This is a genomic window from Nitratireductor pacificus pht-3B (assembly GCF_000300335.1).
In the GTDB taxonomy this organism is placed as follows: domain Bacteria; phylum Pseudomonadota; class Alphaproteobacteria; order Rhizobiales; family Rhizobiaceae; genus Nitratireductor; species Nitratireductor pacificus.
Window position 1 is genome coordinate 54,430 of the sequence record NZ_AMRM01000001.1, and the last position, 56,868, is coordinate 111,297.

Genomic DNA, 56,868 nt, shown 5'->3' on the forward strand with positions numbered 1-56,868 from the left:
CAGGGGCCGGCCAGAATGCGCGCCAGCTCGATGACGCGAATGCCCTTCAGGGGTGGGTTGGTCATGGTCGCCCGCAGCCCTCCAAATTCACCTGCCTTGAGGTAGCAAACGGTCCCGGCGCCTTCCAGATGCGCTCACCGCATTATTTTGGCATCAATTGATGATTTTTTCGGCCCAGGCGACAAAGTCCTCCATGGCCCGTTCGCGCCCGACCTCGTTGAGGGTTTCGTGCCGGAAATCCTCGTAGATCGTTGTTTCGAGATTCGAAAAGCCGTTCCGCCTGAGCCGTGTTTCCAGCGTGCGAATGACCTTGCCGCCCTTTGTGGAGGGATCCGCGCTGCCGGCGACCAGCATGTAGGGAAGCGACTTGCGGGCAGCCTCCAGCGCGGCATGGCCGCCGGCTTTCAGGCTGAGATCGAAAAGCGCCGTCCAGATGCCGATGGAGGAGTCCCGGCCGGAAAGGGGATCGGCGATGTACTTGTCGACCTCCGCGCAGTCGCGGGATAGCCAGTCGGACTCCGTCCGCCGCTCGGGAAAGGCGCGCGCCCAGGCGGCGAAGGTGAGCTTCGGCAGGAGCCTCGAGGGAACGTCCGAGCCGAGGCGAAACCGTTCCCATGCGAGCACCGCCTTGCCGGCCAGCGCCTCCGGCGCGGTGGCGAGCGGCGCGTTCCATATGGCGGCCCCTGCGAGGCGGTGGCCGTATCGAATCGCGAAGTTGATCGCGATCATGCCGCCCATCGAGTGGCCGAAGACGATCACCGGCAGGCCGGGATGCTCGGCGGCGATGTGGTCGTGCACGGCCGCGACGTCCGCGAGCAGCGTGTCGGCGGTCGCATCGGGGCCGATATGGCCGAGCGGCGCGCCCGGCGCCGTCGTCCTGCCATGTCCGCGATGGTCATGCGCGTAGACGTGGAAACCGCGCTGCGCCAGAAAATCGGCGAAGGCCGCATAGCGCATCGCGTGCTCCGCAACGCCGTGGTTGATCTGCACCACGCCGCGGGCGCCGGCCGGCGCCGTCCTGTGAAGCAGATGCAGCTTGGCGCCCGTCGGACTGGAAAGCGTCGTCTGATCCTCGAATCCCATGCCGCCTCACGTTGCCAGGAAAACAAGAACAGTTGTTTCAGATGCGGGCGCTGCGGGGAAGGAAATTTGCGGACGTCCGATACATCTAATTATGAAGATGCTTGAATGTGTAGCCGGCTTTCGTGCTAGCCTGACGCTTCGGGTACCGACCGGCGCCCGATTTCTTGCAACCGCACCCTGGGAGGGATTTCATGTTGACGCGTTTCGCACTCGCCTGCGCCGCCGCCATTCTCGCAATGCTGACTGTGGGTCATGCCGGAGCGAACGACCGGTATGACGTGCAGAAGGTCGTTTATCACATCAACCAGAATGGCGGCGAGGACAGCAAGTACTACAAGGGCGCGCTGCGCAACGTCCAGAACCACATCAACGCCGTCGGGCGCGACAAGATCGAGGTCAAGGTGGTGATGCACGGCAATGGCGTCGAGCTGCTGCGGGCGGCCAAGACGGATCAGGCGCTTCAGTCGGAGGTGACGAGCCTGAAGACCCAGAACGTGACCTTCCTCGTCTGCAACAACACGCTGCAGGGCCGCGACATCAATCCCGAGACCGATCTCTTCGAAGTGTTCGAGGACGAGATCGTGCCGTCGGGTGTGGCTGAACTCAGCCATCTGCAGCAGCAGGGCTATACCTACGTCAAGCCCTGAGGCTGGCCGGGCCACGATTGCCGGGCGGATCGGAAAAGGCCGGTTCGCCGCATTGCCGCCCGCGCCGGTTTCGCCTACATAGCCCGGCGACAACCGACACCAGAGCGCGGAGTTTTTCGTGGCACGCCAATTCATCTATCACATGGCCGGTCTCAACAAGGCGTATGGGGCCAAGAAGGTCCTGGAGAACGTCCATCTGTCGTTCTACCCGGACGCCAAGATCGGCATTCTGGGTCCCAACGGCGCCGGCAAGTCGACGGTGCTCAGGATCATGGCCGGCCTCGACAAGGAGTTCACCGGCGAGGCCTGGCTGGCCGAGGGCGCGACCTGCGGATACCTGCCGCAGGAGCCGCAGCTCGACCCGGCGCTGAACGTGATGGGCAACGTCATGGAAGGCGTCGCCGCGAAGACGGCGATCCTCGAGCGCTACAACGAGCTGATGATGAACTACAGCGACGAGACCGCCGACGAGGCGTCCGCGCTGCAGGACCAGATCGACAGCCAGAACCTGTGGGACCTGGAAAGCCAGGTGGAGATGGCGATGGAAGCGCTGCGCTGCCCGCCCGGCGACGCCACCATCGACAATCTGTCGGGCGGCGAGAAGCGCCGCGTGGCGCTCTGCCAGCTCCTGCTGCGCCAGCCGGACCTCCTGCTGCTGGACGAGCCGACCAACCATCTCGACGCCGAAACGACGGCATGGCTCGAAAAGCACCTGCGCGAGTATCCGGGCGCCGTGCTGATCATCACCCACGACCGCTACTTCCTCGACAATGTGACGGGCTGGATCCTCGAGCTCGACCGTGGCCGCGGCATTCCCTACGAAGGCAACTACACCGCCTATCTGGAGGCCAAGGCCAAGCGCATGGCGCAGGAAGGCCGCGAGGAGGCCTCGCGGCAGAAGGCGCTGGAACGCGAGCGCGAGTGGATGGCGGCAAGCCCGAAGGCGCGGCAGGCCAAGTCGAAGGCGCGTATCCGCGCCTATGACGAGCTGGTGCAGTCGGCGGCCGACCGCCGGCCCGGCGATGCGCAGATCATCATTCCCTCGGGCGAGCGCCTCGGCAATGTGGTGATCGAGGCGGAAGGCCTGAGCAAGGGCTATGGCGAGCGCCTGCTGATCGACGATCTGGAGTTCAAGCTGCCGCCTGGCGGTATCGTTGGCGTGATCGGCGCCAACGGCGCCGGCAAGACGACGCTGTTCCGCATGATCACCGGCCAGGAGCAGCCCGACGGCGGCGCGATCCGCGTCGGCGAGACCGTCAAGCTCGGCTATGTGGACCAGAGCCGCGACGCGCTCGATCCCAACAAGACCGTTTGGGAGGAGATTTCGGGCGGCAACGACGTCATCAAGCTCGGCAAGCACGAGGTGAACAGCCGCGCCTACTGCTCCTCGTTCAACTTCAAGGGCGGCGACCAGCAGCAGAAGGTCGGCACGTTGTCGGGCGGCCAGCGCAACCGCGTCCACATGGCCAAGCTCCTGAAGGAGGGGGGCAACGTCCTGCTGCTCGACGAACCGACCAACGACCTCGACACCGAGACGCTGGCGGCGCTCGAAGACGCGCTGGAGAATTTCGCCGGCTGCGCCGTCATCATCTCGCACGACCGCATGTTCCTCGACCGGCTGGCGACGCATATGCTGGCCTTCGAGGGCGACAGCCATGTGGAGTGGTTCGAGGGCAATTTCGAGGATTACGAGCAGGACAAGATCCGTCGCCTCGGGCCGGAGAGCGTCAATCCGAAGCGCGTGACGTACAAGAGGCTGACGCGGTAACCCGGACCGGCCTTCATCGACGTTCGTATTCTCTTAGGGTGTTACGGTTAGTATTGCGCCGTGAACGGCGTCGGCAGGGTGCTGTCTTGACTCTGCTTCCGCACGGCGTAAACCCGCACTGAGGGTCAACACGGGTAGGGACCATGTTACGGCGCACAAGCGAGCGCGAGGTTTCCGATTTCGCAATGCACCATTCGAATGCGATGACGCGCGTGTGCGTCGGCGGCCTCGGCGTCGAGATACCCGAGGCCTCGATCTCGAACGAAGAGCTGGTCGAAAGCTTCAACAGCTGGATCGATGCGGAGAACCCCGCACGCGAGGCCAGGGGCCTGCCGCCCCTGGCGAAATCCGACGCCGCTTTCATCGAACACGCGTCGGGCATCCGGCGCCGGCATATCTATGAACGCGAGGGAATTCTGGACCCGAAGCGCATGGCGCCGGTGATTCCGGCGCGGGGCGACGACGACCTGTCCGTGATGGCCGAGTTCGGCGCCGCTGCGGCGCAGAAGGCGCTCGACCATGCGGGCGTCGCGGCCAGGGATGTCGATCTCGTCATCTGCGCCTCCGCCCATCACCAGCGGCCCTATCCGGCGATCGCCATCGAGATCCAGAAGGCGCTCGGCACGGGCGGGGCAGGCTTCGACATGGGGCTGGGCTGCTCCTCGGCGCTGGCGGGCCTGCACGTGGCGACCAATCTCGTCAAGGCGGGTGCGCACCGGCGCGTGCTGGTGGTGACGCCGGAACTGATCACCGCGCATCTCAATTTCCGCGACCGGCAGACGCATTTCATCTTCGGCGACGCCTCTGTGGCGGTGCTGATCGAGGCGCTCGGCGCGAACGAGGAACGGCCGGGCCGTTTCGAGATCGTCGACACGCGCAGCTGGACGCAGTTCTCCAACAACATCCGTACCAATTTCGGCTTCATGAGCCGGCTGGCGCAGGACGATCCTTCCTATCTCGCCATGGAAGGAAACCTGATCAAGCAGAACGGCAACAAGGTGTTCAAGGACGTCACCGTCGCCGGTCACAAGTTCATCGTCGATTTCCTCGCCGAGCATGGCCATACGCCGGAAACGATGCGCCGGTTCTGGCTGCACCAGGCCAATGCGCGCATGAACGCGATGATCCTCAAGCTCGCCTTCGGCGGCGAGGTCGGCCACGACCGCGCGCCGATGGTGCTCGACCGGCTGGGCAACACGGCCGCCGCCGGCGCGATCATCGCGCTGAAGGAAAACCACGAGGACATGAAGCCGGGCGAGCATGGGCTCCTGTGCGCCTTCGGCGCCGGCTACTCCATCGGCGGGGCGCTGATGCGCATGATGTGACGGATGAATGGTGGTGGCGACGCCACCGGTCGCTCACGATTGCCGATCCGTCCAGCTCCTTGTTATCGGTGTCCATGTGGGCATCAGGTGGTTTCACCGGACCGAGAGGTGCTATAGCGCCGAGCGGATGGTCGCGTGCTTGTCGTCTTCGAACTGCTCGTAGATGTCGGCGCCGATGCGCTCATGGATTTTTTGCAGGTAGGGCTTTGCCGCGTCCGTGTAGCCCAGCGCCAGTTGCGAGCGGGCGACGGTCAGCAGCGACAGAACGGATCGCTGTGCTTCCGACCATTGCAGCGTCTCAAGCGCGATCTCGATCGCTTCCGCATAGGCTCCGGTGTCGTAAAGCGCCGCGCCATATCCGGACTTTACCCACTGCGCCAGATCTTCGCGAACGTCTCCAGAGCCGACGATCTCGGTGGCGGCACGCCATTCTTCAAGGGATTGCGCGTGCTTCGCGTCCACGCCCAATTCAATGCCGCGGTTGGCCCGGTCGAAAGCGGCCTGTTCGGTCGGTTTGAGCTCTTCATGCATCATACCGATGGTTCTCCAATATGCGTCCGCAAACGCGCGTAGATTGGATGTATGGCAGCATACTCAAAGGCTGCCAGTGGCTCCCGAAAGACACCAACGCGATCACGCATCGTCTCCGATGTCGTCCACCTCCGGATCGAGCAAGCGGGTTGCGCGCCACCTGGTCAGCACGGCATTGATCTCATCGACCACGAAATGCCGGGCCGCGTCGCGCTCGTAGCCTTCGTCGAGCAGCGCGTCGTACTGCGTGTGGACGTGCCGCACATGGCTGATCGTGGCGAGCCATACCGCGATGGCGGGGGGCAGGGTGCGCAGCTTGCGGTCGTCCACATGGGCGCGAATGGCTTCAGCATCGGCGAAGGGCACCCAGGGCAACAGCAGGGTCAGGGCCTTGTCGACGGCGCGGCGTCGGGCAGTGGAGGCGCGTTTCATGGACGGACAGGTTCCTGATTGTCTAGAGCATATTGCAGTCAGGTGGAACTACCTGACGTTCGCATAAATGCGGAAAAACAATGAGATAGAACAGTTCATTGTTTCCGTGGAACGATGAACTGTTCTAGGGCGTCCCACACTCTTTCAGATTCGCTCGCCACGCTTTATGTCCTTGTTTCATCGCATCATCCGGCGTCGAATTGATGCTGTATCGGCTGGAAACGCTCCAGCGGGGCGGGCACAGGAAAGCAGACTGGCCCGATCCGTCTTGCCAAGCAATCGGAAACGATATAAGCATATCTTTATATGTTTCAGGAGGAGCGCATGCTGACGCGCCCGGCAATCGAACTCTACCAGATGGTCGACACATTGAAGGCGGCGGCGGAAACGAGCCGGCTGCGCATTCTCGTGCTGCTGTCGCAGGGCGACCTGACGGTCACCGACCTGACGGAAATTCTCAGCCAGTCACAGCCGCGCGTCTCCCGGCATCTGAAGCTGCTGCTCGAGGCGCAGCTCATCGTGCGCTACCAGGAAGGCTCCTGGGCCTATTTCCGGCTGTCCGACTCGGATGCGGCGCGGGAATTCGTCGATGGCGTGGTGACGCGGCTCGACAGGGCGGATCCGGTGATCGATCGCGATCTGGAACGGCTTGCCTCGATCAAGCGGCGCCGCGAGGAGCGGGCGGCGGAGTATTTTTCGCGCAACGCGGCAAGCTGGGACCAGATCCGTTCGCTGCACGTCTCCGACAAGGCCGTGGAGGACGGGCTGAAGAAGCTCGTCGGAAAGCGGCCTTTCCAGTCCATGGTGGATCTGGGAACCGGGACCGGACGGCTCCTGGAGGTGTTCGCGCCGCTCTATCAGCGCGGGGTCGGCATCGACCTGTCACGCGAGATGCTGGCGGTGGCGCGCGCCAATCTGGAGCGCGCCGGCATCGCCCACGCGCAGGTGCGGCTGGGCGATATCGCGGCCCCGCCGGTGGAACGCGATGCCCATGACCTCGTGACCATCCATCAGGTGCTGCACTTCATCGACCGGCCGGGCGTGGCGATCCGCGAGGCGGCCAGGCTGTTGCGGCCGGGCGGCCGGCTGGTGATCGTCGATTTCGCCCCGCACGGGCACGAGTTCCTGCGCGAGGAGCATGCCCACATGCGGCTCGGTCTTGCCGACGGCCAGGTGGCGGAATGGCTGGACGAAGCGGAACTCGACCTGACGGACACGATGGAATTCGCGCCGCGCGGCGACGCCGAGAGAGGGCTGACCGTCAAGCTGTGGCTCGTGCGCGACCGGCGCATACAGATTGCCGACGGCACAGTGCCGGCGGCGGCTCAGAAGGAGACGGCTTGATGCCGCAATCGCATTTTTCCCGCCGCCCCGACACGGCCGGCAAGCTCCGCGTGTCGTTCGAGTTCTTTCCGCCGAAGACCGAGGCGATGGAGGCGCGGCTCTGGGAAACGGTGACGCGGCTCGCGCCGCTCGCGCCGGACTTCGTCTCCGTGACCTATGGTGCGGGCGGCTCGACGCGTGAGCGCACGGCCCGCACGGTCCGGCGCATCCTGGAGGAAACCACGCTCACCCCCGCCGCGCATATGACCTGCGTCGATGCCTCGCGCGAGGATGTCGATCATGTGATCGGCGAATTCGCGGCGCTGGGCGTGCGGCGGTTCGTGGCGCTGCGCGGTGATTCCAGCGCCGGCGTGGGCGAAGCCTACAAGCCGCACCCTGGTGGCTACAGCAACGGCGCGGAGCTGGTCGGCGCGATGCGCCGTCAGGGCGAGTTCGACATCTCCGTCGCGGCTTATCCGGAAAAGCACCCCGAAAGCGCGGATTTCGCCACCGACATCGACATGCTGAAGCGCAAGGTCGACAACGGCGCAACGCGCGCCATCACGCAGTTCTTCTTCGACAACGATCTCTACGAGCGTTACGTCGAGCGGGTTCGGCGCGCCGGCATCTACATCCCGATCGTTCCCGGCATCCAGCCGGTGCACAACTTCGCGCAGGTGGCGAATTTCGCCAGCCGTTGCGGGGCGCATGTGCCGGGCTGGCTGGCCGAACGGTTCGACGGGCTGGAGAACGAACCGCAGATCCATGCGCTCGTGGCGTCGGCCGTGGCAGCCGAACAGGTGATCGACCTGATCGACCGGGGCATCGACGAGTTCCACTTCTACACGATGAACCGGGCGGACCTGGCGCTGGCCGTCTGCCACATGATCGGCATCCGGCCCGGCAGCTCCGAAGCGAAGGCGGCATCCGCCGCAGCATGAAAAAAGGGCCGGAAATCCGGCCCTTTTCATCATTGAAATCGGAATTTCTGCGTGGCTGCCGCTCTGGGCGCAGCGTCGAGGCCGATTATGGCAGGACGCCCATGACAAGGGCGCCGATGAAAACAAATGCCGCACAAATCATCAGTGCATTGACAGGCCGTGTCAGTCCCATGGCAAAGCCTCCTCTGCTTTCTAAGAAACCGGATTCTAGTGGCGAGGCCTGGCGCGGCAAGCGCATTTTATGCTGCGCCGCAGCAGGATTGAGGAAAACTTCTCCCCGCGCGCCTTGTATCGATTGAATTTGCTGGGCAATCGGGCCGATTCACTTTGTGTTAACAAGTTGAGCGACAAGCCGCTCGCGGTTGCCGTCAGCGGGCGCGGAACAGGCGCCCGTCGATCGTGACGAGGCCTGCCGCGATCAGCGCCATTCCGGCGAACTCGAAGCTCTCCAGACGTTCCTGCAGGAACACCGCGCCGAGCAGGATGGCGCTGACCGGCACGATGAAGGTGACGAGCGACGCGTTCGTGGCACCTGCCGTGGCGAGCACGTGGAAATAGATCAGATAGGCGAAGGCTGTGGACATGACTGCAAGCGAGACGACTGCAGCCCAGATTTCCGTGCTGAAGGAAACCACGCCGCCGAAGCCATAGACGACGAGAATGAGCGGCACCATGATGATGCTCGAGGCGGTCAGCTGACCGGCGGCGACGATGGGCGGCGGCACGGAGCGGAAGCGGCGGCCGAAGATCAGGGCCAGTCCGTAGGAGAAGGCGGCGCCGATGAGCGCGAACTTGGCCCAGATCGGCCCGCCGAGGCCGTGGAGCAGGCCGGGGCCGATCATGATCGCCGTGCCCGCAATCCCGAAGAGGATGCCGAGGATCTTGCGTCCCGACAGCTTCTCGTCGGCGGTCAGGAGATTGGCGAGGATCGCCGTCCAGAAGGGGGTCGTCGCGTTCAGCACCGAGGCGAGGCCGGCGCCGATCTCCGTCTGGCCGAGGAAGATCAGCGAGAAGGGGATGACGTTGTTGAGGATCGCGAGAACCACGAAACTGCCGGCGTGGGGCAGGGCCAGCCGGAAAGAGGGGCCGCGCAGCAGGAGCCAGGCATGCAGGACCAGGGCGGCGATGCTGACCCGGTACATGACCAGCACGAGCGGCGGCATCTCCGCGACGGCGACCCGACCGAAGAAATAGGAGCCGCCCCAGACGAGGCCGAGCAGGATCACCAGCGCCCAGTTCTGCAACGACATCTGCTGCGCCGTCTGGTGCATCGGCGGTTGCGCTTTGGCGTGAGCCGTCATTCCTGCCTCCTCCAGACCCGTTCAAGGTCTCACCGAAAAGCACAATGTGCCGATCTCTTCGTCTTTCCGCGTTTATGCGGACGTCAGGTGGTTCCCTCTGACTGCGAGATGCGCCGGTGCCCCAGCCGGCGCTCTGCCCAACACCCAATACGCCCCGGCGGACGAACGGGCCACCCGAAATATGCCGCGTGCCTCCGGTGCAGCGCAAACCCTGATGCGGGAACATTTACATGCGGTACAAATTCTCTAGGTTCGATGGGCAGCCTCACGCCGTCCATTCGCCCGCGAACCGGAGATGCAGATGCAGATTTTCGAGACCGCCCGCGACGTTGCCCTGAAGCTCCGTCCGGACCAGCCGGTTTACTGTTTCCGACCGGAGGTGCTGAGGGAGGACACGCGCGGTTTCATGCAGGCGTTTCCCGGCAAGACGGCCTATGCGGTGAAAACCAATGGCGAGCCATTGGTGCTGAAGGCGCTGGCCGATGCGGGGGTCGATGCCTTCGACGTGGCGTCGCCGGCCGAGTTCGCCGCGGTCCGGGCGGTCGCCCCCGGGGCGGAGATGCTCTACATGCACCCGGTCAAGGCGCAGTCGGACATCCGCCTGGCGCTCGAGGAATACGGCATCCGCGTGATCGCGGTCGATCACGAGGACGAGGTGGCCAAACTGGTGCGCGTGGTGCGCGCGCTCGACATCGACCCCGGCACACTGACCGTTTTCGTCCGCATCCAGACCAAGGGCCACGCGGCCTATGAACTGTCGAAGAAATTCGGCGCCGGCCCCGCCCAGGCCGTGGAACTCTTGCAGCGGCTCGACCGGCATGGCTACAGGGTGGGGCTGTGCTTCCATGTCGGATCGCAGATCCAGGACCCTGACACCTATGAACGGGCGCTGGCTTCGGCGGACTGGGTGCGCAACAGGGCCGGGGTGGCGCTCGCCGGCCTCGATGTCGGCGGCGGGTTCCCGGCGGAATACGGCCACGACCCCAACCGCAAGAAGCCGGACATGCCGACGCTCGATGCGCTGATGGCGCGGCTGCGCCAGGACATCGTGGAATGGGGATTCGACGAACTGCCGCTGGTGGCGGAACCCGGACGGGTCATCGTCGCCCGTGCCTTCTCGCTGATCGTCCGCGTGCTCCTGCGCAAGGGGCGGCGGCTCTACATCAATGACGGCATCTGGGCGTCGCTGTCGGATTCCTGGACCGGCAAGATCACGCTTCCCGCACGCTTCATCTCCGACCCGGCCATCCGCAACCGCAATGGCGATGCGGGCGCCATCGTGCCGTTCCGGGTCTGCGGCGCCACCTGCGATTCGGTCGACATCCTGTCGCGGCCGTTCTGGCTGCCGGAGACGGTGGATACGGGCGACTGGATCGAGATCGGCCATATCGGCGCCTATTCGATGGCGCTCAGGACCCGTTTCAACGGGTTCTACCCGGACCATTTCGTCGAGGTGACGACACCGTTCGACGCCGGCAAGGCACCGGAAGGCTTCGCCAGCCTGGAAACCATGGCCGACTAGCGCGTTTGCCGCCGGGCGGAAGCATCTGACACGAAGACGGACGCGGAAAAACGAGGCAAATGGACCGCTCAGGCGTTTCTATGAGGCGAAAAAGCGGTCTAGGATCGTGCGAGCCACCCAGGCGGCAAACGGAAAGGACCGATATTGGAAGCAGAAGCGCACGCCGTTCCCCTGACCGAGATGGCGTTCGTCATCCTGATGGCCATCGCGCTCGGCCTCGGCCTGATGCGCCTGAAACAGCCGCCGCTCGTCGGTTTCATCCTCGCCGGCGTCGTGCTCGGCCCGACGGGCTTCGGGCTGATCGGCAATTCCGACAGCGTGACCGCGCTTGCCGAGATGGGCGTGCTGATGCTGCTGTTCTTCATCGGCATGGAGCTGTCGCTGCGCGCTTTCATCATCAGCCTGAAGCCGGCGGTGCTGGTGGCGACCGGGCAACTGGCCGTGGCGCTGGGCATCGGCCTCACGCTCGCCTGGGCAACCGGAGCCGGGATGGCGGAAGGGCTGATCTTCGGCTTTATCATCGGCCTGTCGAGCACCGTCGTCGCGATGAAGATGCTCGACGACATGGACGAGTTGCGCGGCGATGCCGGGCGGATCGCCATCGCCGTCCTGATCGCGCAGGACATCGCCGTGGTGCCGATGCTGATCATCGTTTCGGCGCTCGGCGGGCAGGATGCGGGCCTGTTCGCGGTGGCCGCCAAAGTGGCGCTGGCGGTCGGCTTCCTGGCCTGGCTGCTGTGGTGGCTCGGCCGGCGCGGCAAGTTGCGCGCGCCTTTCGCTGCACAGATCGCCGACAATGTCGAGATCCTGGCGCTCGGCGCCATGGGCGTCTGTTTCGGCGCTGCGGCGCTGTCGGGCGTGCTGGGCCTGTCTCCCGCCTATGGTGCTTTTGTCGGCGGTATCGTGGTCGGCAACTCGACGCTCAGGGCGCGCATCATTCCGGTGATCGAACCGATCCAGAGCGTTCTGGTCGTCGTGTTCTTCCTGTCGATCGGCCTGCTGTTCGACCTGTCCTACATCTGGAACAATCTCTGGGTGGTGCTGGGCGCGGCGCTGGTGGTGATCGCGGCCAAGACCCTGCTCAACGTGTTCCTGCTGCGTGCGACCGGCCATGACCGCAACACGGCACTGATCGGCGGCCTGTCGATGGCGCAGATCGGGGAGTTCTCCTTCGTGCTGGCGGCGGCGGGATTCTCCGCCGGCGCGCTGGGGCAGGACGGTTACCGCCTGGCGATCGCGGTGACCGCCATTTCGCTGCTCGTCTCGCCGGCCTGGATGTCGATCATGCGCCGTATCGAGGATGTCGCGGCGAAGGGCTTTTCATCCTATCGCGAGGCCCTGTCGGAGGCCTATGCGGGCGAGATCGAGAATGTGGGCGAGGGGCTGTGGTGGATGCGCGCGCGCTACCGGGCGGGGCGCATGACGCTGCGCAAATGGCGCGTGCGCCGGGCGCAGGAGAAGGCGGCGAAATCAGCGGCGGCGCAGGAGGTCGCGGAACCGGCTGCCGGGACCGTTCAGGACCCCGACAAGCCGGAAACGGAGGCCGCCACCGACAAGGAGCGGAGCGCCGCGCCCTGATCGGGCGCGATGCTTCATTTTCCTGTCGCTCGTGGTCAGGCGTGTGTCGAGCGATTTCGCCTGAGCGCCAAAACGACGTTACAGGTTCGAGAACAGGGTCGGCGTTGGCCAGCCGTCCGCGGGCAGGCCGAGGCGAAGCTGTTCCTGCCGGACCGCGCCGCGCGTTCCCGCGCCGAGAATGCCGTCGATCTTGCCGACGTCGTGACCGCGCCCGGCGAGTTTCTGCTGCAACTGCTTCATCATCTCGGGTGCGAGACCCTGTTCCGGCGACCGGGGGTCGAAGCGCGGCGCGCCGTCAAGACGCGCCGCGAGGTGGGCCGCCGTCAGCGTGTAGATGAGCGACTGGTTCCATTCGAGATAGATGTCGTAGTTCTCGAAGGCGAGGAAAGCCGGTCCCCTGTGCCCCATGGGCAGGATCAGGCCGGCCTGCATTGCGTCATTCTCGAGCGGGCTGCCGTCGCGGCGCGTGACGCCCATGGCGGCCCATTCCGAGCGCGGCAGCGGGTTGACCAGGCCGGTCTTCTCCCACGGCATCTGGTCGGGAACGCGAACTTCCTCAAGCCAGGGCTGCCCGGGTTTCCAGCCGAGGGACTGCAGGTTTCTGGCTGCGGTCAGGATGGCGTCGGGCGCGCTGCCCTTGAGATCGACACGGCCATCCCCGTCGCCATCGACGCCCTTGGTGTAGTAGTCGGACGGAAGCATCTGCATCTGGCCGATCTCGCCAGCCCAGGCGCCTGTGACGTCGGCGCCGATCCAACCCTGGTCAATCAGGTGGAGAAGGGCGACGAGCTGCGGCCGGAAGATCTCGGGCCGACGGCAGTCATGCGCCAGCGTCGCCAGCGCGTTCAGGGTCGAGAAGTCGCCCTGCACCGCGCCAAAATCCGTCTCCAGCGCCCAGAAGGAGGCGATAACCGGACCGGGTATGCCGAACTCGCTTTGGGCGCGGGCGAAGGTGTCGGCATATTTGCTCAGATTGGCGGCGCCGTTCTTCAGCCGGTAATCATTGATCATGCGGCCGGAGAACTCGATGAAGGTCTGGTTGAAAACACCCTGCGCGCGGTCGCGTTGCAGGACCGTCTCGTCGATCCGCGCGGCCTCGAGTGCCGACAGGCCGCGCTCGCCGATCCCGTCATTGGCGGCCTCGGCTCTCACGGCGCTGCGCCAGGCGGCGAAATCGCCGCCGCATTGCTGCGCCTGCGCCGCGGTGGCCAGGCCAAGTGCGAGCAGCGCGCCGAGCGCGATCGTTCTGGTGTGCATGTGCACTCTCCTTGTGTACTGCGGCCTTAGCGGCCGGTGTTGGCTGCAAGCCATTTCTTCCAGGTGCCCGCATCGCCGTTGAAGACATTGATGTCGGCTTTTCCGGTGATGCCGGGGACAACGCCTGTCCCGGTGTACTGCCAGAACGTCCAAGGGTGATTGGAATATTTGTCATCCGGATGACCGGCGACGGAGCGCAGCCAGAATGGATAGCCGTGGAAGCGGCTGAGTTGGTTGTCCTCGAAGAAATCGATGGAGGTGTAGATGATCGGGCGCTTGCCATAGTGGCGCTCGACCGCCTGCAGGAAGACGCGCATCTCGGAACGCACGGTCTCGGGCGGCGGACGCAGCTTGCAGGTCGGCGATTGCGGGTTCCACTCCATGTCGAGCACGGGAGGCAGGGCCGCCGGATCACGCGGCACGTTGCGGATGAACCATCGCGCCTGCTCGATGGCGGGCCTGCAGAAATAGTAGAAGTGATAGGCGCCGCGCGGAATGCCCGCGACTCGGGCGGCGTTCCAGTTGCGGGCGAAATAGTCGTCGACCCGGTCACCGCCCTCGGTCGCCTTGATGAAGGCGAAGGAAATCCGGCCGCGGCGCGCCGCCGCCCAGTCGATCTCCTGCTGGTATTTCGCAACGTCGGTGCCGTGAACGGCATAGTGCCATGGCGCCCCACGCTCCCACTCATGCGGGTCGGTGTCGCCGAAGCGCGGCCCGACGTGACGCGAGGCTGGTCCGGGCGCTTCCGCGCGCGGCGTCGGCGCCACGTCGGATAAGTCGTAGCTGACCGTGGAACAACCAAAAAGAAAAGCGGATAGACTGGCAATCAGCAATCGATGCATGATCGGTTTTGGCCCCCGGCGGACGAATCAGTAGCGATGGCGTTAGCGGCAGAAATAATTGAAGACGGCGGCCCCGTCACCTTGGCCTGAACCGCCGAGACAGGCCCGAACCAGTGAAAGAGACATGATGCGCAGGATCTACTCGGGCCTGAAATGGCTTGCGGCGCTGCTTGTTGCCGTGCTCCTTGCCGGCGCATTGTGGCTGTATTTTGCTCCGCCCGCGCTGATCCGCCTCGGTTCGGGCTTCGCGGCGAAAACGGTCTGCTCGAACCTCTTCATTGCCGGACGAGACCCCCAGGTGGTGCTGCGCGACGATGTGCAGGCGCCCGGCCACCCGCTCCTGAAGCTCATGCGCGTGCGCGTGGATGCCGCCGATGCGACGGTTCATGCAGGACTGTTCGGCGTTTTCGGCGAGGGTCTGGCGGTCTTCCGCGGCGCCACGGGATGCACCTCGGTGCCCGACGGCAACGTGTCCGCTGCGGAGGGCAGGCGCTTCTACCTGCCGCCGCAGGAGCCGCTCGGCGTTGCATTGTGGCCCGAGGGCCTGCGCATCGACGTCTCGCAGTTTCCGCTGGTGTCGGAGATTCTCGACGATGAAAGGCTGACCGGCCCGGGCATGCGCGCCGTCGTGGTGGTGCAGGACGGGCGGATCATCGGCGAGAGGTTCGGCGAAGGGGTGGTCAATTACACCCAGCCCCTGACCGGCTGGTCGATGACCAAGACGGTCACTGCGGCGCTGATTGGCGCGCGCGTCCACGCCGGCAGGATGTCGGTCGAGGACGACCGCCTGTTTCCGGAATGGGAGAATGACGAGCGGGCGAACATCACTGTGGCGGACCTGCTCGGGATGGAGAGCGGCCTGGCGTTCAACGAGGATTATGGCGACGTGACGGACGTCACGCGCATGCTCTATCTGGAGAGCGACATGGCGGGGTTCGTCGCCGGGATGCCGCTTGTCGACCCGATCGGCGCGGCGTTCAGCTATTCGAGCGGAACGAGCGTGCTTCTGTCACGCATCTGGCAGGCGAGTTTCTCGGCGCCCCGGGATGCGCTTGCCTGGCCCTATGAAGCTCTGTTCCGGCCGCTCGGCATGGACACCGCGGTGCTCGAGACGGATTCGCGCGGCACCTATGTCGGCTCGTCGAATCTCTTCGCGTCGGCCCGCGACTGGGCGCGCTTCGGCCAGTTTCTGCTGCAGGACGGCGTGTGGAAGGGTGAGCGCATCCTGCCGGAAGGCTGGGTCGCGTGGATGAGTACGCCCACGGTCGCCTCCGGCGGCGAATACGGCCGGCATGTCTGGCTGCACGGTCCGCGCGCCACGACGCCGGCAGGAACCCACCCGGATGCGGGCTTCGACCTGCCGCAAGACGCCTACTGGCTGCTCGGTCATGACGGGCAGACGGTGACGATCATCCCGTCGCGACGCATGGTCGTGGTGCGCATGGGGCTGACGCCATCGAAGCTGGGCTACAAGCCGCAGGCCCTGGTGGAAGCCCTGCTGAAGCTGCCGGGCAGGCAGGAATGAGTGACGGCCTCAGCCGGGGAGGCGGATAACGGCGCTCACCGCGTAACCGCGAAAAAGGGAATCGAACCGGAGGCTTGCGCCGCGTTTCTCGCATTCCGATTCCAGAACCGCATGCAGCGCATCGCGCGGCCTCACGTGGAAGGCGGCCAGCCAGCGCCGCAGGCCGGAGCGGAACCAGAGGGGCAGGCGCTCCTGCCGGCCGAAATCCACAATGTGCAGCGTGCCGCCGGGGACAACGCAGTCGAGGCCGGCGGCAATCGTTTCACGCCAGGGCGGGATCATCGACAGGGAGTAGGAGATGAAGACGCGGTCGAACCGGGACCGCGCGAACAGTGCCTGCGCATCGAATGCGGCGGCATCTGCTTCGGCCAGGGTGACGATGTCGCCAATGTGCTCGCGCTCCATGCGCTGCCGGGCCGTCGCCAGCATCTCGCGGGAGATGTCGAGGCCATGGAAGCGGGCGTCCGGAAAGCGCTCGGCGGCGAGGGCGATGTTCCGGCCCGTGCCACAGCCGAGCTCGAGGACACTGCCGCCCGCCGGCACGTCGAGCCCGGCGATCAGGCCGTCGCGGCCGAGCAGGTAGAACTTGCGGGTCAGGTCGTAGATGTGACGCTGGCGGCGGTAGACGCCGTCCATCAGGCGCGCATGGCCGGAAGCCTCCGCGAGCGCCGGCATCAGGCGTTCTTCACATAGAGATGGAAGCCGCCATAGATCGCCGAGCGGTCGCTGGCCGACAATTCGCGCGAACGGATCTTCTCGTAGCGCCACTGGTCGAGCAGCGCCCTCGAGACCCGGCCGGGCAGCAGGCTCGGCGCGGCAGCGGTGCGGAAGATCACGCGGGCGCCGGGCGCGGCGGTGCGGGTGATCTCGCTCCACAGCGTGTTAAGCTGATCGTCGTTCATCCAGTCCTGCGCGTCGAGCAGCACATAGCGATCGACGCTGTGGGCCGGCTTGGCGCGGAGCAGATCGACCAGATTGACGTGATGGACGGCAACGCGGTCGGCGGCGGCCTTGAGCGTGGCAAAATTCTTCCGTTCGAGATAGGCCGGCAGGGTTGCCTCGTCGGGGGAGGGATAATGGCGGGCAAAGGCCTGCCAGGCGAAGTAGTTCTCCCGCAGCGGGAAATGGCAGGCGAGCTTTTCGAGGCGGCTCGACAGCACGTCGGCCATGGTTCCGTTGCCGGCAGTGATGAGGGAATCATACTGGGCCGGCGGGATACCCAGCCCGAACAGGGATGCCTTGCGCGAGGTCGCCCAGCGCACGAGGCTGCGGTCGAACAGCGGACGCAGATGATCCTCGAAGAAGACGCGCTGCTCGCGCATCGACCGGGCCTTCATGATGTCCGCCGGGTTGACGCCGTAGAAGCGGGCCACCGCGTGGCTCGTCGCGATGAAGAAGCCGAGCAGGCCCTTTTTGTAGAAATTGCCGTTGAACGCCTCGATGCGGGCGCGCCCCAGGGGGCCGCGCTTCTCCCAGTAGCGGCGCGACTGGGCATCGAGCCTGGGGGCGATGAAGCGCCGGTAGGCCTCTGCATTGCTCCTGTTGCCGGAGACGCCGAAGAAGCGCAGCAGATCGGCATGCGAGGGCAGTGCGCTGAAAGCCGTGAGCTTGAGCCTGTTGAGCGCCACATGCGCCGTGTTGAGATCGACCGCGTCGATCTTCGCCGGCTGCCGGGTGAGATAGGCCAGGACGTTGCAGCCGCCCGACGCGATGGTGACGATGCGGTGGGTCTCGTCGAGTTCCATCGCCGCCATGTCCACGTCCGGGTCCTCCCAGATCTGCGGATAGACGAGACCGGAGAAGAGCAGCGCGAAAAGCCGTTCGGACAGGCCGGCCTTGGACAGGGCCCGGTTCTGATAGACGGCCCGGCCGATCGCGCGTTTGCCCGACAGGGCGATGTTTGCGGAAAGGTCGGTCATGCCGCGACTCCCATCAAATGACATTGTGACCGGGCTACCCCGACCCGGTTACGGCGCGATGACAATGGTGCGACAGGGCCGTGACAGGCCGCTGGGCCAGGTTCCCGGTTGCAGAAAAATACGCCAGCCTCTTGCATTTAATTGATTTGTTATATAACAAGTGATTTATATAAAGGATGGGCACTTATGCAGACACTCGACGCAGCATTCTCGGCGCTTGCTGACCCGACCCGCAGGGCCATTCTTTCGCGCCTGGCGCTCGGGGAGGCGACGGTTCTCGAATTGGCCAAGCCTTTCGACATGTCGCAGCCGGCGGTCTCGCGGCACCTGAAGGTGCTCGAGACGGCAGGGTTGATCACGCGGCGGGTAGAGGGCGCGAAACGCCCCTGCAGGCTGGCATCATCGGCAATCGGCGAGATCGACCGGTGGCTGGACATGCTGCGGCAGGCGCTCGAGCAGAATTACAACCGGCTGGACGGGGTTCTGGCCCAGATGGAACAGGAAGAAGAAGGAAACGTGAAATGAGCCAGCTTACCCTGAAGACCGAAGGCGATACCCATGTGGTGGTGACGCGCCGCTTCGCGGCGTCGCCCGAGAGCGTGTACCGGGCGCACACCGAGACGGCGCTGCTGCAGAAATGGATGACCGGCCCTGACGGTTGGAGCATGCCGGTCTGCATCAACGAGACGAAGCCCGGCGGAAAGATCCGCTACGAATGGTCCGACGGCAATGGCGGCGGGTTTCACCTCACCGGCGAATATGTCGCGCTGGAGCCTTTCAGCCGCATCGTGCACGTGGAGCGCATGCACCTGCCGGACCCGACGCCCGACAACCACATCGAGACGCGGTTCGAGAAGGATGGTGCGGGGACGCTGATGACCCTGCGCATGACGCTGCCCGACGCCGCGACGCGAACGGCCATGCTGGCCACCGGCATGGAGCATGGCATGGAAGCGAGCTACGCGAGAATGGAAGAGGTGCTGGCGGCGTAGGCCTGCCGTCGGCTTGATGTGGCCGTTCCGGCATGGATCCTCGGGCCTGACCCGAGGATCCATGCCTGTCCGCTCGATGCCAATCGCTGTTGCCTCAGACTTTTCCGAAACCTCCGGCGGTGGGCGTCGTCACGATCACCGCTTCGCCCGCATGCACCACGGTCTGGTCGCTGCCCTTCAGGACGTCGACCCGCCCATCGAGGCGGCGCACCTCGGTGCGGCCCATCTCGCCGTCGCCGCCGCCTTCCAGGCCGCGCGGCGGCTGGGTGCGGTGCGAGGAGAGGATGGCGCATTCGAGCGTCTCGAGAAAGCGGATGGTGCGCCTCGTGCCGTCGCCGGCGCTCCAGCGGCCCTTGCCGCCGGATCCCTCGCGGATGTGAAAATCCTCCAGCAGGACGGGGAAGCGGAGCTCGAGGATCTCCGGATCCGTGAGGCGCGAGTTGGTCATGTGCGTGTGAACGCCCGACGCGCCGCCGAAGCCGCGCCCGTCGTTCATGTGGCCGGCGGGCGAGCCTGAGCAGATGGTCTCGTAATACTGGTACTGATCGTTGCCGAAGGTCAGGTTGTTCATCGTGCCCTGGCTGTTGGCGATGGCCTTCATCGCGCCGAACAGGGCGTTGGTGACGTGCTGCGAGGTCTCGACATTGCCGGCGACGACGGCGGCCGGGTAGGACGGCCGCAGCATGCAGCCCTCGGGAATGATGATATCGATCGGCCGCAGGCAACCGGCATTCATCGGGATGGCACCCTCGACCATGACACGGAACGCATAGAGGACGGCGGCGCGCGCGACGGGCTCCGGCGCGTTGAAATTGTTCTTCTCCACCGGCGAGGTGCCGGTGAAGTCGACCGCCGCCTGGCGCTTGTGCCGGTCGACTGTGATCTTGACCCGGATCATCTGGCCGCTGTCGGTGGGATAGGCGTATTCCGACGCGTCCGGCAGGCGCTCCAGCACGCGCCGGACGCTCTCGGCGGCATTGTCCTGCACATGGCCCATATAGGCCTCGACGACCTCCAGGCCGAACTGGGCGATCATCTTCCTGAGTTCGGCGACGCCCTTCTCGTTGGCGGCGATCTGCGCCTTCAGGTCGGCGATGTTCTGATGCGGGTTGCGCGCCGGCCAGGGGTGGTCGGTCAGCAGCGTATGCAGTTCCCGCTCGCGGAACCGGCCGCCCTCGACGAGGCGGAAATTGTCGAACAGCACGCCTTCCTCGTCGACGGTCGTTGCCAGCGGCGTCATCGAGCCGGGGGCGGTGCCGCCGACATCCGCATGGTGGCCGCGCGAGGCGGTGTAGAACAGGATGGTCTCGCCCCGGTCGTCGAACACCGGCGTGACGACCGTGATGTCGGGCAGATGGGTGCCGCCATTATAGGGCGCATTGAGCGCGAAGACGTCGCCGGGGCGGATGTTGCCCTTGTTGAGGCGTATGACCGTCTCAACCGATCGGTCCATGGAGCCCAGATGGACCGGCATATGCGGCGCGTTGGCGACCAGCGCGCCGTCGCGATCGAAGACGGCGCAGGAGAAATCCAGCCGCTCCTTGATGTTGACGGAATAGGCGGTGTTCTGGAGGGTCACGCCCATCTGCTCGGCGATGGACATGAACAGGTTGTTGAACACTTCCAGCATTACCGGGTCGGCCTCGGTACCGAGTGCCGCGGCGCGCGCCTTCTTCTCGATGCGGCGCATCAGCACGTGATCGCGGGCGGTCACTTCCGCCTGCCAGCCGGGTTCCACGACGATGGTCTGATTGGCTTCGATGATCAGGGCGGGGCCGGCGAGGCGGCTGCCGGGCGCAAGGGTCGCGCGGCGGAACACGCTCGCGTCCCGCCATGATCCGTCGCAGAAGATCCGGCGCGTGTCGGCGGGCGCCGACGTTTCCCCGAGATCGTGCCGCTCTTCGTCGGGGGCGGCGTCGCGGGCGTCGAAACCCTCGACGCTGACCGCCTCGACGACCATCGGCTTGTCGTCATAGACGAAACCAAACTGCGCCTTGTGCGCCGCCTCGAAGGCCGCCCTTGCCTCGGTAATTGACCCCTCGAAGGTGACGGGCAGGGTGGTGTCGGTGCCGTCGTAGCGGATCTCGAGCTTGGCGCGCCAGGCGATGCGGTCGCCTGCGATGCCCTGGTCGGCGAGTTCGGCCCCGACATCGGCGCGAAGGCTTTCCGACAGGGCGCCGATGGCGTCGAGAGAATCTTCCTCGAAGGGCTGCAGAAGCGCCTGCTGGCGCGAGGCGAAGACTGTCGCCAGCCCGATGCCGTAGGCCGACAGGAGGCCGGACATGGGGTGGATCAGCACCGCCTCCATGCCGAGCGCGTCGGCGACGAGACAGGCGTGCTGTCCGCCGGCGCCGCCGAAACAGTTCAGCAAATAGCCGGTCACGTCATAACCGCGCTGGACGGAGATCTTCTTCACGGCATTGGCCATGTTCTCGACGGCGATGGTGATGAAACCTTCGGCCACCGCCTCGGGCGGGCGTCCGCCGCCGATCTCCTCCGCCAGATCGGCGAAGCGCCGGCGCACCGTTTCCACGTCGAGCGGCTCATCCTGGCCAGGGCCGAAGATGGCCGGGAAGAAATCGGGCTGCAGCTTGCCGAGCATGACGTTGGCGTCGGTAACGGCGAGCGGGCCGCCGCGCCGGTAACAGGCGGGGCCGGGATTGGCGCCCGCCGAATCCGGGCCGACCTTCAGCCGCTCGTCCTCGTAGTGCAGAAGCGAGCCGCCGCCGGCGGCGACGGTGTGGATGCGCATCATCGGCGCGCGGATGCGCACGCCGGCGACCTCCGTGTCGAAGGCGCGTTCATATTCGCCGTCATAATGGGTGACATCGGTCGACGTGCCGCCCATGTCGAAGCCGATGACCTTGTCGAAGCCGGCGAGGCGCGCCGTCTCGACCATGCCGACCACGCCGCCGGCGGGTCCCGACAGGATCGCATCCTTGCCCTGGAACTTGTCGGCGGCGGTAAGGCCGCCCGACGACATCATGAATTTGAGGCCGGGCGCACGGCCATCGGCGCCGACGCCGAGTTCCCGGGCGATGCGGCTGACATAGCGCGCCAGGATCGGCGAGAGATAGGCATCGACCACCGTCGTGTCGCCACGGCCGACCAGCTTGATCAGCGGCGAGGTCTCGTGGCTGACCGACACCTGGGAGAAACCGGAGTCGCGGCAAAGGCTTGCGGCGGCTTTCTCATGCTCGGGGAATTTCCAGGCATGCATGAAGACGATGGCGGCCGCATCGATGCCGTCGGCGCGCGCCTGCTCGATCTCACCGCGGATGGCATCGAGGTCGAGCTCCGTCTCGACGGTGCCGTCGACGCGCAGGCGCTCGGGAACCTCGATGACACGCTCATAGAGCTGTTCGGGCAGGACGATCTCCTTGGCGAAGATGTCCGGCCGGGCCTGATAGGCGATCTTCAGCGCATCGCGGAAACCCTTCGTGACGAGCAGGACGACCCGGTCGCCCTTGCGTTCCAGAAGTGCGTTGGTGGCGACGGTGGTGCCCATCTTGACGTCGCCGATCAGCGCCGAGGGAATGGCATCGCCGGCGGCTACCGAAAGCAGATCGCGAATGCCCTGTATGCCGGCGTCGGCATAGGATTCCGGGTTTTCGGAGAGCAGCTTGCGGGCATGCAGTCTGCCCTCAGGGTCGCGGCCGATAATGTCGGTGAAGGTCCCGCCGCGATCGATCCAGAAATCCCATTTGCCAGGCGTCATCGGTTGTTCCCTCGTTCTTACAGCGCCGCGCGTCTTGCAAGACGCGCGAAGGACGCTGTAACACTTTGAAATGATGCATGTTCGTTGTCATTCAGATGGATCCATCTGAATGCGACATGCATTAGCCATGCAAGATGAAAACCACGTCCGGGATAAAACGTCAATAATTTGTTGACATATTGTCCGGATGTGCAAATCTGCCATCAGCGCGGCGGGACGGGAACCCCGCCGGAGCTCAATCAAATGGGAGAGTTCACATGCACCACTTTACTCGGGCAGCGTTCGTTGCCACCGGCTTCCTCACCGGCGCGATCGGCTTTTCGGTTTCCGCATCGGCGCAGACCAAATGGGACATGCCGGTGCCTTACGGCGACACGAATTTCCACACGCAGAACATCGTCCAGTTCGCCGACGAGGTGAAGAGCGCCACCGATGGCGGGCTGGAGATCACGGTCCACTCTAACGGTTCGCTGTTCAAGCATCCGGACATCAAGAACGCCGTCCGCCAGGGTCTGGCGCAGATCGGCGAGATCCTTGGTTCGCGCCTGTCCAACGAGGATCCGATCTACGAGGCGGACTCGATCCCGTTCCTGGCGACCAGCTATGACGATGCGCGCAAGCTATACGACGCGTCCAGGGATGCGCTGGCGGCGAAGCTGGAAGAGCAGGGGCTGCAGCTTCTGTTCTCGGTGCCGTGGCCGCCGCAGGGCATCTACACCAAGAAGGAGATCGCCACGGTGGACGATCTCAAGGGCCTGAAGATGCGCGCCTACAATGCCGCGACCGAAAGGCTGGCGCAGCTTGCCGGCGCGCTGCCGACCCAGGTCGAGGTGCCGGACCTTCCGACCGCTTTCGCGACCGGCCGGGTCGAGGCGATGATCACCTCGCCTTCGACGGGCGCCAACTCGAAGGTCTGGGATTTCTTGTCGCATTATTCGGACGCGCAGGCCTGGCTGCCGCGCAACATGGTGTTCGTCAATCAGGCGGCGTTCGCCGCGCTGCCGGAAGACCAGCAGAAGGCGGTGCTCGATGCCGCAGCTGCCGCCGAGACGCGCGGCTGGGAGGCTTCGGTCAAGGAAACCGAAGAAAAGACCCAGGCGCTGAAGGACAACGGCATCACCGTGACGACGCCCAGCGCCGAGCTGAAGACGGGTCTGGCCGCCTTCGGCGCGACGATGGCGGAAGAATGGGCCGCCAATGCGGGCGAGGCCGGCAAGGCCGTTCTGGACGCTTACAGCAACTGACCGGCCCGACCGGTATCCGGGCGGCGCGCGGCCGCCCGGCCAGTCCCGCGCGTTCGCAGCACCTGCGGGCGGCACCTGCTTCGATGCGGAGAAACGACGATGCGCAAATCTCTCGATCGGCTGTATGCCGTGGCGGAAGGGCTCGCCATGGCGGCGCTGTGCCTGATCGCGCTCCTGGTCCTGGCGCAGGTCCTAGGCCGGGTCGCCGACGCGGTCCTGGTTCTCTTCGGCCGGCCGCCTTACGGGTTCCTCGTCCCGTCCCTGGCGGAGATCGCGGGTTTCCTGCTGGTCGCTGCCTCGTTCCTGGCGCTGGCCGGCTCGCTGCGCGGCGGGGTGCAGATCCGCGTCACGCTGGCCATCGGCATGCTGCCGCGCGGAATGCGCCGGCTGGCCGAGATCCTGGTCCTGGCGATAGCGACGGCCCTGTCCGGCTTCTTCTTTTTCTACGCGGCCAAGCTTGCGGCGGACAGCCACCGCTTCAACGAACTGTCCTTCGGCATCATCGCGATCCCGCTGTGGATCCCGCAGGCGGCGATGGCGGCCGGCATCGGCGTCTTCACCATTGCGCTCATTGACGATCTGTGCGCCGCAATCCGCGGCGACGCGCCGTCCTATGCGGGGCACGAGGATATCGCGGCGGAGGAAATCTGATGGAGCTGGCGTCTATCTCGCTGATCCTCGGCGCCCTTCTTCTCGCCCTGCTGACCGCGGGCCTGTGGGTGGCGCTGGCACTGATGGCGGCCGGGCTGACCGCGATCTTCCTGATGGTGTCCGTGCCGCCCGGAGCGGTGATGGCGACGACGGTCTGGGGATCGATCAACTCCTGGGACCTGGCCGCCCTGCCGATGTTCATCTGGATGGGAGAGATCCTGTTCCGCACGCGGCTCGCGGAGGACATGTTCGCCGGGCTTGCGCCGTGGATGCGGCGCCTGCCGGGACGGCTGCTGCATGTGAACATCCTCGGCTGCGCGATCTTCGCGGCGGTCTCGGGATCGTCCGCGGCGACGACGGCGACGATCGGGCGGATGTCGCTGCCGGAACTGCGCCGGCGGGGCTATGACGAGCGGATGGCGATCGGATCGCTGGCGGGTTCGGGAACGCTGGGCCTGCTGATCCCGCCGTCGATCATCCTGATCGTCTATGGCGCGGCGACCGAACAATCCATCGCTCGGCTGTTCATCGCGGGCATTCTGCCGGGTGTGATGCTGGCGGCCCTGTTCATGGGCTACACGGCCGTCTGGGCGCTGATCAACCGCCGGCGCATGCCCGAGCCGGACGTGCGCGTTCCCTATCTGCAGAGGCTCTGGCAGACGCGGCGGCTGTTTCCGATCCTGGCGCTGATCGCCGGCGTGATCGGCTCGATCTATGGCGGGTTCGCGTCTCCGACAGAGGCGGCGGTGGTCGGCGTCGCGCTGTCGCTGCTCCTGTCCTGGCTGAGCGGCACGCTGAACCGGGCGACCTTCCTTGAAGCCCTGCGCAACGGGTCGCGCACGTCCTGCATGATCATCCTCATCCTTGCCGGCGCGTCGGTCCTGACGGTGGCGATGGGCTATACGGGGATCCCGCGGGCTCTGGCGCAGTTCATCGCCGAGCAGGGATATTCTCCCTATGCGCTGCTGGCCGCCCTGACGCTGTTCTTCGTCGTTCTCGGCTGTTTCCTCGACGGCATCTCGATCGTCGTGCTGACGGCGTCGGTGATCCTGCCCATGGTGGAGGCGGCAGGCCTCGACATCATCTGGTTCGGAATCTATCTGGTGCTGGTGGTCGAGATGAGCCAGATCACGCCGCCGGTGGGTTTCAACCTGTTCGTCATTCAGGGGCTGACCGGCCACAACATCCTCAGGGTCGCGGGAATGACGCTGCCCTTCTTCCTGATGATGATCGTCGCCGTGGTGCTGATCATCCTGTTTCCGCAACTGGCGTTGTGGTTGCCGCAAACCATGCTCGCGAGGTGAACATGTCGACTGCCGAACGGAAGATCGGTCCCGTCGTTTCGGCGGCTCATCTGGCCGCCGGCGCCATGCCGGCGCTGTCGGAGATCGAGTTCGCCATGACGGTGATGAACCATTCCTTCGAACGCTGGATGGTGCGTTGCATGGCGGCGGCGGGCGTGCCCGGCCTGCAGCCGGTCGCAGTTCATCTGCTACACGCGGTCAATCACCGCAACCGCGAGAAGACCCTGGCGGAACTGTGCATGATGTTCTCGATCGAGGACGTGCATGTGGTCTCTTATGCGATCAAGAAGCTTGCGGCACTCGGGCTGGTGAAGACCGGACGGCGCGGCAAGGAGAAGACCGTCAAGGCGACCGCCGCGGGCATTGCCGCCTGCGAACGCTATCACGAGGTGCGCGAGGCGCTGCTGATCGCCAGTACCAGGCGGCTTGGTCTCGAGGAGGATGCCCTCTCCAACATCGCGGCGGTGATGCGGGCGATCTCCGGCCAGTACGACCAGGCGGCGCGCAGCGCGACGAGCCTTTAGCGTCAGGGCCGGTCCCCGCATTGTTACGCATGGTCACTCATCGTGACGCAACCTGATCTTCTCCGACGCATTGTTGACGGCGAGGCGCGATATGCCGACCTCGTAAGATGCGAATTTGCAAGGAGAGTGGAAATGAAGACGTTTTTGACAGCTGCCGTTTCGGGTCTCGCGCTGCTTGGTCTCGCTGCCTGCAGCGAAGGCGACAACACGACAACGCAGAGCGTCGAACCCACGCAGCAGGACACGGCTCCGCTGGAATCGCCTTCGGCCGCGCCTGAGACGCAGGACACCATGCCGCAGAACCAGGACGGAACCACGAGTCAGTAGCGCCGCGAGGCGTCTGTAACCCGCCTCTGGCGGGCACATTCGGACAGAACCTGCCGGGTGGGAACGCGTTCCCGCCCGGCGTTCCGGCATGTCGGGTCTTTTTCCTGAAACTGCCGGCTCGAAATTGCCGGTATTTGCCGTTAGAAAGCGGCATGACTTTCTGGGCCCGCTTAGCAGATCTCATCACCCGTGCGCCCGGCGGCGCGCTTTCAGCCATCGTAGAAGCCCTCAGAACGGTGTTCGAGGGGGATCCGCAACTGCGCCGGCGCGTGGCGTTCTCGATCGCCATCATCGCGCTGTCGGCCAAGATGGCGAAGGCCGACGGCGTCGTGACGCCGGACGAGATCCAGGCCTTTCACGAGATCTTCTCGGTGCCGAACGACGAACGCGCCAATGTTTCAAGGCTGTACCGGCTGGCGCAGCAGGACGTGGCTGGGTTCGAGGCCTATGCATCCCAAATGGCCGGGCTGTGCGGGTCGGGAGGCCCGAACTGCCTTGTCCTGGAAGACATCCTCGACGCGCTGTTCCATATCGCCAAGGCCGACGGCGTGATCCACGAGAAAGAGACGGCCTTCCTTCGGCGCGTGGCGGAGATCTTCCGCATCGGCGAGGATCACTTCGAGCAACTGATGTCGCGGCACGCGATTCTCGGCGAGGGCGATCCCTATCTGGTGCTCGGCGTGGCGCGGGGCGCGCCGTTCGACGAGATCAAGAAGCGCTATCGCCGGCTGGTTTCGGAGAATCATCCCGACCGGCTGATCGCCCGGGGCGTGCCGGAAGAGTTCCTCGCGATTGCCAACACGCGGCTGGCGGCGATCAACGGAGCATTCGAAAGCATCGAGAGGGCGAGGGTGCGGGCGTGACCGATCCGGGCGTCGAGGCTCCTTTCGCCGCCAGCTTCACACCCGATTTCGCCGGAGCAGATGTCTGCCCCTCTCCCAATTTCGGGGAACGGCGCGGCGGCGGGCGGCCCGATGCGTTGATCCTTCATTATACCGGCATGGAAACCGGCGATGGCGCGCAGGCGTGGCTATGCGACCCGCGCAGCGAGGTATCGAGCCACTATCTCGTGCATGAGGACGGAAGGGTGGTGCAGATGGTGCGCGAGGCCGATCGCGCCTGGCACGCCGGCCGTGGATCCTGGCGGGGCGTCGACGACGTCAATTCCTTCTCCATCGGCATCGAAATCGTCAATCCGGGACATTTCCTGGGCTTTACGGAGTTCCCGAAGCCGCAGATCGCGGCCGTCATCGCGCTCGGGAACGATATCTGCCGCCGGCACGCCATCCCTCCGGAGCGGGTGCTGGCGCATTCGGACATCACTCCGGGGCGCAAGATCGATCCGGGCGAGAAGTTCCCGTGGGAAGCGCTGGCGGCGGCGGGGCTCGGCCATCTGGTCGCGCCGGCGCCGATCACGCCCGGACGGATACTTGGCCCCGGTGACGGCGGGCCGGCTGTTGCCGCCCTGCAAAGGATGCTGGCGCTCTATGGCTACGGGGTCGAGGAAACGGGCCTCTACGACGAGGCGACTCGGATCGTCGTGCAAGAATTTCAGAGACATTTTCGGCGCGCCCGTGTGGATGGGCTTGCAGATCTGTCGAGCTGCGAAACATTGCGCAGATTACTCGACACTCTCGGGAGCTTTGACCGGGCGACCTGACCCGCTGCTCTGCACTGTTCCGGAACAGTATTACGAAGATTCATAATAATTGAATTGATGCGCCATTTTTGTCTCGCCTTCGCCTGCGAAAGACCAAGCCGCGTTGAGGCTGAGGGGTGTCGCTCCGGGCTTCGCTAATGCCAAACAACTGCCCGGCGACGGTGCCGCGGCTACAGATTTACGGGTCGAAATGAAAATCAAAATCCTACTCGCGGCAGCGCTCGTTGCCGGCGCCACTGCCTCTGTGTCTCATGCCGAGGACAAGTTCAACTACTCGCAGACCATCGCGACTTTCTCCGCCAAGAAGGCGGCCGTGAAAACCGCCGACGGCGAAGAGGCGGCAAACCCTCTCCGCGATTTCATTCGCGGCGGCCAGACCGCAAAGTCGGCCGGCGTGGACCGGACCACGACATCGTCGATCACCACGCGCAAGACGGTCGAGACCGGTACTGCCAAGTCCGGCAAGGGCAAGGCTGCGAAGGGCAAGACCGCAAAGGGCGGCAAGACCGTGAAGAGCACCAAGAGCGCCAAGGGCGGCTCCTACCAGACGATCATCGCGCGCTATGCCTCGGCCTATGGCGTTCCCACCTCGCTGGCCAACGCCGTGGTGCGCATCGAGAGCAACTATCGCGCCAATGCGCGGGGCGCGGCCGGCGAGATCGGGCTGATGCAGATCAAGCCCGCGACGGCGCGCATGATGGGGTATCGCGGCTCCGCCAAGGGGCTCTATCATCCCGACACCAACATCAAGTACGGCATGAAGTATCTCGCCCAGGCGCACAAGCTGGGCGGCGGCAGCACCTGCGGCACGATCCTGAAGTACAATGCGGGCCATGGCGCCAAGCGCATGAACCCGATCTCCTCGCGCTACTGCGCGAAGGTGAAGCGGATTCTCGGACACTAGACTTTTCGTCGGAGCATCGGACCGAAAACCGGAATCCGGTTTTTTGGCTGTTCCGATGCTCTGTGTCCGGGATGCGAGGGTTTTGCGCGCGGCGCATGCGTTTTGAGTTGCGTTTTGTCGCGCGAAACCCTTTATACGCCTTACCAGCCGGTCGGACGGCCGCGTGGACAGACGCCGAAAGGTTGTTCGCGAGGAAAGTCCGGGCTCCACGGAAAGACGGTGCCGGATAACGTCCGGCGGGGGAAACCCCAGGGAAAGTGCCACAGAAAGCAGACCGCCCCGCCTGTTTTTCGGTTCGTTCGCCCCTGAAGCGCTCTGCGCCGGGGAGCGATGTCGGGAACCGAAATGCTGGCGGGGCAAGGGTGAAAGGGTGGGGTAAGAGCCCACCGCGTCTCCGGTAACGGCGGCGGCATGGTAAACCCCACCGGGAGCAAGACCGAATAGGGACGGCGCGAGGGGAAACTCTCAGGGCTTTTTCCGGCCCGACCGTCCGGGTAGGTTGCTTGAGGCCGATGGTAACACCGGCCCCAGAGGAATGGTCGTCACGTTGCGCCGCTTTCGGGCGGCGTGGCCATACAGAACCCGGCTTACAGACCGGCTGGCGCTTTATCTTTCAATGTCTTGCGGCGTGTTCCGCCGAAAATGATTCAGGTTCCCATACGGGTCGAACCGCCTGGGCGGATCCCGCCGAGCGCGGCCTCGATGGCCCGCCACAATTCCTCCACCGGCTCGCAGCCGACCGAAAGGCGCACGAAGCCCGGTTCCACCGCATCGCCCCATCGCGCCCGCCGTTCCGCGGAGGTATGCACGCCGCCGAAGGACGTGGCGGCCTCGATCAGCGGGCAGGCGTCGATGAAGGCATCGGCCTCCAGGGCGGAGCCCAGCGTGAGGCCGATCAGCGACCCGAAGCGCAGCATCTGCCCGCTCGCCAGCGCGTGGGATGGATCGGAGGGCAGACCGGGATAGCGCAGCCGGCGCACGGCCGGGTGGCCGGCGAGCCGGGCGGCGATCGTCTCGGCCGAACTGCACATCCGGTCGAAGCGCAGCTCGAGCGTCTCCAGCCCGCGATGCATCAGCCAGGTCTCGAAGGGGCCGGGAATGGCGCCTGACAGTTTTCGCCATTCGCGTAGGGTGGCGACCACCCGCGCATTCCTGCTGGCGACGTGGCCGAACAGCACGTCCGAGTGCCCGTTCGGCGCCTTGGTGTCGGCGGCGAGGACGATGTCCGCGCCGAGATCGAGCGGGCGCTGGCCGAAAGGGGTCATCGTCGTGTTGTCGGCGACGACGAGGCCACCTGCCGCATGAACGGCATCGGCGACCGCGCGGATGTCGCAGACATCGAGGCCTGGGTTCGACGGCGTCTCGACGAGGACCAGCCGGTATCCTTCGAAACCGCCGTCCAGATAACCCGCTGTGGGTCGCGTGTCCCAATCGATACCCAGCCGCGACAGGAACCGCTCCGCCAGGACGCGCGGCGTGTAGTAGCCGTCCTCCGGCAAAAGGATGCGATCTCCGGTCTTCAGCAGGGAGAAGAAGACCGCCGAGATCGCCGCCATCCCGGACGGAAAGATCACGCTTTCGGCGTCTTCCAGATGGGCGAGCGCCGTTTCCAGGACCTCCCATGTCGGATTGTCGTAGCGCCCGTACTGCCGTGCGCCCGCCGGATCGCCGGGCAGATGGAAAACGGAACTCAGCACGAGCGGCGCGGCGAGCGGATCGCCTTTGGCGCGGCCGGATGCGTGAAGATGTGCAAGCTCTGCGGCGCGGGAGGGCATTCGGTCGGGGCGGTCGGGCATCGGTTCCTCGGCAGGGGCGGCGTCGGTGGCGGGGCGGCGGTCGATCCAGACTGCCTGACGGCCTTCCTAACGCTTCGTTAGCCTTAATGCACGATAAATACGGTTCCCCGGCTCTTGCCGGAAATGCCTCGAATGCAGCGGTTTGTGAGGTTTAATCCCGTTGACGCCCATATTGCCCCATGATACCCCATAGAGCAAATCAGCGTTTCGTTGCGGTCGGCGTATGGGGTCTGTCCGTGTCTCTCCCGGTTCGGGGTCGGCACGGCAGTCGGAACTTACCCTTGCAGGGGAGCGGGCAGGTGTTCGAGGAGCCGTGTTCGGCGGCGATTGAAAAGATGCAAAGGGGTGTCGGCCGGATGGCCGCAACGCGTCATGGACCGGTTTCTGTCGAGTGCAATCAACAGGATCGATTCGAAGGGACGGGTCTCCGTTCCGGCGCATTTTCGGGCTGTCGTGCAGAAGCGCGGCTTCACCGAGCTCTATGCCCTGCGGGCACTGGATATTCCGGCAATGGATGTGGGCGGGCTCGACCTGCTCGACCGCTACGAGGAGCGGATCGCGCAGGAGGATCCGTTCCTGCAGACGGCGGACGACATGTCCTTCTTCATTCACGGCGACGGGGCGTTCCTGAAGCTCGACCAGGACGGGCGCATCACGGTGACGGACTTTCTGCGCGAGCACACGGGCATCACGACGGACGTGGCCTTTGTCGGACGCGGCCTCTTCTTCCAGATCTGGGAGCCGGAACGTTTGAAGACGCACGGGCAGCAGGTGCGCGAGCGGCTGCTGAAGCTTCGGCAGGCGGCCAGTTCGGCCCGAGCCGCTGGACAAGCGACGAATGCCGGCGTTACCGCCGGACAGCCGGAATGATGGCGGGCCCCGGCGGCGAAAGCCAGGCCGGTGGCGGACCGGCCCGCCACATTCCGGTTCTTCTCGACGCCGTCCTCGATGCGCTTTCGCCACATCAGGGAGCGGTTTTCATAGATGGCACCTTTGGCGCGGGCGGCTATACGACAGCGCTGCTCGAGGCTGGTGCATCCGTCATCGCCATCGACCGCGATCCGACGGCGATCGCGACGGGCCAGCCGCTCGTCGCCCGCTGGGGCGGGCAACTGCGCCTGGTGGAGGACCGGTTCTCCAATCTCGACGCGGTGGCGGGCGATCCGGTGGATGGCGTCGTTCTCGATATCGGCGTCTCCTCCATGCAGATCGACCAGGCGGTGCGCGGCTTCTCCTTCCAGAAGGACGGGCCGCTGGACATGCGCATGGAAGGCAGGGGGCTGAGCGCGGCCGACGTGGTCAACACGATGAAGGCGGGCGATCTCGCGCGCATCTTCGGCATTCTGGGCGAGGAGCGGCAGGCCGGACGCATCGCCCGCGCGCTGGAAAGGATGCGCGCCGAGAAACCGTTCGAGACGACGCTCGATCTCGCCAATGCCGTCGAGAAGATCGTCGGACGCCGCCCCCAGGAGAAGATCCATCCGGCGACGCGCGTCTTCCAGGGCTTGCGCATCTTCGTGAACGACGAACTGGGCGAACTGGCGCGGGCGCTGTTCGCTGCCGAGCGGATACTGAAGCCCGGCGGACGCCTCGTGGTGGTGACGTTCCATTCGCTCGAGGATCGCATCGTCAAGCGCTTCATGAGCGAACGGGCCGGCGGGCAGGGCGGGTCGCGCCATCTCCCGGAGGTCGAAGCCGCCGCGGCGATCTTCGAGAAGCCGGCCAAATCGGTCATCGCGGGCAAGGACGAGGCGGCGCGCAATCCGCGCGCGCGCTCGGCAAGGCTGCGTCTGGCCGTGCGGACAGGCACACCGGCCGGGGAGCCGGATTTCGCGCTTGTCGGCCTGTCGCGGTATCCGCGCCCGCAAGCTGTTGGTGAAAGGTAGACGATCCGATGTTTCGAACCAGCGATGTAGTCCTGATCACCGTGATGCTGGCGGCGGCGACCTTCACCTACAAGACCAAGCACGACGCCGAGGCGAAATACACGCAATTGCGCAAGATCGAGACGCAGGCCCAGCTCGAGGAAGACACGATCGACATCCTGCGCGCCGACTGGAGCCTCCTGACGCAGCCGGCCCGTCTTCAGCGGCTGGCCGAGACCTATCAGGACGAACTGGGGCTTGAACCGGTGGAGGCGCCGCGACTGGCGGAGTTCCGCGACCTGCCGCAGGCGCCGCTGACGATCGAGGGATTGATGACGGACATGGCCGCGGCCGGCGATGCGCACGACCAGACCGTTACGGGGGCGGTGCAGCCATGAGCGAGGCGGGCGGTTACGTGGACGGTCTCGATGATGCCGCCGTGCGGGCGGGAGCGGCGACGATCGTCATGGACGGGGCGCGCAAGGCGCGCGGCGGGCGGGCGCAGAACCGCGTCGTCATGGCCATGGCGGTCCTGTTCGGCATCTATGCCGCCATCGGCGGGCGGCTGGTCATGCTGGCGCTGCAGGACGAACCCGAGGCGAGCCTGCCGGCGGCGCGCGTGACGGCCTCGCGGCCGGACCTCGTGGACCGCAACGGCGAGGTGCTGGCGACCGACATCAAGACCGCCTCGCTCTTTGCCGAGCCGCGGCGCATCGTCGACATCGACGAAGCCATCGAGAAGCTCTCCACCGTTCTGCCCGATCTCGACTACCAGCAGGCCTATCGCCGGCTGGACAGCGATGCGGGCTTCGTCTGGCTCAGGCGCCAGCTTTCGCCGCGCCAGCAGGCCGACATCCTGGGGCTCGGGATTCCTGGCCTCGGTTTCCGGACCGAGAAGCGGCGCTTCTATCCCGGCGGCCCGACTGCTTCGCATATCCTCGGCCTGGTCAATATCGACAACAAGGGCATCGCCGGCATCGAGAAATTCGTCGACGATCAGGGGCTTGCCGATCTCCAGGCGACCGGGCTGGCGGTGGCCGGCCATCTGGAACCCGTCCGACTGTCGATCGACCTGCGTGTGCAGCACATCATTCGCGACGAGATGATCAGCGCCCTCGAGCGCTACAAGGCGATCGCGGCCGGCGCGGTGATGATGAACGCCCGCACCGGCGAGGTTCTTGGCATGGCCTCCGTGCCCGACTACGACCCGAACAATCCCGTCAATGCGCTCGACAAGGATCGGCTGAACCGCGTCTCGGCCGGCGTGTTCGAGATGGGGTCCACCTTCAAGCTGTTCACCACGGCGATGGCGCTCGACTCGGGTCTGGTCAGCATCACGGACAAGTTCGACGCGACGCGGCCGCTGCGCATCGGCGGCTTCACAATCAACGACTTCCATGGCAAGCGCCGCGTGCTGACGGTGCCCGAGATCTTCATCTATTCCTCGAACATCGGCACGGCCAAGATGGCCGATGTGGTGGGCATAGAGGGGCATCGCGCTTTCATCAAGAAGGTCGGCCTGCTCGACCGCACGCCCACCGAACTGCCCGAGGTCGCGCTGCCGACCGAGCCGAAGGAATGGAAGAAGATCAATTCCGTCACGATCTCCTACGGTCACGGCATGGCAACCACGCCGCTGCAGACCGCCATGGCGGCGGTGGCGATGGTCAATGGCGGCAAGCTGATCCCGCCGACATTCCTGCCGCGCAGCGAGGCGGAGGCTGCCACGCTCGCCGAGCAGGTGATCTCGCCGAAGACCAGCGCGGAGGTGCGCTATCTGTTCCGCTACAATGTCGAGAAGGGATCTGGCCGTCGCTCGGACGTGGATGGCTATTTCGTCGGCGGCAAGACCGGAACGGCCGAAAAGGTCGTCAACGGCCGCTACTCCAACGACACGCGCTTCAACGCTTTCATCGGCGCCTTTCCGGCCGACGATCCCGAATATGTGGTGCTCGTCTTCATCGACGAGCCGAAGCCGGAACGGGAGGGGATCGGCGCCACTTCGGGCCTGAACGCGGCGCCGATGGTGAGCAACATCATCCGCCGCTCCGCGCCGCTGCTTGGCGTGAAGCCGAAATTCCGTCATGAAAGTGATGCTTTGCTGGTCTCCCAGCAGTGAGTCGGCACGGTGCACCGTGGAGCGAACGTTATTGAAGAAACCGGATCGCGATGAAGTTCAGTGAATTTGCAGACATTCTGCCGCAAGCGGGACCGGTGCCCGCGGGGGTGGAGATATCCGGAATTTCGTCGGATTCGCGGCGTGTCGAACGGGGACATCTTTTCTTTGCACTGGCCGGCACGCGCGCCGATGGTGCGGCGTTCGCCAGCGATGCGGTCAGCCGCGGCGCCGTTGCCGTCGTGGCGCCGAAGGGGGCATTGAAGGACGATCCCGGCGCGCCGGTTCTCGAGGTCGAAGACGCAAGGCGGGCCCTTGCCTTCAGCGCCGCCCGCCTGTTTCCACGCCAGCCCGCAACCATGGTCGCCGTCACCGGAACCAGCGGCAAGACCTCGGTCGCTTCCTTCACGCGCCAGATCTGGGAGCATGCGGGTCTGGCCGCGGCGAGCATCGGCACGACCGGTGTCGTGGCACCCGGCCGCGACGAGTATGGCGAACTGACTACGCCCGATCCGATCGCGCTGCACCGGCTGCTCGATGAACTGGCGGGCGACGGGGTCACCCATGCGTCGATGGAGGCCTCGAGCCACGGGCTCGACCAGCGCCGCCTCGACGGTGTGCGCCTTGCCGCCGGCGGCTTCACCAATCTCGGCCGCGACCACATGGACTACCACCCGACGGTCGAGGATTATCACCGGGCCAAGCTGCGCCTGTTCGACACGCTGATGCCGAAAGGCGCGCCGGCGGTGATCTTCGCCGACGACCCATGGTCGCAGCCGACCGAGGCGGCGGCGCGCGCGGCCGGGCTGGATGTCAGGACGGTCGGGCGGCACGGTACGTTCCTCTCCCTGAAGCGGGTCGAGCACGAGCGGCATCGCCAGCGCGCCGAGATCGAGCATGCCGGGACGATCTTCGAGGTCGACCTGCCGCTTGCCGGCGATTTCCAGGTCGCCAACGCACTGGTGGCGGCCGGACTGGCCATCGGCACGGGAACCCCGGCTGAGACCGTTTTCAAGGCGCTCGAACATCTGAAGGGTGCGTCCGGACGGCTCGAGTTGGTCGGCTCGGCGGAGAACGGCGCGCAGGTCTACGTCGATTACGCGCACAAGCCGGACGGGCTGGAGAACGTGCTCCTGTCGGTGCGGCCGTTCACCACGGGGCGCGTCATCGTCGTGTTCGGCTGCGGCGGCGACCGCGACCGCGGCAAGCGGCCGATCATGGGCGAGATCGCCACGCGGCTTGCCGACGTGGCGATCGTCACCGACGACAACCCGCGCTCCGAGGAGCCGGCCTCGATCCGCGCCGCGATCATGGAGGCGGCGCCCGGCGCCGTCGAGATCGGCGACCGGCACGAGGCGATCCGCTCCGCCGTCGCGATGCTCGCCGAGGGCGACACGCTGATCGTCGCCGGCAAGGGGCATGAGACCGGCCAGGAAATCGCCGGGACCAAGCATCATTTCTCCGACCATGAGGAAGTGCGCGCGGCGCTCGCGGAGCGGCGCCCATGAGCGCGCTCTGGTCTTTCGAGGAGCTGGTGCAGGCGACCGGCGGGCGTCCGCTCGGGCAGGCGCCGAATGGCATTTCCGGCATCTCGATCGACACGCGCACGCTTGAGGCGGGCGACGCCTTCTTCGCCATCCAGGGCGAGCAGTTCGACGGACATGATTTCGCGACGGCGGCCATGGCGGCGGGCGCTTCCGTCCTCGTCGTCTCGGAAGGCAAGCTGCCGGCGCTCGGGCGGCTGGCGGTGGCCAAGCTGGTCGTGCCGGATGTGCTGAAGGCGCTGGAGGATCTCGGCCGGGCGGCCAGGGCGCGCACCAAGGCGAAGGTCATCGCGGTGACCGGTTCGGTCGGCAAGACCTCGACCAAGGAGATGATGCGCCAGGCGCTCTCATCCGTCGGAGCGGTGCATGCGGCGGACCGCTCGTTCAACAATCACTGGGGCGTGCCGCTCACCCTGGCGCGCATGCCGGCCGATTGCGACTATGCGGTGATCGAGATCGGCATGAACCATCCCGACGAGATTCGCCCCCTGGTCAAGATGACGCGCCCGCATGTCGCCATCGTCACGCTGGTGGCGGCGGCGCATCTGGGTTTCTTCAAGACCATCGAGGAGATCGCACGGGCCAAGGGCGAGATTTTCGAGGGCGTCGTCAAGGGCGGGCACGCGCTGATCAACCGCGACGACAAGCGCTGGAAAACGCTGGTTAAGCTCGCCGAGGATGCCGGCGTGAAGCATGTCTGGGGTTTTGGCGAGAATGCGCGGGCCGAGGTGCGGCTTATGCATGCCGAACTCGGGCCGGTGTCGTCGACCATGACGGTCAGGATCGCCAGTGAGGAAATCGAGGCGCGGCTCGGCGCCCCCGGAAGACACATGGTGCAGAACGCGCTGGCCGTGCTGGGTGCGGCGAAGCTCGCCGGCGCTGATCTGGGCAAGGTGGCGCTGGCGCTGGGATCGTTCCGCGCCGAGGCCGGTCGCGGCCAGCGGCACCGCCTGCGGCTGAAGGACGGCGCGTTCACGCTGATCGACGAAAGCTATAACGCCAATCCGGCATCGATGGCGGCGGCCTTCGACCTGCTCGGCAAGGCGGACGTGCCGGCCGGCGGGCGACGCATCGCCGTCCTGGGCGACATGGCCGAGCTCGGCGCCCATTCGCAGAAGCTACACGCGGACATTGCCGGCCTCGTGGCGGAAGCGGGCACCGATCTGGTGTTCCTGGCGGGCCGCGAGATGAAGGCGCTCGCCGACGCGCTGCCGAAGGAACTGCCGGTCGAGTATCGCGAGCGGACGGATGATTTGCGCGACCTGGTGGTCGGTGCGGTCCGGCCGGGTGACGCGGTGATGGTCAAATCGTCGAAAAGCACGGGGTTCAACCGGCTCGTCGATGCCTTTCTCAACACCTATCCGGGCGCGGCGACGGGGGACTGAACCATGCTGATGATGCTTGCCGAACTTGCCGATGAAGTGTCGGTGTTCAATGTGTTCCGCTACATCACCTTTCGGACCGGAGCGGCGCTGATCACCTCGGCGCTGATCGTGTTCCTGTTCGGGCCGATGATCATCAACTCGCTTCGGGTGCGCCAGGGCAAGGGGCAGCCGATCCGGGCCGACGGGCCGCAGACCCATTTCAAGAAGGCCGGCACGCCGACCATGGGCGGGCTGATGATCCTGTCGGGCATCCTCGGTTCCTGCGCGCTTTGGGCCAATCTCTCCAGCGTCTATGTCTGGGTCGTGCTGATGGTGACGATCGGCTTCGGCGCGATCGGCTTCTACGACGACTATCTGAAGGTCACCAAGCAGTCGCATCTGGGGTTCTCGGGCAAGCTCAGGCTGCTGGCGGAGTTCCTGATCGCCGGGATCGCCGCATGGTTCATCATGCGGGCGGGACAGGCGCCGTTCTCCTCGTCGCTGACATTCCCCTTCTTCAAGGACTTCCTGATCAATCTCGGCATCTTCTTCATTCCGTTCGCCGCCTTCGTCATCGTCGGGGCTGGCAATGCGGTCAATCTGACGGACGGGCTGGACGGGCTGGCGACGGTGCCGGTCATGGTGGTGGCGGCGTCCTTCGGCGTCATCGCCTATCTTTCGGGCAACGCCATCTTCGCCAACTATCTGCAGATCCATTTCGTGCCGGGCACGGGCGAGCTGGCCGTGATCCTCGGCGCCGTCATCGGCGCGGGGCTTGGCTTCCTCTGGTTCAATGCGCCGCCCGCCGCCATCTTCATGGGCGATACCGGTTCGCTGGCGCTCGGCGGCCTGATCGGTTCCATCGCGGTCGCCACCAAGCATGAGATCGTGCTGGCCATCATCGGCGGCCTGTTCGTCGTCGAGATCCTGTCGGTGATTATCCAGGTGGCGGTCTTCAAGATGACCGGCAAGCGGGTGTTCCTGATGGCCCCGATCCACCATCATTTCGAAAAACTCGGCTGGACGGAAAGCCAGGTGGTGATCCGCTTCTGGATCATCGCCGTGCTGCTCGCCCTGATCGGGCTTTCGACGCTGAAGCTGCGGTAGAATACCTGATGCCGAGCACGTCACACCCCCCTCTGGCCTGCCGGCCATCTCCCCCTCAAGGGGGGAGATCGGGCGGTTGCATTGGTTTCGCCAGTCAATTGAACGCGCGCTTCGTGCATGACGTGATCATCTCCCCCCGTGAGGGGGAGATGGCCGGCAGGCCAGAGGGGGGTATCCTGGCGGGGCATTTGCGATGATCCCGGCGACCACCTTCAACAATAAAGAGGTCGCCCTGTTCGGCCTGGGCGGTTCCGGCGTCGCGACGGCGCGCGCGCTCGTGGAGGGCGGTGCGGCGGTGACGGCTTTCGACGACAACCCGCAGAGCGTGGCGCGCGCCGGAGCGGAAGGGATCGCCACCGGCGATCTGCGGATGCTGGACTGGTCGAAGCTCGCCGGGTTCGTGCTGTCGCCGGGCGTGCCGCTGACCCATCCGCGCCCGCACTGGAGCGCCGAGCTTGCGCAGGCGGCCGGCGTCGAGATCATCGGCGACATCGAGCTGTTCGCCCGCGAACGGCGCGCCCATGCGCCTGAAGCGCCGCTCATTGCCGTCACGGGCACCAACGGCAAGTCGACGACGACGGCGCTGATCGCGCATATCCTGGCCTCCGCCGGACGCGACACGCAGATGGGCGGCAATATCGGCCGGGCCGTGATGACCCTCGATCCGCCCAGATCCGATCGGCACTATGTGGTCGAGTGCTCCTCCTACCAGATCGATCTCGCGCCGACGCTCGATCCGAGCGTCGGGCTGCTGCTCAACCTGTCGCCCGATCACCTCGACCGGCACGGCACGATGCGGCACTACGCCGATATCAAGGAGCGGCTGGTCGCGCAAAGCGGGTTGGCGATCGTCGGCGTCGACGACGCGGATTGCCGGCGCATCGCCGATGAGCTGGAGACGGCGGGGCGCGACGTGCAACGCATCTCGGTTCAGGGACCACTCGATGACGGGTTCTTCGCCGACGGCACGACGCTGATGCGGGCGCAGGCCGGCAAGGCTAGGGCGCTGGCCTCGCTCGAGGGCGTCGGCTCCCTGCGCGGCGCGCACAATGCCCAGAACGCGCTGGCCGCGCTCGCCGCCTGTCTGGCCTGCGGGCTGTCGCCGGACGAGGTCCAGGCCGGACTCGGGAGCTTTCCAGGCCTCGCGCACCGCATGGAGCAGGTGGCGCGCAAGGGGCGCGTGCTGTTCGTCAACGATTCCAAGGCGACCAATGCGGACGCCGCCGAGCGCGCCCTGTCGAGCTTCGAGCGCATCTACTGGATCGCCGGCGGGCTGCCGAAGGATGGCGGCATCGAAGCGCTGAAACCGTTTTTCCCGCGCATCGCCAAGGCCTATCTCGTCGGCGAGGCGGCGCCTGCTTTCGCTGCGACCATCGGGGAGGCGACGCCCTTCGAAATTTCGGGTACCATCGCCGCAGCCGTTGACCATGCGGCGCGTGATGCGGCGGGCGATCCCGCGCCGGAGGCCGTGGTCCTGTTGTCGCCGGCCTGTGCGAGTTTCGATCAGTTCAGAAATTTCGAAGTGCGTGGCGATGCCTTCCGCGAAGCGGTGCGTTCGCTCGCCGGCACGCAGATGATGGGGAGCAAGTGACATGGTGAGCCGGACCGACCGAAGCCCTGTCGCCAACTGGTGGTGGACCATCGACCGCTGGTTCCTGGCAGCGTTCCTGATGCTGATGGGGCTCGGCGTCGTGCTGTCGTTCGCCGCAAGCCCGGCCGTCGCCGAGCGCATCGGCCTGCCGAGTTTCCATTTCGTGACCCGGCAGATCATCTTCATGCTGCCGGCAGTGGCGATCATGATCGGGGTGTCGTTCCTCAACGCGCGTCAGGTGCGGCGGCTGGCGCTGCTGATGCTCGCCGGGGCGCTGGTGCTCATGGTCCTGACCCTCTTTGCCGGCATGGAGGTGAAGGGTTCGCGGCGCTGGCTGCACATCTTCGGCGTTTCCGTGCAGCCCTCGGAATATCTGAAACCCGCCTTCGTGGTGATCTGCGCCTGGTTGTTCCACGAGCATGCACGGCAGCCGGAAATCCCCGGCAATCTCTTCGCGATGCTGCTTCTCGGCCTCATCATCGCGCTTCTGGTGGCGCAGCCCGATCTCGGCCAGACCATGCTGGTGCTCGGCACGTGGGGCGCGATGTTCTTCATCGCCGGCATGCCATGGCTGTGGATCGCCGTGCTCGGGACGCTGGGTGCGGGCGGCGCGTTCCTCGCCTACACGGCCTTCCCCCACGTGGCCTCCCGCATCGACCGCTTCCTGACCGGCGAGGGCGACACCTATCAGGTGGACATGAGCATCGAGGCGCTCATCCGCGGCGGCTGGTTCGGACGGGGACCGGGCGAGGGCACGGTGAAGCGCATCCTTCCCGACAGCCATTCGGACTTCGTCTTCGCGGTGGCCGGGGAGGAATTCGGCATCGTCCTCTGCCTCATCCTGCTCGCCCTGTTCGCCTTCGTGGTCCTGCGCGGCCTGATGAAGGCGCGGCGCGAGGACGACGATTTCACGCGCTATGCGGTCAGCGGTCTCGTGATCCTGTTCGGCTTCCAGTCGATCATCAACATGGGCGTGAATGTCCGCCTGCTCCCGGCCAAGGGCATGACGCTGCCATTCGTTTCCTATGGCGGGACCTCGCTGTTCGCCATGGCGATCTCGATGGGGTTCGTGCTGGCGCTGACGCGGCGCAAGCCCGAGAAGCGGCGGCCCGTCGCCTATGCGCCCCCTTCCGCCCATGAAGCCGTCGCCAGGTAAGATGGCCAAGGGGACGATGCTTCTTGCCGCCGGCGGCACCGGCGGCCACCTGTTTCCGGCCGAGGCGCTGGCGCATGAGCTGCGCGGGCGCGGCTGGTCGGTTCATCTGGTGACGGATGCGCGCGCCGCCCGCTTCGCGCAGAATTTTCCCGCCGAGGACATCCATGTGGTGGAAGCGGCGACCTTCGGCTCGAAGAACCCGCTGGCGCTCCTGAAGAGCGGTTGGACAATCTGGCGCGGGGTGAAGCAGGCTTCCAAAGTGCTGCAGAAGCTCAAGCCGGCTGCGGTGGTCGGCTTTGGCGGATACCCGACACTGCCGCCGCTGTTCGCGGCGACGCGGCGCGGCGTGCCGTCGCTGGTGCACGAGCAGAACGCGGTGATGGGCAGGGCCAACAAGGCGCTGGCCGGCCGCGTGCAGGCGATCGCCGGCGGTTTCCTGAAACCGGCCGGCCTCCATGCGGGCAAGATCGTTCCGGTCGGCAATCCGGTCCGCCAGGCGGTGCTCGACGTGGCCGATGCGCCTTATGACGCGCCGGCGGAAGGCGGGCCGTTCCGGCTTCTTGTTTTCGGCGGCAGCCAGGGCGCGCGCTTCTTCTCCGATACGATGCCTGAGGTGATGGCGCTGATGCCTGAACTGCTGCGGGCGCGGTTGACGGTGACGCATCAGGCGCGTCCCGAGGACGAGGAACGGGTGCGCGCGCGCTACCGGGAAATCGGCGTGAAGGCCGAGGTGGCGCCCTTCTTCGGCGACCTGCCGGCGCGCATGGCCGGTGCGCATCTCGTGGTCAGCCGTGCCGGCGCCTCGACCGTCCTGGAGCTTTCGGTGATCGGCCGGCCCTCGGTCCTGGTGCCGCTGCCGCATGCGCTCGATGACGACCAGGGGCACAATGCCGGCATTCTGGTGGATGCCGGAGGGGCGTTGCTCCGCCGGCAGGCGGAGATCGACGTCGCGGCGTTTGCCGCCGAGCTGACGGCGCTGCTGGGCGACGGGGCACGGCTTGCCGCGATGGCGGCCGGCGCGAAAAGCGTCGGGCGAACGGATGCGACGCGGTTGCTTGCCGACCTCGCTGAGGCTATTGCGTCCGGCACGCCCATCGCAATTTTCATGGAAGGAAACCGCGCATGAAGATGCCGGAGACGATCGGTACAGTGCACTTCGTTGGCATCGGCGGCATCGGCATGAGCGGCATCGCGGAAGCGCTGCACACGCTCGGCTATCAGGTGCAGGGTTCCGACCAGGCGGAGAACGCCAACGTCACCCGTCTGCGCGAGAAGGGCATCTCGGTCTTCGTCGGCCATGCGGCGGACAATCTCGGCGAAGCGGAAGTCATCGTCGTCTCGACGGCGATCAGGAAGAACAATCCCGAGCTCGTCGCCGCGCGCGAACGGCACCTGCCGATCGTGCGGCGCGCCGAGATGCTGGCGGAGCTGATGCGGTTCCGCCAGGCGGTCGCCATCGGCGGAACGCACGGCAAGACCACCACCACGTCGATGGTGGCGGCACTGTTCGATGCGGGCGGCTTCGACCCGACCGTGATCAATGGCGGCATCATCAACGCCTATGGCACGAATGCGCGCATGGGCGAGGGCGACTGGATGGTGGTCGAGGCCGACGAGAGCGACGGCACCTTCCTGAAGCTGCCGGCCGACATCGCGGTCATCACCAACATCGATCCCGAGCATCTCGACCACTATGGCGATTTCGACAGGCTGCGCGAGGCGTTTCGCCAGTTCGTCGAGAACGTGCCGTTCTACGGTTTCGCCGCCATGTGCATCGATCATGCGGAGGTGCAGGCGCTGGTCGGGCGCATCGAGGATCGCCGCGTTGTGACCTATGGCGAGAACCCGCAGGCTGACGTGCGCTTCATGAACCACCGCATGGACGGCGCCGCTTCGGTCTTCGACGTCTCCATCCGCGACCGCAAGAGCGGCGCGACGGAGATGCTCGAAGGATTGCGGCTGCCGATGCCTGGCCGGCACAATGTTTCGAACGCCACGGCGGCGATTACCGTGGCGCACGAGCTGGGCATCGGCGCGGAAGCCATCCGCGCCGGCCTTGCCGGGTTCGGCGGCGTCAAGCGGCGCTTCACCCTGACGGGGAACTGGAACGGCGCCAGCGTGTTCGACGATTACGGACACCATCCGGTCGAGATCAAGGCGGTGCTGCGGGCGGCGCGCGAAGCCTGCGCGGGGCGCATCATCGCCATCGCCCAGCCGCACCGCTACACGCGCCTGCGCGACCTGTTCGACGATTTCGCCGCCTGCTTCAACGATGCGGACACCGTGCTGGTGGCCCCGGTCTATGCGGCCGGCGAGGATCCGATCGAGGGAATCTCGTCCGAGACCCTGGTGTCGCGCATCCGCGCCGCAGGTCATCGCGACGTGCGTTTCATCGATGGTCCGCAGGCCGTCGCGCCGATCGTCCGCGAACAGGCGGGCGAGGGCGATTTCGTCGTCTTCCTCGGCGCCGGCAACATCACGCAATGGGCCTATGCGCTGCCCGGCGAACTGGAGAACGGTGGATGAACGGCGCGGCTCTCCTCGAACGCCTGGGCGACCGGCTTGCCGGGTTGCGCGGCCGGATGACGCCGGACGCCGGGATGGACAAGGTCACCTGGTTTCGTGCCGGCGGCCCGGCGGAGGTGCTGTTCCAGCCGGCCGACGAGGAGGATCTCGCCGCCTTTCTGAAGGCCGTTCCGGAAGAATTCCCGGTCTCGATGGTCGGCATCGGCTCCAACCTTCTTGTCCGCGAAGGGGGCATTCGCGGCTTCGTGGTGCGCCTGTCGGCAAAGGGGTTCGGCCAGGCGGAGACGGTGTCGCCGACGCAGATCCGTGCCGGCGCCTCCATCCCCGACAAGCGCCTGGCAGCCGTAGCGCTGGAGGCGGGCATCGGCGGCTTTCATTTCTACCATGGCATTCCCGGCGGTCTCGGCGGCGCGCTACGCATGAATGCGGGGGCCAACGGCGTCGAGACGCGCGAGCGCGTGGTCGAGGTGCGGGCGCTCGACCGCAAGGGAGAACTGCACGTCCTGTCGAATGCCGATATGGGCTACGCCTACCGGCATTCGGCCGCGCCGAAGGACCTGATCTTCACCTCGGCGGTGATGGAGGGCTACGCCGAGGATCGCGCGACGATCCAGGCGGAGATGGACGCCGTCCAGCATCATCGCGAGACGGTCCAGCCGATCCGCGAGAAGACCGGTGGATCGACCTTCAAGAACCCGCCCGGCACCTCGGCCTGGAAGGAAGTCGACAAGGCCGGCTGCCGCGGGCTGATGATCGGCGGCGCGCAGATGTCGCCGATGCACTGCAACTTCATGATCAACACGGGAACGGCCACCGGCTACGACCTGGAGTTCCTGGGCGAGGCGGTGCGGGCGCGCGTGCTGGAGCATTCGGGCATAAGGCTCGACTGGGAGATCAAGCGCGTCGGGACGTTTCGCGCGGGCCATGAGATCGACGCGTTTCTCGGCCAGATGCTCTGATCTTCGTCGCCGAAGGCGTTTCGAGGGCCTGTCGCCTTCACAATTCGTAAAAATCGACGAAAATTGAATCTTCCGGAATCTCAAGGCCTTGCCACGGAATCAAACCTCTGATTCTTTGGCTTCATAAGTAATCACTGATTTGAGTCGCGGCGTTCCGGTCGGGGGCATTCCCATGCAAGGAGGCTTGCTCGGCCAATGCAGACTATTGCCCTGATTTCAGGGCGGCCGGAAGAAGGGGTAGCCGGATCATGAAGAGGAAGCACGTCGCCGTTCTGATGGGAGGCTTTTCCTCCGAGCGGCCGGTCAGTCTTTCCTCCGGCAAGGCCTGCGCCGATGCTCTCGAGATCGAGGGCTATGCCGTGACGCGGGTCGATGTGGGGCGCGATGCGGCGCACGTTCTGGCCGAGCTCAATCCCGACGTGGCCTTCAACGCCCTGCACGGACCCTTCGGCGAGGACGGGACGATCCAGGGCATCCTGGAATATCTGGCCATTCCCTATACGCATTCGGGCGTGCTGGCTTCGGCGCTGGCCATGGACAAGGAGCTGGCCAAGGTCGTCGGCAAGGCCGCCGGCCTGCCGGTCGCCGAGGCGCGCGTGATGAGTCGCTTCGATATCGTCAAGACGCACCCAATGGAACCTCCCTATGTGGTGAAGCCCGTCAATGAGGGGTCGAGCTTCGGCGTCGTCATCGTCAAGGACGACCAGTCGCATCCGCCGCAGGTCGTCAGTTCGCCGGAATGGCACTATGGCGAGCGGGTGATGGTCGAGCGCTATATTCCAGGGCGCGAGTTCACCTGCGCGGTGATGGGCGACAAGGTGCTTGGCGTCGCCGAGATCCTGCCGGTCGGACATGCCTTCTACGACTATGATTCAAAATACGCTCCGGGGGGATCAAAACACGAATGCCCGGCAAAAGTTTCACCAAATATTTACCAAAAAATAGAGACACTGGCGCTCAAGGCACACAGGGCGATCGGCTGTCGGGGCGTGTCCCGGTCCGACTTTCGTTTCGATGATCGCAAATCCCCGGATGGCGAGCTGGTCTGGTTGGAAGTCAACACGCAGCCCGGCATGACGCCGACGTCTCTCGTGCCCGAGATCGCCGCTGAAGCGGGGTATGGCTTTGGTGAATTGTTGAGTTGGATGGTGGAGGACGCCTCGTGTTCTCGCTGACGTCACGGCAGGGAGATTTCCGGTCGGCCGGTAAACGTTTCGGCGCTGGTGCTTCGGCCGGCGGCGATATCGTTCTGCCGCGCTGGCTGCGCCGGCCTGCGCGCTTCATGCAGCGCGTGAATGCGGGCGAGGTGGAAGCGCCGCGCTACGCCGCCTCGGCGATGACCGCGCTCCTGTTTGCGGCGACCGCGACCTATGGAACGATCGCCGGCGGCCATTTTCCGCAGGTCGTTCAGGACGTCACGGCGCGGACCGGCTTCGCCATCGCGCAGGTGCATGTGAGCGGCAATCGGGAAACCTCGGAGATCGACGTCCTGCAGGAAGTGGGTCTCGACGGGTGGACCGCGCTGATGGGGTTCGATGCCGAGGATGCGCGCGGGCGTATTGCGGGCCTTCCCTGGGTCGAAAGCGCGGCGGTGCGCAAGGTCTATCCTGCCACGCTTGAAGTCGTCATCACCGAAAAGACGCCCTTCGCCATCTGGCAGCAGGGCAACCAGCTTTCCCTGATCGAGAAGGACGGCAGCGTCATCGCGCCGTTCGCCGGCGGGCGCTACGCGGCGCTGCCGATGGTCATTGGCATGGGCGCGCGCGAGGCGGGCCCCGATTTCATCGCCATGGTGGAGCGGCATCCGGACATCGCCCGGCAGGTGCGCGCCTATATCCGCGTCGGCGAGCGACGCTGGGACATGCGCCTGAAGAACGGCGTGACGATCAAGCTGCCGGAACGCAACGAGGCGCTGACGCTGGCGACGCTGGCCCAGCTCGACCGCGAGGACGGGCTTCTGTCGCGCGACATCACCTCGGTCGATATGCGTCTGCCCGACCGTCTGGCCATCGGCCTTTCGACGGATGCCGCGGAGGCGCATGAGGCGGCGATGCGTGAACGGCTTGGTTTGAAGCGTAAATCCGGGGCGCGGATATGAACTGGTTAGCAGACAGGAAAGACAGTGCCGCGCGCCGTTCGGGTATCATTACGGTTCTTGACGTGGGTTCCAGCAAGGTCTGCTGCATTATCGCCAGGCTGATGCCGAGCGAGGAGGGGCGAGCGCTCCGCCAGCGCACGCACCGCGTCAAGGTGATCGGTATCGGGCATCAGCAGTCGCAGGGCGTGAAGTCCGGCGTCATCGTGGATCTCGACCGTGCCGAAGAGGCGATCCGGCTGGCGGTGGACGCCGCTGAGCGGATGGCCGGTCTGACGGTGGAGTCGCTTCTCGTCAATGTCTCGGCGGGACGTCTCAAGAGCGAGACGATCTCCGCCTCGATCAATCTTGGCGGTCATGAGGTCGCCCGGTCCGACATCGATCGCGTGCTCGCTGCGGGCGCCCGCCAGGGGCTCGATACGGAGCGCGAGGTGGTGCACTCGCTGGCGACGGGTTTCAGCCTCGATGCGGAACGGGGCATTCGCGATCCGCGCGGCATGGTCGGCAGCGAGTTGAGCGTGGCGATGCATATCCTGACGGCGGATGCCGCGCCGCTGCGCAATCTGGAGCTTTGCATCAACCGTTCGCACCTTTCGGTCGAGCGGATGGTGGCGACGCCCTATGCGAGCGGTCTGTCCGCGCTGGTCGACGACGAGGCACAGATGGGTGCCGCCTGCATCGACATGGGCGGCGGTACGACGACGATTTCGGTGTTCGCCGACGGCAAGTTCGTCTTCGCCGACGCCCTGCCGGTGGGCGGTAGCCATGTGACGATGGATCTGGTGCGGGGCCTTTCGGCGCGCGTCGAGGACGCCGAACGGCTGAAGGTGATGCACGGATCAGCGCTGCTGTCGTCGAGCGACGACCGCGACATCGTTTCGATCCACCCGATGGGCGCGGATCAGAGCGAGCAGCCGATCCAGGTGCCGCGGGCCGTGATGACGAGGATCATCCGCGCGCGCATCGAGGAGACGCTGGAGATCGCCCGGGACAAGATTCACCGCTCGGGCTATGGCGGCCTCGTAGGGCGGCGCGTGGTTCTGACGGGCGGCGCCAGCCAGCTGGTGGGGCTGCCGGAGGCAGCGCGCCGGCTGTTCGGCCGCAATGTGCGGCTCGGGCGTCCGCTCGGGGTGGCGGGACTTCCCGAAGCGGCCAAGGGTGCCGCGTTCGCGGCCAGCGTCGGTCTGCTGATTTACCCGCAAGTGGCGGAATTCGAGAACCGTGGCCGCAGCGGTAAGAGCGGCATTTTCAATCGCGCAACCGGCACTGGCGGCCGGCTGCAAAGGGTCGGCCACTGGCTGAGAAACAATTTCTAGCGGGGATGCGCCCCAATCATGACCGCAGCGGCGAGGCGGCGGCGAAGGCGGAAAGGACGAGGACAATGACGATTAATCTGCAGAAGCCGGATATCACCGAGCTGAAGCCAAGGATCACCGTGTTCGGTGTGGGTGGCGGGGGCGGCAACGCCGTCAACAACATGATCAATGCCGGTCTGCGCGGCGTCGAGTTCGTGGTGGCCAACACCGACGCCCAGGCGCTGACCCAGTCGAAGGCGGAGCGGCTGATCCAGCTCGGCGCGGCGGTGACCGAGGGCCTCGGCGCCGGTTCGCAGCCCGAGGTCGGCCGCGCGGCCGCCGAGGAATGCATCGACGAGATCGTCGATCACCTGACCTCGACCCATATGTGCTTCGTCACCGCCGGCATGGGCGGTGGCACCGGCACGGGTGCTGCGCCCGTCGTTGCCCGCGCCGCACGCGAGAAGGGCATCCTGACCGTCGGCGTCGTCACCAAGCCGTTCCATTTCGAGGGCCAGCGGCGCATGAAGACCGCCGACGCCGGCATCGAGGAACTGCAGAGCTGCGTCGATACGCTGATCGTCATTCCGAACCAGAACCTGTTCCGCATCGCCAACGACAAGACCACCTTCGCCGACGCCTTCGCGATGGCCGACCAGGTGCTCTATTCGGGCGTCGCCTGCATCACCGACCTGATGGTCAAGGAAGGCCTGATCAACCTCGACTTCGCCGACGTCCGTTCGGTGATGCGTGAGATGGGCAAGGCCATGATGGGCACGGGCGAGGCTTCCGGCGAGGGGCGCGCGATGGCTGCCGCCGAAGCGGCGATCGCCAATCCGCTGCTCGACGAGAGCTCGATGAAGGGCGCGCGCGGCCTGCTGATCTCGATCACGGGCGGACGCGATCTGACGCTGTTCGAGGTGGACGAGGCGGCGACCCGCATCCGCGAGGAAGTCGATCCGGACGCCAACATCATCCTGGGCGCCACCTTCGACGAAGAGCTGGAAGGCGTCATCCGGGTGTCGGTGGTTGCGACCGGCATCGACAAGGCCGCCGCCGAGATCGCCGGCAGCACGAGCGCGGCGCGTCCGGCGCCGCAGCGTCCGGTGGAAGCCCCGCGCCCGGCGGCAATCGCCGCGCGGCCGCAGCCGGTGGCCGTTGATCCGGTGGCCGAGGCGATCCGCGACGCCGAGCGCTCCGTTCCGCAGATGCCGGCGCCGCGTCCGGCAGCCGAAGAGAGCTTCCAGCCGCAGAGCACGCTGTTCCGTCCGACGCCGGCGGCCGCCGCTCCCGCGCCGCAGCCTGTCGCCCAGGTTCTGCGACCGGCACAGCCGGCGCCCGCTCAAGCGGCGCCCGCCGCCCCGGTGAGGGAGCCGCAGGCCGCCGCCCCCCGCATGCCGCGCGTGGAGGACTTTCCGCCGGTGGTGAAGGCGGAGATCGAATCGAACGCGCATCCGCAGCCGGAACAGGACGATCGCGGGCCGATGGGGCTGATCAAGCGCCTGACGCACGGCCTGTCGCGGCGTGACGGCGAACACAATTATGCGGAGCAGCCGCGCGAGCCGAAGCTGCGCCAGGCCAGCCCGCAGCCGCGCCGGGCGTCCGAAAGCGAGGGGCAGCTCTATGCGCCGCGCCAGGGGCAGCTCGACGAGCACGGCCGACTCACCACGCAGCCGCGGAGCATCCAGGACGACGATCACCTGGAGATTCCCGCGTTTCTGCGGCGCCAGGCCAACTGACCTGGTAACGCATGTTAACGGTTTGTTTCAGGAGGGGCGGAGCAGCGCCCCTTCTTTCTTAAGAAAATGTAAATAAAACAATTGTTTATATAATAATTACAAATTCCGATTTGCGTAACACGGGGTAAGAAAGCGTGATTTGGAGTCTGGTTCTCGCGACATTATCTTCCGTCACGGATAAAGGCGGGGCGTGGGACGCATTTTTGGGGGTGTCGTCCTAAAACCTTGGAAGCTTGTGCGCGGGAAGACTTCCGCCACGGGCATTGAGACGAGCTGACGGGGACCATCTTGCTCGAGTACCAGACGACACTGAAATCTCGCTGCTCCCTCTCGGGTATCGGCGTTCACGGCGGCAAGCCGGTTTCCATCCATTTCTCTCCGGCCGATGCCGACACTGGCGTCGTGTTCCAGCGCATCGACGATGCGGGGACCGGCCGCGTGATTCGCGCGCTCGCCTCCGAGGTCGCGCAGACGGATCTGTGCACGGCGCTGGGCGATGTGCGCGGCGAACACGTGGCTACGGTCGAGCATCTGATGGCCGCGCTTCTGGCTGTCGGCATCGATAATGTCGCCATCGAGATCGACGGCAGTGAAGTGCCTGTGCTCGACGGCAGCGCGGCGGCCTTCGTCGAAGCGTTCGAGCAGGTGGGCATCGCGACGCTCGAGGTCAAGCGCCGCTATATCCGCGTCGTCAAGCCGGTACGCATCGACAATGGCAGCTCCTGGGCTGAGTTCCGCCCCTATGACGGCACCCGTTTCGAGGTGGAGATCGATTTCGACACGCCGGCCATCGGCCGCCAGGCGCTTTCCCTCGATCTGAGCGCCGAAACCTTCCGCAGCGAAATCGCCCGCGCCCGGACCTTCGGTTTCATCAAGGATGTCGAGCGGCTGTGGGCCGCCGGCTATGCTTTGGGATCCTCGCTCGAGAACTCCGTGGTGATCGGTGAGGATCACAAGGTCATCAACATGGAAGGCCTGCGCTATCCCGACGAGTTCGTGCGGCACAAGATGCTCGACGCCGTCGGCGATCTCGCTCTTGCCGGCGCCCGCTTCATCGGCTGCTTCCGCTCCTATCGCGGCGGTCACCGGCTCAATGCAGCTGCCCTGCGCCACCTGCTGACGGACCGGTCGGCCTACGAGATCGTCGAAACGACGCGCCGCGAGCAGGGCCGTCGCGCCGAGATGGTCGCCGTCAATGCGCCCGTCTACGCGCCCTGGATGATCTGACCCGGTTTTTGTCGTTTCCGCGGCAGAGCGCTGTTCCCGTTTTACCGTAGTCTTTGCCGATCGGGCCGGTGCCCAGCGCATTCGTGCCATAAAATTGCGGCAATGCCCGGCAATAGCGTTGCCGCGTGCCGGTCATATGCTTTATGACTGCGGTCCACCATCGGGTTCCATGATGCGAGAGGCGAAATGCGTTCAACTTACGATGCCGGTATGACCAGGGCCGGTATGGCTGTGACGGGCAGACGCGCCTTGGCGGCGGTTTGCGCGCTTGGCGCTTCCCTCGTCCTTTCCGCCTGCAACGCGGAGAAGGATCTGGACCTGTCCACCTATGTCGAGCGGACCGATCCGGCAGACGTGCTCTACAATCAGGGTCTGGCCAATCTCAATTCCGGCCGCCTGAAGGAAGCCAGCGCCAAGTTCGAGGCGATCGACCGGCAGCATCCCTATTCGGAATTCGCCCGCAAGGCGATGGTGATGAACACGTTTGCGAGCTACCGGCAGGCGAAGTTCGACGAGGCGATCAACAGCGGCAAGCGCTATGTTTCGCTCTATCCGACCTCGGAAGAGGCGGCCTATGCCCAGTATCTGGTCGGCCTCAGCTATTTCCGCCAGATTCGCGACGTGACGCAGGACCAGCGCGAGGCGCGCCGTACGGCCGAAGCGATGGAGGAAGTCGTCCAGCGCTGGCCCGAATCGGAATATGTCGAGGACGCAAAGACCAAGATCCGGTTCGCCCGCGACCAGCTCGCCGGCAAGGAAATGCAGATCGGCCGCTACTATCTCGAGCGCCGCGAATACATCGCCGCCGTGCGCCGCTTCCGTGGCGTCGTGGAAGAGTACCCGAATACGCGGCATGTCGAGGAAGCGCTGGCGCGCCTGACCGAGGCCTATTTCGCGCTCGGGCTGGTTTCGGAGGCGCAGACGGCCGCCGCCGTGCTTGGACACAACTTCCCCGACAGCAAGTGGTACAAGGATTCCTACGCCCTGCTGCAGTCCGGCGGGCTGGAGCCGCGTGAGAATGTCGGTTCCTGGATCTCCAAGGCTGGATCGGCGATCCTGGGCGGTTAGCGCGATCATCCATGCTGTCCCACCTGTCGATCCGCGATATCGTCCTGATTGAACGCCTCGACATGGATTTTTCGAGCGGTCTCTCCGTGCTGACTGGAGAGACCGGGGCGGGCAAGTCCATTCTTCTCGATTCGCTCTCGCTGGCGCTCGGCGGGCGCGGCGACGCTTCGCTGGTGCGGCACGGCGCTGCACAGGGGCAGGTGATCGCCGTTTTCGACCTGCCGGCCGTTCATCCGGTTCGCGGGCTCCTCGCCGAGAACGCCATCGACGACGAGGGCGATGTCATCCTGCGCCGGGTGCAGAGCGCCGACGGGCGGACCCGTGTCTTCATCAACGACCAGCCGTCCAGCGTGTCCCTGATGCGCGAGGTGGGACGCGCTCTGGTCGAGATCCATGGCCAGCATGACGAGCGCGCGCTGGTCGACGCGGCGATCCATCGCGACCTGCTCGACGCGTTCGGCGGGCATGGCGAGGCGCTGGCGCGCGTCCGGCTCGCCTGGCGCGACTGGCGCCACAGCGAGCAGGAGTTTTCGCGGCACAAGGCACGGGTGGAGGCGGCGGCCCGCGAGGCCGATTTCCTGCGTGCCTCGGTCGAGGAACTGTCCAAGCTCGATCCGCGCCCCGACGAGGAGGCGACGCTGGCGGAGGAACGTGCCGGCATGATGCGGGCGGAGAAGATCGCCTCGGACATCGCCGACGCCCAGGAAGTGCTTTCGGGACAATCCTCGTCGGTGCCGCAGCTTTCGAGCCTGTTGCGGCGCCTCCAGCGCAAGGCGCAGGACGCGCCGGGCCTGCTCGATGTGATCATCGAGCCGCTGGATACCGCGCTTATACAGCTCGATCTCGCGCAGTCGGGTGTCGATGAAGCGATCCGCGCCGCCGAGTTCGATCCGCGTCGTCTCGAGGAGGCGGAGGAGCGGCTGTTCGCGCTGCGCGCGGCGGCCCGCAAGCACAATGTGCAGGTGGACGACCTGGCCGAGCTTTGCGCACGCATGGTCGGCGATCTGGACGAACTCGACGCAGGCGAGGAGCGCCTGGCCGGGCTTCAGGAACAGGCGGCGGCGGCGCTGAAGGCCTATGACGCTGCCGCGCTAGAGCTTTCGGCCATGCGTCGGGATACCGCGCAGGGGCTTAGCGAAGCGGTGATGGCCGAGCTGCCGGCGCTCAAGCTCGAGCGGGCGGCGTTCATTGTCGAGATCGACACCGAAGCCGACGATCGCGGCGAGGACGGCATCGACCGGGTGGAATTCTGGGTGCGGACCAATCCCGGAACCCGGGCGGGGCCGATGATGAAGGTCGCTTCCGGCGGCGAGCTGTCGCGCTTCCTGCTGGCGCTGAAGGTGGTTCTGGCGGATCGCGGGTCGGCGCCGACGCTGGTCTTCGACGAGATCGATACCGGCGTGGGCGGCGCGGTGGCCGATGCCATTGGACAGCGCCTGGCGCGGCTCGCCGACGGTATTCAGGTCCTCTCGGTCACCCATGCGCCGCAGGTGGCCGCCCGCGCGGGCACCCACTACCTGATCGCCAAGAGCGGCGGCTCGGACCGCGTCTCGACGGGCGTGTCCGTGATGGACGAAGGCGCGCGCCGGGAGGAGATCGCCCGCATGCTGGCCGGCGCGACCGTGACCGACGAGGCGCGTGCTGCCGCCCTGCAACTGATCAAGGGCAGTGCAGCCGTCTAAGTTATTGACGGAGCATCGGAACAACCCGAAAACCGGATTCGACTCTCCGGTCCGATGCCCTGAGCTGTGTCAGGAGCCTGATTTCGGCTGAAAACCGGTTCCCACATTCGCCCGGCGATGGTTTAAACTTGCACCGTCGTGCAGTTCGGATTCTCAACACCATGCCAGTCGCAAAAGCTCCCGTCGATTCCCTCAGCGAGACGCAGGCCCGTGCCGAGCTCGAACAGCTCGCGCGCGAGATCGAGGAGCATGACCGGCGCTATCATGCCGAAGATGCGCCGACGATCAGCGATGCGGACTATGACGCGTTGCGCCGCCGCAATCTGGCGATCGAACAGCGTTTTCCTGAACTTGTGCGCGCCGATTCCCCGTCGCGGCGCGTCGGCGCGCCAGTGTCGGAGAAATTCGACAAGGTGCGGCACAAGGTGCCGATGCTGTCGCTCGACAATGCCTTTTCCGATGCCGATGTGATCGATTTCGTCGGCCGCATCCGGCGCTATCTGAAGCTTGGCGCCGAGGCGCCGGTGGCGATGACAGCAGAGCCCAAGATTGACGGCCTGTCGCTGTCGCTGCGCTACGAGGGCGGACGGCTGGTCTCGGCGGCCACGCGCGGTGACGGACAAGAAGGCGAGAACGTCACCGCCAATGCGCGCGCCGTGGCGGACATTCCAAGCATCCTTTCAGGCGCGCCGCCGGAAGTGCTCGAAGTGCGCGGCGAGGTCTACATGACGCATGCGGACTTCCTGGCGCTCAACAGGAGGCAGGAAGCCGAGGGAAAGCCGACCTATGTCAACCCGCGCAACACGGCGGCGGGATCGCTGCGGCAGCTCGATGCGTCTGTGACGGCAGCGCGTCCGCTCAAGTTCTTCGCCTATGCCTGGGGCGAGGTATCGGAGATGCCGTCCGATACGCAGACCGGCATGGTCGACGCGTTGGCGCGGTTCGGCTTTCACACCAACGCGCTGATGAAGCGCTGCGAGAGCGCCGAGGACCTGCTGACGCAGTACCGCAAGATCGAGGAGCTGCGCGCCACGCTCGGCTACGATATCGACGGGGTGGTCTACAAGGTCGACGATCTGGCGCTTCAGCAGCGGCTGGGTTTCGTCTCGCGCAGCCCGCGCTGGGCCATCGCCCACAAGTTTCCGGCAGAGAAGGCGACGACGATCCTGCGGGGCATCGACATCCAGGTCGGCCGCACCGGGGCGTTGACGCCGGTGGCGCGGCTGGAGCCCGTCACGGTCGGCGGCGTCGTGGTGACCAATGCGACGCTGCACAATGCCGAGGAGATCGAGCGGCTCGGCGTGATGATTGGCGACACGGTGACCGTGCAGCGCGCCGGCGACGTCATCCCGCAGATCCTCGGCTTCATTGCCGAGAAGAGGCCCAAGGACGCGGAGGCCTTCGTCTTTCCGACCACCTGTCCGTGTTCGCTCGAGACGCCTGTGGTGCGCGAGGGGATCGGCACGGGCGGCGAGGGCGTCGTGCGGCGCTGTTCGGGCGAGTTTGCCTGCCCGTTCCAGCGCGTCGAGCATCTGCGCCACTTCGTGTCGCGGCGCGCCTTCGATATCGACGGTCTCGGCGAGAAGCAGATCGAGTTCTTCTTCAACGATCCCGACCTGCCGGTGAAGAGCCCTGCCGACATCTTCACGCTGGCCGGCCGCGATGCCGGCAATCTGAAGAAGCTGAAGGACAAGGAAGGCTGGGGCGCGGTCTCTGCCGCCAATCTCTTCGCGGCGATCGAGGATCGCCGGACGATTGCGCTGGAGCGCATGATCTACGGTCTTGGCATCCGCCATGTGGGCGAGCAGACGGCAAAGACCCTGGCGCGCGCCTATGGGACATGGGCCGAGTTCCACGATGCGGCGCTGGCCGTCGCTGTTAACGATGCGCAGGCGCGGGAGGAGATGGACGCGCTCGACGATATCGGCGATGCGGTGATCGCGTCCATTGCCCATTACTTCGGCGAGGAACACAATCGCGAGCTGGTCGAGCGGCTGGCCGGGGAGGTCTCGGTCCAGGAGGCGGAGCGGCCGGCCGAGGATTCGCCCTTCGCCGGCAAGACCATCGTCTTCACGGGGGCGCTGGAGAGGATGTCGCGCGACGAGGCGAAGGCGATGGCGGAACGGCTCGGCGCGAAAGTGGCCGGCTCGGTGTCGAAGAAGACCGACCTCGTCGTGGCCGGACCGGGGGCGGGTTCCAAGCTGAAGAAGGCCTCGGAGCTGGGCATCGAGGTGATTGATGAGGATGCCTGGTTCGAACGGGTCGGCGCCTGAGCGCCGCCCGGCACGCATCATTCCCGCTTAACTGCTGGCTCAAAGGATTTGACGTGACTGCCGGTCCCGCGTGACCTAGAAAAGCTGCCACTGGAGGAATGATGGCCACCGACATCGTGAAGGATAGCACCGGTCCCGGCGAACTGG

50 protein-coding genes and 1 other RNA gene (2 of these 51 cut by a window edge) are annotated in these 56,868 nt (G+C 65.7%); 40 read left to right on the forward strand and 11 right to left on the reverse strand.

All coding sequences use genetic code 11. The features are described from left to right. Positions 1 to 65, reverse strand: partial view of a CaiB/BaiF CoA transferase family protein gene (locus tag NA2_RS00270; protein ID WP_008592893.1) — the 5' portion only. The gene continues 1,111 nt to the left of window position 1, outside the view; the window shows 65 of its 1,176 coding nt (coding positions 1–65); it begins with the start codon at positions 63 to 65; its stop codon lies beyond the left edge, outside the window. 88 nt (positions 66 to 153) lie between these two features. After that, positions 154 to 1,083 carry an alpha/beta fold hydrolase gene (locus NA2_RS00275; protein ID WP_008592895.1) on the reverse strand — a complete coding sequence of 310 codons (930 nt, stop codon included), beginning with the start codon at positions 1,081 to 1,083 and terminating at the stop codon, positions 154 to 156. Positions 1,084 to 1,274: 191 nt separating this feature from the next. Here NA2_RS00275 and NA2_RS00280 point away from each other — a divergent pair, with 191 nt between their 5' ends. The 3 genes from NA2_RS00280 (at position 1,275) to NA2_RS00290 (ending at position 4,823) form a co-directional block, all read left to right on the forward strand. After that, a complete protein-coding gene (locus NA2_RS00280) occupies positions 1,275 to 1,730 on the forward strand; it encodes a DsrE family protein (RefSeq protein WP_008592897.1) in 456 nt (151 codons plus the stop codon). 118 nt (positions 1,731 to 1,848) lie between these two features. Continuing rightward, entirely contained in the window at positions 1,849 to 3,498 is a 1,650-nt protein-coding gene (ettA, locus tag NA2_RS00285) for an energy-dependent translational throttle protein EttA (protein ID WP_008592900.1), read from the forward strand. 203 nt (positions 3,499 to 3,701) lie between these two features. Beyond that, positions 3,702 to 4,823, forward strand: coding sequence for a beta-ketoacyl-ACP synthase III (locus NA2_RS00290; RefSeq protein ID WP_040676379.1), 1,122 nt, complete (start codon positions 3,702 to 3,704; stop codon positions 4,821 to 4,823). A 111-nt stretch (positions 4,824 to 4,934) separates the two neighbouring features. Here the strand turns inward: NA2_RS00290 and NA2_RS00295 are convergent, their stop codons facing one another. Next, positions 4,935 to 5,354 carry a hypothetical protein gene (locus NA2_RS00295; protein WP_192814145.1) on the reverse strand — a complete coding sequence of 140 codons (420 nt, stop codon included), beginning with the start codon at positions 5,352 to 5,354 and terminating at the stop codon, positions 4,935 to 4,937. Between the two features lie 102 nt (positions 5,355 to 5,456). After that, complete coding sequence (locus tag NA2_RS00300; protein ID WP_008592907.1) at positions 5,457 to 5,786, reverse strand: DUF2293 domain-containing protein; 330 nt, start codon at positions 5,784 to 5,786, stop codon at positions 5,457 to 5,459. A gap of 324 nt (positions 5,787 to 6,110) precedes the next feature. On the opposite strand from NA2_RS00300, the gene NA2_RS00305 reads away from it, so the two are divergent. Both NA2_RS00305 and metF read left to right on the forward strand, forming a co-directional pair. Next, entirely contained in the window at positions 6,111 to 7,130 is a 1,020-nt protein-coding gene (locus NA2_RS00305) for an ArsR/SmtB family transcription factor (protein WP_040676381.1), read from the forward strand. After that, a complete protein-coding gene (metF, locus tag NA2_RS00310; protein WP_008592911.1) occupies positions 7,130 to 8,050 on the forward strand; it encodes a methylenetetrahydrofolate reductase [NAD(P)H] in 921 nt (306 codons plus the stop codon). The genes NA2_RS00305 and metF overlap by 1 nt, the downstream gene beginning before the upstream one ends. Before the next feature lie 368 nt (positions 8,051 to 8,418). Here metF and NA2_RS00315 read toward each other — a convergent pair whose 3' ends face one another. Then, positions 8,419 to 9,351, reverse strand: coding sequence for a DMT family transporter (locus tag NA2_RS00315; RefSeq protein WP_008592913.1), 933 nt, complete (start codon positions 9,349 to 9,351; stop codon positions 8,419 to 8,421). A gap of 301 nt (positions 9,352 to 9,652) precedes the next feature. Between NA2_RS00315 and NA2_RS00320 the strand changes: the two genes are divergently transcribed. After that, positions 9,653 to 10,873 (forward strand): alanine racemase, encoded by a 1,221-nt coding sequence (locus NA2_RS00320; RefSeq protein WP_008592915.1) that lies wholly within the window; start codon positions 9,653 to 9,655, stop codon positions 10,871 to 10,873. Positions 10,874 to 11,017: 144 nt separating this feature from the next. After that, positions 11,018 to 12,451, forward strand: coding sequence for a cation:proton antiporter (locus NA2_RS00325; protein ID WP_008592918.1), 1,434 nt, complete (start codon positions 11,018 to 11,020; stop codon positions 12,449 to 12,451). A gap of 78 nt (positions 12,452 to 12,529) precedes the next feature. Here the strand turns inward: NA2_RS00325 and NA2_RS00330 are convergent, their stop codons facing one another. Continuing rightward, positions 12,530 to 13,708: a lytic murein transglycosylase gene (locus tag NA2_RS00330; RefSeq protein WP_008592921.1), complete on the reverse strand. Its 1,179-nt coding sequence runs from the start codon at positions 13,706 to 13,708 to the stop codon at positions 12,530 to 12,532. 26 nt (positions 13,709 to 13,734) lie between these two features. After that, the gene (locus tag NA2_RS00335; RefSeq protein WP_051011477.1) at positions 13,735 to 14,550 is read right to left on the reverse strand and encodes a glycoside hydrolase family 25 protein; all 816 of its coding nucleotides are present in this window, start codon (positions 14,548 to 14,550) and stop codon (positions 13,735 to 13,737) included. Between the two features lie 127 nt (positions 14,551 to 14,677). On the opposite strand from NA2_RS00335, the gene NA2_RS00340 reads away from it, so the two are divergent. Next, positions 14,678 to 16,075: a serine hydrolase domain-containing protein gene (locus NA2_RS00340; protein ID WP_040676384.1), complete on the forward strand. Its 1,398-nt coding sequence runs from the start codon at positions 14,678 to 14,680 to the stop codon at positions 16,073 to 16,075. A gap of 9 nt (positions 16,076 to 16,084) precedes the next feature. Here the strand turns inward: NA2_RS00340 and NA2_RS00345 are convergent, their stop codons facing one another. Together NA2_RS00345 and NA2_RS00350 are read right to left on the reverse strand one after the other, a co-directional pair. Next, positions 16,085 to 16,750, reverse strand: coding sequence for a class I SAM-dependent methyltransferase (locus NA2_RS00345; protein WP_008592927.1), 666 nt, complete (start codon positions 16,748 to 16,750; stop codon positions 16,085 to 16,087). Next, the gene (locus NA2_RS00350) at positions 16,750 to 17,994 is read right to left on the reverse strand and encodes a BtaA family protein (RefSeq protein ID WP_008592928.1); all 1,245 of its coding nucleotides are present in this window, start codon (positions 17,992 to 17,994) and stop codon (positions 16,750 to 16,752) included. Before NA2_RS00350 ends, NA2_RS00345 begins: the two co-directional genes overlap by 1 nt. Before the next feature lie 186 nt (positions 17,995 to 18,180). Here NA2_RS00350 and NA2_RS00355 point away from each other — a divergent pair, with 186 nt between their 5' ends. Together NA2_RS00355 and NA2_RS00360 are read left to right on the forward strand one after the other, a co-directional pair. Continuing rightward, positions 18,181 to 18,519, forward strand: a complete 339-nt coding sequence (locus tag NA2_RS00355; RefSeq protein ID WP_008592930.1) for an ArsR/SmtB family transcription factor — start codon at positions 18,181 to 18,183, stop codon at positions 18,517 to 18,519. Next, entirely contained in the window at positions 18,516 to 18,986 is a 471-nt protein-coding gene (locus NA2_RS00360; protein WP_008592933.1) for an SRPBCC domain-containing protein, read from the forward strand. The genes NA2_RS00355 and NA2_RS00360 overlap by 4 nt, the downstream gene beginning before the upstream one ends. A gap of 94 nt (positions 18,987 to 19,080) precedes the next feature. On the opposite strand, the gene NA2_RS00365 is transcribed toward NA2_RS00360, so the two are convergent. Next, positions 19,081 to 22,704 (reverse strand): hydantoinase B/oxoprolinase family protein, encoded by a 3,624-nt coding sequence (locus NA2_RS00365; protein WP_008592934.1) that lies wholly within the window; start codon positions 22,702 to 22,704, stop codon positions 19,081 to 19,083. A 257-nt stretch (positions 22,705 to 22,961) separates the two neighbouring features. On the opposite strand from NA2_RS00365, the gene NA2_RS00370 reads away from it, so the two are divergent. The 9 genes from NA2_RS00370 (at position 22,962) to rnpB (ending at position 29,924) form a co-directional block, all read left to right on the forward strand. After that, a complete protein-coding gene (locus tag NA2_RS00370; protein ID WP_008592937.1) occupies positions 22,962 to 23,948 on the forward strand; it encodes a TRAP transporter substrate-binding protein in 987 nt (328 codons plus the stop codon). 99 nt (positions 23,949 to 24,047) lie between these two features. After that, positions 24,048 to 24,599 (forward strand): TRAP transporter small permease, encoded by a 552-nt coding sequence (locus NA2_RS00375; protein WP_008592940.1) that lies wholly within the window; start codon positions 24,048 to 24,050, stop codon positions 24,597 to 24,599. Further along, positions 24,599 to 25,903 (forward strand): TRAP transporter large permease, encoded by a 1,305-nt coding sequence (locus tag NA2_RS00380; protein ID WP_008592942.1) that lies wholly within the window; start codon positions 24,599 to 24,601, stop codon positions 25,901 to 25,903. The genes NA2_RS00375 and NA2_RS00380 overlap by 1 nt, the downstream gene beginning before the upstream one ends. 2 nt (positions 25,904 to 25,905) lie before the next feature. After that, positions 25,906 to 26,427 (forward strand): winged helix DNA-binding protein, encoded by a 522-nt coding sequence (locus NA2_RS00385; RefSeq protein ID WP_040676308.1) that lies wholly within the window; start codon positions 25,906 to 25,908, stop codon positions 26,425 to 26,427. 132 nt (positions 26,428 to 26,559) lie between these two features. Beyond that, positions 26,560 to 26,754: a hypothetical protein gene (locus NA2_RS00390; RefSeq protein ID WP_008592947.1), complete on the forward strand. Its 195-nt coding sequence runs from the start codon at positions 26,560 to 26,562 to the stop codon at positions 26,752 to 26,754. Between the two features lie 152 nt (positions 26,755 to 26,906). Then, positions 26,907 to 27,617: a J domain-containing protein gene (locus NA2_RS00395; protein ID WP_008592949.1), complete on the forward strand. Its 711-nt coding sequence runs from the start codon at positions 26,907 to 26,909 to the stop codon at positions 27,615 to 27,617. After that, the gene (locus NA2_RS00400; protein WP_008592950.1) at positions 27,614 to 28,414 is read left to right on the forward strand and encodes an N-acetylmuramoyl-L-alanine amidase; all 801 of its coding nucleotides are present in this window, start codon (positions 27,614 to 27,616) and stop codon (positions 28,412 to 28,414) included. Before NA2_RS00395 ends, NA2_RS00400 begins: the two co-directional genes overlap by 4 nt. 190 nt (positions 28,415 to 28,604) lie before the next feature. After that, a complete protein-coding gene (locus NA2_RS00405; protein WP_008592953.1) occupies positions 28,605 to 29,318 on the forward strand; it encodes a lytic transglycosylase domain-containing protein in 714 nt (237 codons plus the stop codon). Positions 29,319 to 29,461: 143 nt separating this feature from the next. Continuing rightward, positions 29,462 to 29,924: RNase P RNA component class A (gene rnpB, locus NA2_RS21220), an RNA gene on the forward strand. A 41-nt stretch (positions 29,925 to 29,965) separates the two neighbouring features. Here the strand turns inward: rnpB and NA2_RS00410 are convergent. Then, positions 29,966 to 31,114 carry a cystathionine gamma-lyase gene (locus NA2_RS00410; RefSeq protein ID WP_008592955.1) on the reverse strand — a complete coding sequence of 383 codons (1,149 nt, stop codon included), beginning with the start codon at positions 31,112 to 31,114 and terminating at the stop codon, positions 29,966 to 29,968. Between the two features lie 372 nt (positions 31,115 to 31,486). Between NA2_RS00410 and mraZ the strand changes: the two genes are divergently transcribed. The 21 genes from mraZ to NA2_RS00515 form a co-directional block, all read left to right on the forward strand. Then, positions 31,487 to 31,984, forward strand: coding sequence for a division/cell wall cluster transcriptional repressor MraZ (mraZ, locus tag NA2_RS00415; RefSeq protein ID WP_040676314.1), 498 nt, complete (start codon positions 31,487 to 31,489; stop codon positions 31,982 to 31,984). Beyond that, positions 31,981 to 33,000, forward strand: coding sequence for a 16S rRNA (cytosine(1402)-N(4))-methyltransferase RsmH (rsmH, locus tag NA2_RS00420; RefSeq protein ID WP_008592959.1), 1,020 nt, complete (start codon positions 31,981 to 31,983; stop codon positions 32,998 to 33,000). Before mraZ ends, rsmH begins: the two co-directional genes overlap by 4 nt. An 8-nt stretch (positions 33,001 to 33,008) precedes the next feature. Further along, positions 33,009 to 33,377: a cell division protein FtsL gene (gene ftsL / locus NA2_RS00425; RefSeq protein ID WP_008592962.1), complete on the forward strand. Its 369-nt coding sequence runs from the start codon at positions 33,009 to 33,011 to the stop codon at positions 33,375 to 33,377. Then, positions 33,374 to 35,098, forward strand: coding sequence for a peptidoglycan D,D-transpeptidase FtsI family protein (locus NA2_RS00430; RefSeq protein WP_008592964.1), 1,725 nt, complete (start codon positions 33,374 to 33,376; stop codon positions 35,096 to 35,098). The genes ftsL and NA2_RS00430 overlap by 4 nt, the downstream gene beginning before the upstream one ends. A gap of 50 nt (positions 35,099 to 35,148) precedes the next feature. Further along, positions 35,149 to 36,603, forward strand: a complete 1,455-nt coding sequence (locus NA2_RS00435; RefSeq protein ID WP_008592966.1) for a UDP-N-acetylmuramoyl-L-alanyl-D-glutamate--2,6-diaminopimelate ligase — start codon at positions 35,149 to 35,151, stop codon at positions 36,601 to 36,603. Beyond that, positions 36,600 to 38,024 carry a UDP-N-acetylmuramoylalanyl-D-glutamyl-2,6-diaminopimelate--D-alanyl-D-alanine ligase gene (locus NA2_RS00440; RefSeq protein WP_008592968.1) on the forward strand — a complete coding sequence of 475 codons (1,425 nt, stop codon included), beginning with the start codon at positions 36,600 to 36,602 and terminating at the stop codon, positions 38,022 to 38,024. Before NA2_RS00435 ends, NA2_RS00440 begins: the two co-directional genes overlap by 4 nt. Before the next feature lie 3 nt (positions 38,025 to 38,027). Beyond that, complete coding sequence (mraY, locus tag NA2_RS00445) at positions 38,028 to 39,110, forward strand: phospho-N-acetylmuramoyl-pentapeptide-transferase (RefSeq protein WP_008592970.1); 1,083 nt, start codon at positions 38,028 to 38,030, stop codon at positions 39,108 to 39,110. A gap of 193 nt (positions 39,111 to 39,303) precedes the next feature. Beyond that, positions 39,304 to 40,701: a UDP-N-acetylmuramoyl-L-alanine--D-glutamate ligase gene (gene murD / locus NA2_RS00450; protein ID WP_008592972.1), complete on the forward strand. Its 1,398-nt coding sequence runs from the start codon at positions 39,304 to 39,306 to the stop codon at positions 40,699 to 40,701. Between the two features lies 1 nt (position 40,702). Beyond that, positions 40,703 to 41,857: a putative lipid II flippase FtsW gene (gene ftsW / locus NA2_RS00455; protein ID WP_008592975.1), complete on the forward strand. Its 1,155-nt coding sequence runs from the start codon at positions 40,703 to 40,705 to the stop codon at positions 41,855 to 41,857. Position 41,858: 1 nt separating this feature from the next. Next, positions 41,859 to 42,983, forward strand: coding sequence for an undecaprenyldiphospho-muramoylpentapeptide beta-N-acetylglucosaminyltransferase (gene murG / locus NA2_RS00460; protein WP_008592977.1), 1,125 nt, complete (start codon positions 41,859 to 41,861; stop codon positions 42,981 to 42,983). Next, positions 42,980 to 44,383, forward strand: a complete 1,404-nt coding sequence (murC, locus tag NA2_RS00465; protein WP_008592980.1) for a UDP-N-acetylmuramate--L-alanine ligase — start codon at positions 42,980 to 42,982, stop codon at positions 44,381 to 44,383. The genes murG and murC overlap by 4 nt, the downstream gene beginning before the upstream one ends. Then, positions 44,380 to 45,342 (forward strand): UDP-N-acetylmuramate dehydrogenase, encoded by a 963-nt coding sequence (murB, locus tag NA2_RS00470; protein ID WP_008592982.1) that lies wholly within the window; start codon positions 44,380 to 44,382, stop codon positions 45,340 to 45,342. The genes murC and murB overlap by 4 nt, the downstream gene beginning before the upstream one ends. 248 nt (positions 45,343 to 45,590) lie before the next feature. Continuing rightward, positions 45,591 to 46,517, forward strand: coding sequence for a D-alanine--D-alanine ligase (locus tag NA2_RS00475; RefSeq protein ID WP_008592984.1), 927 nt, complete (start codon positions 45,591 to 45,593; stop codon positions 46,515 to 46,517). Then, a complete protein-coding gene (locus NA2_RS00480) occupies positions 46,505 to 47,440 on the forward strand; it encodes a cell division protein FtsQ/DivIB (protein WP_008592986.1) in 936 nt (311 codons plus the stop codon). The genes NA2_RS00475 and NA2_RS00480 overlap by 13 nt, the downstream gene beginning before the upstream one ends. Further along, on the forward strand, positions 47,437 to 48,753 hold the full coding sequence (gene ftsA, locus NA2_RS00485) for a cell division protein FtsA (protein ID WP_040676319.1): 1,317 nt from the start codon (positions 47,437 to 47,439) through the stop codon (positions 48,751 to 48,753). Before NA2_RS00480 ends, ftsA begins: the two co-directional genes overlap by 4 nt. Before the next feature lie 65 nt (positions 48,754 to 48,818). Further along, complete coding sequence (gene ftsZ, locus NA2_RS00490) at positions 48,819 to 50,471, forward strand: cell division protein FtsZ (RefSeq protein WP_008592991.1); 1,653 nt, start codon at positions 48,819 to 48,821, stop codon at positions 50,469 to 50,471. 288 nt (positions 50,472 to 50,759) lie between these two features. After that, positions 50,760 to 51,698 carry a UDP-3-O-acyl-N-acetylglucosamine deacetylase gene (lpxC, locus tag NA2_RS00495; RefSeq protein ID WP_008592993.1) on the forward strand — a complete coding sequence of 313 codons (939 nt, stop codon included), beginning with the start codon at positions 50,760 to 50,762 and terminating at the stop codon, positions 51,696 to 51,698. Between the two features lie 225 nt (positions 51,699 to 51,923). Next, positions 51,924 to 52,766: an outer membrane protein assembly factor BamD gene (locus tag NA2_RS00500; protein ID WP_086005943.1), complete on the forward strand. Its 843-nt coding sequence runs from the start codon at positions 51,924 to 51,926 to the stop codon at positions 52,764 to 52,766. 11 nt (positions 52,767 to 52,777) lie between these two features. Beyond that, positions 52,778 to 54,448: a DNA repair protein RecN gene (gene recN, locus NA2_RS00505; protein WP_008592998.1), complete on the forward strand. Its 1,671-nt coding sequence runs from the start codon at positions 52,778 to 52,780 to the stop codon at positions 54,446 to 54,448. A gap of 161 nt (positions 54,449 to 54,609) precedes the next feature. Next, the gene (gene ligA / locus NA2_RS00510) at positions 54,610 to 56,721 is read left to right on the forward strand and encodes an NAD-dependent DNA ligase LigA (protein WP_008593001.1); all 2,112 of its coding nucleotides are present in this window, start codon (positions 54,610 to 54,612) and stop codon (positions 56,719 to 56,721) included. A 101-nt stretch (positions 56,722 to 56,822) separates the two neighbouring features. Next, positions 56,823 to 56,868: the 5' end (the start) of an AzlC family ABC transporter permease gene (locus tag NA2_RS00515; protein ID WP_040676385.1), read on the forward strand. Its footprint extends 683 nt past the window's final position; only the first 46 of its 729 coding nucleotides appear in the window; it begins with the start codon at positions 56,823 to 56,825; its stop codon lies beyond the right edge, outside the window.

What these genes read in the sequence shown, in the direction of transcription:
- NA2_RS00275 (WP_008592895.1), bottom strand. Translation starts at nt 1,083, where the DNA reads ATGGGATTCGAGGATCAGACGACGCTTTCCAGTCCGACGGGCGCCAAG.
- NA2_RS00280 (WP_008592897.1), top strand. Translation starts at nt 1,275, where the DNA reads ATGTTGACGCGTTTCGCACTCGCCTGCGCCGCCGCCATTCTCGCAATG.
- NA2_RS00290 (WP_040676379.1), top strand. Translation starts at nt 3,702, where the DNA reads ATGACGCGCGTGTGCGTCGGCGGCCTCGGCGTCGAGATACCCGAGGCC.
- NA2_RS00295 (WP_192814145.1), bottom strand. Translation starts at nt 5,354, where the DNA reads ATGCATGAAGAGCTCAAACCGACCGAACAGGCCGCTTTCGACCGGGCC.
- NA2_RS00300 (WP_008592907.1), bottom strand. Translation starts at nt 5,786, where the DNA reads ATGAAACGCGCCTCCACTGCCCGACGCCGCGCCGTCGACAAGGCCCTG.
- NA2_RS00305 (WP_040676381.1), top strand. Translation starts at nt 6,111, where the DNA reads ATGCTGACGCGCCCGGCAATCGAACTCTACCAGATGGTCGACACATTG.
- metF (WP_008592911.1), top strand. Translation starts at nt 7,130, where the DNA reads ATGCCGCAATCGCATTTTTCCCGCCGCCCCGACACGGCCGGCAAGCTC.
- NA2_RS00315 (WP_008592913.1), bottom strand. Translation starts at nt 9,351, where the DNA reads ATGACGGCTCACGCCAAAGCGCAACCGCCGATGCACCAGACGGCGCAG.
- NA2_RS00320 (WP_008592915.1), top strand. Translation starts at nt 9,653, where the DNA reads ATGCAGATTTTCGAGACCGCCCGCGACGTTGCCCTGAAGCTCCGTCCG.
- NA2_RS00330 (WP_008592921.1), bottom strand. Translation starts at nt 13,708, where the DNA reads ATGCACACCAGAACGATCGCGCTCGGCGCGCTGCTCGCACTTGGCCTG.
- NA2_RS00335 (WP_051011477.1), bottom strand. Translation starts at nt 14,550, where the DNA reads ATGCATCGATTGCTGATTGCCAGTCTATCCGCTTTTCTTTTTGGTTGT.
- NA2_RS00340 (WP_040676384.1), top strand. Translation starts at nt 14,678, where the DNA reads ATGCGCAGGATCTACTCGGGCCTGAAATGGCTTGCGGCGCTGCTTGTT.
- NA2_RS00345 (WP_008592927.1), bottom strand. Translation starts at nt 16,750, where the DNA reads ATGCCGGCGCTCGCGGAGGCTTCCGGCCATGCGCGCCTGATGGACGGC.
- NA2_RS00350 (WP_008592928.1), bottom strand. Translation starts at nt 17,994, where the DNA reads ATGACCGACCTTTCCGCAAACATCGCCCTGTCGGGCAAACGCGCGATC.
- NA2_RS00355 (WP_008592930.1), top strand. Translation starts at nt 18,181, where the DNA reads ATGCAGACACTCGACGCAGCATTCTCGGCGCTTGCTGACCCGACCCGC.
- NA2_RS00360 (WP_008592933.1), top strand. Translation starts at nt 18,516, where the DNA reads ATGAGCCAGCTTACCCTGAAGACCGAAGGCGATACCCATGTGGTGGTG.
- NA2_RS00365 (WP_008592934.1), bottom strand. Translation starts at nt 22,704, where the DNA reads ATGACGCCTGGCAAATGGGATTTCTGGATCGATCGCGGCGGGACCTTC.
- NA2_RS00370 (WP_008592937.1), top strand. Translation starts at nt 22,962, where the DNA reads ATGCACCACTTTACTCGGGCAGCGTTCGTTGCCACCGGCTTCCTCACC.
- NA2_RS00375 (WP_008592940.1), top strand. Translation starts at nt 24,048, where the DNA reads ATGCGCAAATCTCTCGATCGGCTGTATGCCGTGGCGGAAGGGCTCGCC.
- NA2_RS00380 (WP_008592942.1), top strand. Translation starts at nt 24,599, where the DNA reads ATGGAGCTGGCGTCTATCTCGCTGATCCTCGGCGCCCTTCTTCTCGCC.
- NA2_RS00385 (WP_040676308.1), top strand. Translation starts at nt 25,906, where the DNA reads ATGTCGACTGCCGAACGGAAGATCGGTCCCGTCGTTTCGGCGGCTCAT.
- NA2_RS00390 (WP_008592947.1), top strand. Translation starts at nt 26,560, where the DNA reads ATGAAGACGTTTTTGACAGCTGCCGTTTCGGGTCTCGCGCTGCTTGGT.
- NA2_RS00395 (WP_008592949.1), top strand. Translation starts at nt 26,907, where the DNA reads ATGACTTTCTGGGCCCGCTTAGCAGATCTCATCACCCGTGCGCCCGGC.
- NA2_RS00405 (WP_008592953.1), top strand. Translation starts at nt 28,605, where the DNA reads ATGAAAATCAAAATCCTACTCGCGGCAGCGCTCGTTGCCGGCGCCACT.
- NA2_RS00410 (WP_008592955.1), bottom strand. Translation starts at nt 31,114, where the DNA reads ATGCCCGACCGCCCCGACCGAATGCCCTCCCGCGCCGCAGAGCTTGCA.
- mraZ (WP_040676314.1), top strand. Translation starts at nt 31,487, where the DNA reads ATGGACCGGTTTCTGTCGAGTGCAATCAACAGGATCGATTCGAAGGGA.
- rsmH (WP_008592959.1), top strand. Translation starts at nt 31,981, where the DNA reads ATGATGGCGGGCCCCGGCGGCGAAAGCCAGGCCGGTGGCGGACCGGCC.
- ftsL (WP_008592962.1), top strand. Translation starts at nt 33,009, where the DNA reads ATGTTTCGAACCAGCGATGTAGTCCTGATCACCGTGATGCTGGCGGCG.
- NA2_RS00430 (WP_008592964.1), top strand. Translation starts at nt 33,374, where the DNA reads ATGAGCGAGGCGGGCGGTTACGTGGACGGTCTCGATGATGCCGCCGTG.
- NA2_RS00435 (WP_008592966.1), top strand. Translation starts at nt 35,149, where the DNA reads ATGAAGTTCAGTGAATTTGCAGACATTCTGCCGCAAGCGGGACCGGTG.
- NA2_RS00440 (WP_008592968.1), top strand. Translation starts at nt 36,600, where the DNA reads ATGAGCGCGCTCTGGTCTTTCGAGGAGCTGGTGCAGGCGACCGGCGGG.
- mraY (WP_008592970.1), top strand. Translation starts at nt 38,028, where the DNA reads ATGCTGATGATGCTTGCCGAACTTGCCGATGAAGTGTCGGTGTTCAAT.
- murD (WP_008592972.1), top strand. Translation starts at nt 39,304, where the DNA reads ATGATCCCGGCGACCACCTTCAACAATAAAGAGGTCGCCCTGTTCGGC.
- ftsW (WP_008592975.1), top strand. Translation starts at nt 40,703, where the DNA reads ATGGTGAGCCGGACCGACCGAAGCCCTGTCGCCAACTGGTGGTGGACC.
- murG (WP_008592977.1), top strand. Translation starts at nt 41,859, where the DNA reads ATGGCCAAGGGGACGATGCTTCTTGCCGCCGGCGGCACCGGCGGCCAC.
- murC (WP_008592980.1), top strand. Translation starts at nt 42,980, where the DNA reads ATGAAGATGCCGGAGACGATCGGTACAGTGCACTTCGTTGGCATCGGC.
- murB (WP_008592982.1), top strand. Translation starts at nt 44,380, where the DNA reads ATGAACGGCGCGGCTCTCCTCGAACGCCTGGGCGACCGGCTTGCCGGG.
- NA2_RS00475 (WP_008592984.1), top strand. Translation starts at nt 45,591, where the DNA reads ATGAAGAGGAAGCACGTCGCCGTTCTGATGGGAGGCTTTTCCTCCGAG.
- ftsA (WP_040676319.1), top strand. Translation starts at nt 47,437, where the DNA reads ATGAACTGGTTAGCAGACAGGAAAGACAGTGCCGCGCGCCGTTCGGGT.
- ftsZ (WP_008592991.1), top strand. Translation starts at nt 48,819, where the DNA reads ATGACGATTAATCTGCAGAAGCCGGATATCACCGAGCTGAAGCCAAGG.
- NA2_RS00500 (WP_086005943.1), top strand. Translation starts at nt 51,924, where the DNA reads ATGGCTGTGACGGGCAGACGCGCCTTGGCGGCGGTTTGCGCGCTTGGC.
- recN (WP_008592998.1), top strand. Translation starts at nt 52,778, where the DNA reads ATGCTGTCCCACCTGTCGATCCGCGATATCGTCCTGATTGAACGCCTC.
- ligA (WP_008593001.1), top strand. Translation starts at nt 54,610, where the DNA reads ATGCCAGTCGCAAAAGCTCCCGTCGATTCCCTCAGCGAGACGCAGGCC.